58 protein-coding genes (2 of these 58 cut by a window edge) are annotated in these 54440 nt (G+C 63.3%); 33 read left to right on the top strand and 25 right to left on the bottom strand.

All coding sequences use genetic code 11. The features are described 5' to 3' along the window. The 3 genes from nth to trxB form a co-directional block, all read right to left on the bottom strand. On the bottom strand, window positions 1-172 hold the 5' end (the start) of the coding sequence (gene nth, locus ASILVAE211_RS07545; RefSeq protein WP_406566024.1) for an endonuclease III. It extends 557 nt beyond the left edge of the window; 172 of the gene's 729 nt are visible here — the first part of the coding sequence; it begins with the start codon at window positions 170-172; its stop codon lies beyond the left edge, outside the window. 116 nt (window positions 173-288) lie between these two features. Next, a complete protein-coding gene (locus ASILVAE211_RS07540) occupies window positions 289-1173 on the bottom strand; it encodes a LysR family transcriptional regulator (protein ID WP_227320671.1) in 885 nt (294 codons plus the stop codon). A 76-nt stretch (window positions 1174-1249) separates the two neighbouring features. Beyond that, window positions 1250-2218 (bottom strand): thioredoxin-disulfide reductase, encoded by a 969-nt coding sequence (trxB, locus tag ASILVAE211_RS07535; RefSeq protein WP_227320670.1) that lies wholly within the window; start codon window positions 2216-2218, stop codon window positions 1250-1252. Between the two features lie 172 nt (window positions 2219-2390). Between trxB and ASILVAE211_RS07530 the strand changes: the two genes are divergently transcribed. Continuing rightward, window positions 2391-2870 (top strand): Lrp/AsnC family transcriptional regulator, encoded by a 480-nt coding sequence (locus ASILVAE211_RS07530; protein WP_227320669.1) that lies wholly within the window; start codon window positions 2391-2393, stop codon window positions 2868-2870. A gap of 10 nt (window positions 2871-2880) precedes the next feature. Here the strand turns inward: ASILVAE211_RS07530 and ASILVAE211_RS07525 are convergent, their stop codons facing one another. Together ASILVAE211_RS07525 and ASILVAE211_RS07520 are read right to left on the bottom strand one after the other, a co-directional pair. Continuing rightward, a complete protein-coding gene (locus tag ASILVAE211_RS07525) occupies window positions 2881-3837 on the bottom strand; it encodes an NAD(P)H-dependent glycerol-3-phosphate dehydrogenase (protein ID WP_227320668.1) in 957 nt (318 codons plus the stop codon). A gap of 67 nt (window positions 3838-3904) precedes the next feature. Beyond that, a complete protein-coding gene (locus ASILVAE211_RS07520; protein ID WP_227320773.1) occupies window positions 3905-4543 on the bottom strand; it encodes an OmpW/AlkL family protein in 639 nt (212 codons plus the stop codon). Window positions 4544-4646: 103 nt separating this feature from the next. Between ASILVAE211_RS07520 and ASILVAE211_RS07515 the strand changes: the two genes are divergently transcribed. Continuing rightward, complete coding sequence (locus tag ASILVAE211_RS07515) at window positions 4647-5180, top strand: M23 family metallopeptidase (protein ID WP_227320667.1); 534 nt, start codon at window positions 4647-4649, stop codon at window positions 5178-5180. Here ASILVAE211_RS07515 and ASILVAE211_RS07510 read toward each other — a convergent pair. The 3 genes from ASILVAE211_RS07510 to ASILVAE211_RS07500 all read right to left on the bottom strand — a co-directional run bounded on the left by ASILVAE211_RS07510 (window position 5129) and on the right by ASILVAE211_RS07500 (window position 7795). After that, window positions 5129-5878: a YdcF family protein gene (locus ASILVAE211_RS07510; RefSeq protein WP_227320666.1), complete on the bottom strand. Its 750-nt coding sequence runs from the start codon at window positions 5876-5878 to the stop codon at window positions 5129-5131. The two genes, ASILVAE211_RS07515 and ASILVAE211_RS07510, sit on opposite strands and share 52 nt — an antisense overlap. A gap of 87 nt (window positions 5879-5965) precedes the next feature. Continuing rightward, window positions 5966-6409, bottom strand: a complete 444-nt coding sequence (locus ASILVAE211_RS07505) for a hypothetical protein (protein WP_227320665.1) — start codon at window positions 6407-6409, stop codon at window positions 5966-5968. A gap of 105 nt (window positions 6410-6514) precedes the next feature. Continuing rightward, window positions 6515-7795 (bottom strand): Hsp70 family protein, encoded by a 1281-nt coding sequence (locus tag ASILVAE211_RS07500; RefSeq protein ID WP_227320772.1) that lies wholly within the window; start codon window positions 7793-7795, stop codon window positions 6515-6517. A gap of 157 nt (window positions 7796-7952) precedes the next feature. Here ASILVAE211_RS07500 and ASILVAE211_RS07495 point away from each other — a divergent pair, with 157 nt between their 5' ends. Beyond that, complete coding sequence (locus ASILVAE211_RS07495; protein ID WP_227320664.1) at window positions 7953-8318, top strand: VOC family protein; 366 nt, start codon at window positions 7953-7955, stop codon at window positions 8316-8318. Window positions 8319-8324: 6 nt separating this feature from the next. On the opposite strand, the gene map is transcribed toward ASILVAE211_RS07495, so the two are convergent. From map to uvrA, 4 genes are all read right to left on the bottom strand, one after another. Next, complete coding sequence (map, locus tag ASILVAE211_RS07490) at window positions 8325-9125, bottom strand: type I methionyl aminopeptidase (RefSeq protein WP_227320663.1); 801 nt, start codon at window positions 9123-9125, stop codon at window positions 8325-8327. Window positions 9126-9128: 3 nt separating this feature from the next. Next, window positions 9129-9746, bottom strand: a complete 618-nt coding sequence (locus tag ASILVAE211_RS07485) for a TetR/AcrR family transcriptional regulator (protein WP_227320662.1) — start codon at window positions 9744-9746, stop codon at window positions 9129-9131. 61 nt (window positions 9747-9807) lie between these two features. Continuing rightward, complete coding sequence (locus tag ASILVAE211_RS07480) at window positions 9808-10509, bottom strand: SDR family NAD(P)-dependent oxidoreductase (protein WP_227320661.1); 702 nt, start codon at window positions 10507-10509, stop codon at window positions 9808-9810. Window positions 10510-10598: 89 nt separating this feature from the next. Then, the gene (gene uvrA / locus ASILVAE211_RS07475) at window positions 10599-13550 is read right to left on the bottom strand and encodes an excinuclease ABC subunit UvrA (RefSeq protein WP_227320660.1); all 2952 of its coding nucleotides are present in this window, start codon (window positions 13548-13550) and stop codon (window positions 10599-10601) included. Between the two features lie 329 nt (window positions 13551-13879). Between uvrA and ssb the strand changes: the two genes are divergently transcribed. The 3 genes from ssb to ASILVAE211_RS07460 all read left to right on the top strand — a co-directional run bounded on the left by ssb (window position 13880) and on the right by ASILVAE211_RS07460 (window position 17599). Continuing rightward, window positions 13880-14425: a single-stranded DNA-binding protein gene (gene ssb / locus ASILVAE211_RS07470; protein WP_227320659.1), complete on the top strand. Its 546-nt coding sequence runs from the start codon at window positions 13880-13882 to the stop codon at window positions 14423-14425. A gap of 24 nt (window positions 14426-14449) precedes the next feature. Next, window positions 14450-16147 carry a GGDEF domain-containing protein gene (locus ASILVAE211_RS07465; RefSeq protein ID WP_227320658.1) on the top strand — a complete coding sequence of 566 codons (1698 nt, stop codon included), beginning with the start codon at window positions 14450-14452 and terminating at the stop codon, window positions 16145-16147. Window positions 16148-16237: 90 nt separating this feature from the next. Further along, a complete protein-coding gene (locus ASILVAE211_RS07460; RefSeq protein ID WP_227320657.1) occupies window positions 16238-17599 on the top strand; it encodes a chloride channel protein in 1362 nt (453 codons plus the stop codon). 69 nt (window positions 17600-17668) lie between these two features. Here ASILVAE211_RS07460 and ASILVAE211_RS07455 read toward each other — a convergent pair whose 3' ends face one another. From ASILVAE211_RS07455 to ASILVAE211_RS07440, 4 genes are all read right to left on the bottom strand, one after another. Beyond that, entirely contained in the window at window positions 17669-19132 is a 1464-nt protein-coding gene (locus ASILVAE211_RS07455; protein WP_227320656.1) for a mannose-1-phosphate guanylyltransferase/mannose-6-phosphate isomerase, read from the bottom strand. 86 nt (window positions 19133-19218) lie between these two features. After that, window positions 19219-20634 (bottom strand): DHA2 family efflux MFS transporter permease subunit, encoded by a 1416-nt coding sequence (locus tag ASILVAE211_RS07450; RefSeq protein ID WP_227320655.1) that lies wholly within the window; start codon window positions 20632-20634, stop codon window positions 19219-19221. An 11-nt stretch (window positions 20635-20645) separates the two neighbouring features. Further along, on the bottom strand, window positions 20646-21827 hold the full coding sequence (locus tag ASILVAE211_RS07445) for an MFS transporter (protein ID WP_227320654.1): 1182 nt from the start codon (window positions 21825-21827) through the stop codon (window positions 20646-20648). Window positions 21828-21906: 79 nt separating this feature from the next. Further along, window positions 21907-22866 (bottom strand): RluA family pseudouridine synthase, encoded by a 960-nt coding sequence (locus tag ASILVAE211_RS07440; protein ID WP_227320771.1) that lies wholly within the window; start codon window positions 22864-22866, stop codon window positions 21907-21909. Between the two features lie 143 nt (window positions 22867-23009). Here ASILVAE211_RS07440 and ASILVAE211_RS07435 point away from each other — a divergent pair, with 143 nt between their 5' ends. The 3 genes from ASILVAE211_RS07435 to denD all read left to right on the top strand — a co-directional run bounded on the left by ASILVAE211_RS07435 (window position 23010) and on the right by denD (window position 25725). After that, complete coding sequence (locus ASILVAE211_RS07435) at window positions 23010-23336, top strand: hypothetical protein (protein ID WP_227320653.1); 327 nt, start codon at window positions 23010-23012, stop codon at window positions 23334-23336. 7 nt (window positions 23337-23343) lie between these two features. Then, window positions 23344-24654 (top strand): DUF445 domain-containing protein, encoded by a 1311-nt coding sequence (locus tag ASILVAE211_RS07430; protein WP_227320652.1) that lies wholly within the window; start codon window positions 23344-23346, stop codon window positions 24652-24654. Window positions 24655-24726: 72 nt separating this feature from the next. Then, window positions 24727-25725, top strand: a complete 999-nt coding sequence (gene denD / locus ASILVAE211_RS07425; RefSeq protein WP_227320651.1) for a D-erythronate dehydrogenase — start codon at window positions 24727-24729, stop codon at window positions 25723-25725. Here denD and ASILVAE211_RS07420 read toward each other — a convergent pair. Then, entirely contained in the window at window positions 25722-26621 is a 900-nt protein-coding gene (locus ASILVAE211_RS07420) for a LysR family transcriptional regulator (RefSeq protein ID WP_227320650.1), read from the bottom strand. The genes denD and ASILVAE211_RS07420 overlap by 4 nt on opposite strands. A 112-nt stretch (window positions 26622-26733) precedes the next feature. On the opposite strand from ASILVAE211_RS07420, the gene ASILVAE211_RS07415 reads away from it, so the two are divergent. Continuing rightward, the gene (locus tag ASILVAE211_RS07415; RefSeq protein ID WP_227320649.1) at window positions 26734-27486 is read left to right on the top strand and encodes an SDR family NAD(P)-dependent oxidoreductase; all 753 of its coding nucleotides are present in this window, start codon (window positions 26734-26736) and stop codon (window positions 27484-27486) included. Window positions 27487-27868: 382 nt separating this feature from the next. On the opposite strand, the gene ASILVAE211_RS07410 is transcribed toward ASILVAE211_RS07415, so the two are convergent. Together ASILVAE211_RS07410 and speB are read right to left on the bottom strand one after the other, a co-directional pair. Next, on the bottom strand, window positions 27869-28210 hold the full coding sequence (locus ASILVAE211_RS07410) for a hypothetical protein (protein WP_227320648.1): 342 nt from the start codon (window positions 28208-28210) through the stop codon (window positions 27869-27871). Window positions 28211-28321: 111 nt separating this feature from the next. Next, window positions 28322-29383 (bottom strand): agmatinase, encoded by a 1062-nt coding sequence (gene speB, locus ASILVAE211_RS07405; protein WP_227320647.1) that lies wholly within the window; start codon window positions 29381-29383, stop codon window positions 28322-28324. Between the two features lie 121 nt (window positions 29384-29504). Here speB and ASILVAE211_RS07400 point away from each other — a divergent pair, with 121 nt between their 5' ends. The 8 genes from ASILVAE211_RS07400 (at window position 29505) to ASILVAE211_RS07365 (ending at window position 35964) form a co-directional block, all read left to right on the top strand. After that, complete coding sequence (locus ASILVAE211_RS07400; protein ID WP_227320646.1) at window positions 29505-30005, top strand: SUF system Fe-S cluster assembly regulator; 501 nt, start codon at window positions 29505-29507, stop codon at window positions 30003-30005. A gap of 5 nt (window positions 30006-30010) precedes the next feature. Further along, window positions 30011-31498, top strand: coding sequence for a Fe-S cluster assembly protein SufB (gene sufB / locus ASILVAE211_RS07395; protein ID WP_227320645.1), 1488 nt, complete (start codon window positions 30011-30013; stop codon window positions 31496-31498). Between the two features lie 12 nt (window positions 31499-31510). Next, complete coding sequence (gene sufC, locus ASILVAE211_RS07390; RefSeq protein WP_227320644.1) at window positions 31511-32269, top strand: Fe-S cluster assembly ATPase SufC; 759 nt, start codon at window positions 31511-31513, stop codon at window positions 32267-32269. After that, a complete protein-coding gene (gene sufD / locus ASILVAE211_RS07385; protein WP_227320643.1) occupies window positions 32269-33564 on the top strand; it encodes a Fe-S cluster assembly protein SufD in 1296 nt (431 codons plus the stop codon). The genes sufC and sufD overlap by 1 nt, the downstream gene beginning before the upstream one ends. Continuing rightward, the gene (locus ASILVAE211_RS07380; protein ID WP_227320642.1) at window positions 33561-34808 is read left to right on the top strand and encodes an aminotransferase class V-fold PLP-dependent enzyme; all 1248 of its coding nucleotides are present in this window, start codon (window positions 33561-33563) and stop codon (window positions 34806-34808) included. Before sufD ends, ASILVAE211_RS07380 begins: the two co-directional genes overlap by 4 nt. A gap of 20 nt (window positions 34809-34828) precedes the next feature. Further along, on the top strand, window positions 34829-35227 hold the full coding sequence (locus tag ASILVAE211_RS07375) for an SUF system Fe-S cluster assembly protein (RefSeq protein ID WP_227320641.1): 399 nt from the start codon (window positions 34829-34831) through the stop codon (window positions 35225-35227). A 17-nt stretch (window positions 35228-35244) separates the two neighbouring features. Next, window positions 35245-35628 (top strand): HesB/IscA family protein, encoded by a 384-nt coding sequence (locus tag ASILVAE211_RS07370; RefSeq protein WP_227320640.1) that lies wholly within the window; start codon window positions 35245-35247, stop codon window positions 35626-35628. Window positions 35629-35694: 66 nt separating this feature from the next. Next, window positions 35695-35964, top strand: a complete 270-nt coding sequence (locus ASILVAE211_RS07365) for a hypothetical protein (RefSeq protein WP_227320639.1) — start codon at window positions 35695-35697, stop codon at window positions 35962-35964. Here ASILVAE211_RS07365 and ASILVAE211_RS07360 read toward each other — a convergent pair. Beyond that, entirely contained in the window at window positions 35961-36347 is a 387-nt protein-coding gene (locus tag ASILVAE211_RS07360; RefSeq protein WP_227320638.1) for a VOC family protein, read from the bottom strand. The two genes, ASILVAE211_RS07365 and ASILVAE211_RS07360, sit on opposite strands and share 4 nt — an antisense overlap. On the opposite strand from ASILVAE211_RS07360, the gene ASILVAE211_RS07355 reads away from it, so the two are divergent. Beyond that, complete coding sequence (locus ASILVAE211_RS07355; protein WP_456304488.1) at window positions 36325-36696, top strand: AbrB/MazE/SpoVT family DNA-binding domain-containing protein; 372 nt, start codon at window positions 36325-36327, stop codon at window positions 36694-36696. The two genes, ASILVAE211_RS07360 and ASILVAE211_RS07355, sit on opposite strands and share 23 nt — an antisense overlap. Further along, complete coding sequence (locus ASILVAE211_RS07350; RefSeq protein WP_227320637.1) at window positions 36693-37091, top strand: type II toxin-antitoxin system VapC family toxin; 399 nt, start codon at window positions 36693-36695, stop codon at window positions 37089-37091. Before ASILVAE211_RS07355 ends, ASILVAE211_RS07350 begins: the two co-directional genes overlap by 4 nt. Here ASILVAE211_RS07350 and hydA read toward each other — a convergent pair. Continuing rightward, the gene (gene hydA / locus ASILVAE211_RS07345; protein ID WP_227320636.1) at window positions 37080-38531 is read right to left on the bottom strand and encodes a dihydropyrimidinase; all 1452 of its coding nucleotides are present in this window, start codon (window positions 38529-38531) and stop codon (window positions 37080-37082) included. The two genes, ASILVAE211_RS07350 and hydA, sit on opposite strands and share 12 nt — an antisense overlap. A 131-nt stretch (window positions 38532-38662) precedes the next feature. Here hydA and ASILVAE211_RS07340 point away from each other — a divergent pair, with 131 nt between their 5' ends. The 6 genes from ASILVAE211_RS07340 (at window position 38663) to ASILVAE211_RS07315 (ending at window position 45318) form a co-directional block, all read left to right on the top strand. Continuing rightward, complete coding sequence (locus ASILVAE211_RS07340) at window positions 38663-39994, top strand: NAD(P)-dependent oxidoreductase (RefSeq protein ID WP_227320635.1); 1332 nt, start codon at window positions 38663-38665, stop codon at window positions 39992-39994. 17 nt (window positions 39995-40011) lie between these two features. Then, window positions 40012-41310 carry an NAD-dependent dihydropyrimidine dehydrogenase subunit PreA gene (preA, locus tag ASILVAE211_RS07335; protein ID WP_227320634.1) on the top strand — a complete coding sequence of 433 codons (1299 nt, stop codon included), beginning with the start codon at window positions 40012-40014 and terminating at the stop codon, window positions 41308-41310. After that, window positions 41307-42563, top strand: coding sequence for a Zn-dependent hydrolase (locus tag ASILVAE211_RS07330; RefSeq protein WP_227320633.1), 1257 nt, complete (start codon window positions 41307-41309; stop codon window positions 42561-42563). Before preA ends, ASILVAE211_RS07330 begins: the two co-directional genes overlap by 4 nt. A gap of 2 nt (window positions 42564-42565) precedes the next feature. Next, on the top strand, window positions 42566-43363 hold the full coding sequence (locus tag ASILVAE211_RS07325; protein WP_406566023.1) for an ABC transporter ATP-binding protein: 798 nt from the start codon (window positions 42566-42568) through the stop codon (window positions 43361-43363). Window positions 43364-43501: 138 nt separating this feature from the next. Next, a complete protein-coding gene (locus ASILVAE211_RS07320; protein WP_227320632.1) occupies window positions 43502-44365 on the top strand; it encodes an ABC transporter permease in 864 nt (287 codons plus the stop codon). Continuing rightward, window positions 44362-45318 (top strand): ABC transporter permease, encoded by a 957-nt coding sequence (locus ASILVAE211_RS07315; protein WP_227320631.1) that lies wholly within the window; start codon window positions 44362-44364, stop codon window positions 45316-45318. The genes ASILVAE211_RS07320 and ASILVAE211_RS07315 overlap by 4 nt, the downstream gene beginning before the upstream one ends. Window positions 45319-45321: 3 nt before the next feature. On the opposite strand, the gene ASILVAE211_RS25975 is transcribed toward ASILVAE211_RS07315, so the two are convergent. Further along, window positions 45322-45447 carry a hypothetical protein gene (locus tag ASILVAE211_RS25975; RefSeq protein WP_264478724.1) on the bottom strand — a complete coding sequence of 42 codons (126 nt, stop codon included), beginning with the start codon at window positions 45445-45447 and terminating at the stop codon, window positions 45322-45324. A gap of 12 nt (window positions 45448-45459) precedes the next feature. On the opposite strand from ASILVAE211_RS25975, the gene ASILVAE211_RS07310 reads away from it, so the two are divergent. The 6 genes from ASILVAE211_RS07310 (at window position 45460) to ASILVAE211_RS07285 (ending at window position 52503) form a co-directional block, all read left to right on the top strand. Then, a complete protein-coding gene (locus ASILVAE211_RS07310; RefSeq protein WP_227320630.1) occupies window positions 45460-46500 on the top strand; it encodes an ABC transporter substrate-binding protein in 1041 nt (346 codons plus the stop codon). 139 nt (window positions 46501-46639) lie between these two features. Beyond that, window positions 46640-47881 carry a branched-chain amino acid ABC transporter substrate-binding protein gene (locus ASILVAE211_RS07305; protein WP_227320629.1) on the top strand — a complete coding sequence of 414 codons (1242 nt, stop codon included), beginning with the start codon at window positions 46640-46642 and terminating at the stop codon, window positions 47879-47881. 214 nt (window positions 47882-48095) lie between these two features. Continuing rightward, entirely contained in the window at window positions 48096-49025 is a 930-nt protein-coding gene (locus ASILVAE211_RS07300) for a branched-chain amino acid ABC transporter permease (RefSeq protein ID WP_227320628.1), read from the top strand. Window positions 49026-49039: 14 nt separating this feature from the next. Then, window positions 49040-51124 (top strand): branched-chain amino acid ABC transporter ATP-binding protein/permease, encoded by a 2085-nt coding sequence (locus ASILVAE211_RS07295; protein WP_227320627.1) that lies wholly within the window; start codon window positions 49040-49042, stop codon window positions 51122-51124. Then, window positions 51117-51839, top strand: a complete 723-nt coding sequence (locus tag ASILVAE211_RS07290; RefSeq protein ID WP_227320626.1) for an ABC transporter ATP-binding protein — start codon at window positions 51117-51119, stop codon at window positions 51837-51839. The genes ASILVAE211_RS07295 and ASILVAE211_RS07290 overlap by 8 nt, the downstream gene beginning before the upstream one ends. A gap of 172 nt (window positions 51840-52011) precedes the next feature. Further along, a complete protein-coding gene (locus ASILVAE211_RS07285; protein ID WP_227320625.1) occupies window positions 52012-52503 on the top strand; it encodes a YaiI/YqxD family protein in 492 nt (163 codons plus the stop codon). On the opposite strand, the gene ASILVAE211_RS07280 is transcribed toward ASILVAE211_RS07285, so the two are convergent. Both ASILVAE211_RS07280 and trxA read right to left on the bottom strand, forming a co-directional pair. Continuing rightward, on the bottom strand, window positions 52500-52844 hold the full coding sequence (locus ASILVAE211_RS07280) for an acyl-CoA thioesterase (protein ID WP_227320768.1): 345 nt from the start codon (window positions 52842-52844) through the stop codon (window positions 52500-52502). The two genes, ASILVAE211_RS07285 and ASILVAE211_RS07280, sit on opposite strands and share 4 nt — an antisense overlap. A 48-nt stretch (window positions 52845-52892) precedes the next feature. After that, window positions 52893-53219, bottom strand: coding sequence for a thioredoxin TrxA (gene trxA, locus ASILVAE211_RS07275; protein ID WP_227320624.1), 327 nt, complete (start codon window positions 53217-53219; stop codon window positions 52893-52895). 147 nt (window positions 53220-53366) lie between these two features. Here trxA and ASILVAE211_RS07270 point away from each other — a divergent pair, with 147 nt between their 5' ends. Beyond that, a complete protein-coding gene (locus ASILVAE211_RS07270; RefSeq protein ID WP_227320623.1) occupies window positions 53367-54242 on the top strand; it encodes a glycosyltransferase family 9 protein in 876 nt (291 codons plus the stop codon). Here the strand turns inward: ASILVAE211_RS07270 and addA are convergent. Beyond that, window positions 54209-54440, bottom strand: the end of a protein-coding gene (gene addA, locus ASILVAE211_RS07265; protein WP_227320622.1) for a double-strand break repair helicase AddA. Its footprint extends 3326 nt past the window's final position; only the last 232 of its 3558 coding nucleotides appear in the window; its start codon lies off the right edge, out of view — the gene reads right to left on this strand; the stop codon is at window positions 54209-54211. The genes ASILVAE211_RS07270 and addA overlap by 34 nt on opposite strands.

The following is a 54440-nucleotide window of genomic DNA, read 5'->3' as shown; positions in this document are numbered from 1 at the left end:
CCGACAGCACGACAGAGACCAGCAGCGTATAGACATCCGAATAGACGAGTTCCGTCTTCGCATCGGGCCAATGGCCTGCGAGCGCTTCCAGAAACGGACGCACGTTCTTGTTGGGCATGCGCGCGCTTGCCGCTTTCGGGCGGGCGGCAGCGAGAGCGGTTGTTTCAGTCATGCGGGGGGATTGCCCTTATGCGGTCGTCATGCGCGGCTTGATGCCGCGCATCTACCCGTTTGGGCGCCCTTACGGGTAGATCCGCGCACCGGGTGCGCGGATGACGGCTTGGGTAATCAGGCTTTTTCGGCGATATGGGCCAGCAGGAAGTCACGGAAGACGGCAACGCGCTTCGAATTCCGCAGCTCTTCCGGATAGACGAAGAAGACATCGACCTTCGGCGCCTTCACTTCCTGCAGGATGTGAACCAGGCCTTCGGTGTCGCGGCCGAGGTAGTCCGGCAGCACGCCGATGCCGAGGCCCGAGCGGATGGCCAGCGCCATGCCGTGCAGGTTGTTGATTTCCAGCGCGGCGCGGCGCGGATTGCCCGGGCGGCGTCCGGCTTCGGCCAGCCAGTTGATATCCTCGACCGGGGGCTGGTAGCCGCCGAAGAGGATGATCTTGTGGTTGTCGAGGTCTTCCGCGGTCTGCGGCGTGCCGTGCTTCTTGAGGTATTCCGGCGAGGCGTAGACCGTCCAATGGATGTCCATCAGATGGCGCTGCACCAGATCGGGCTGCTTCGGCGGATGCATGCGGATGGCGACATCGGCTTCGCGCATGGCGAGATCGAGATCGCCGTCATCCAGCAGCATGGACATCGAGACTTCCGGATATTGCTCCAGGAAAGCCTGAACGCGGGAGGCGAGCCAGATGGAGCCGAAGCCCACCGTGGTCGTCACCTTCAGGCGGCCGGCCGGCTTTTCCTTGCTTTCCGTCAGCAGGGCTTCCGTCATCGCGAGCTTCGCGAAGACTTCACGCACTGTCTTGTTCAGTGCCTCGCCCTGTTCCGTCAGGATCAGGCCACGCGCATGGCGGTGGAACAGCGGAACCTGAAGAGCTTCCTCAAGCGCCGAAATCTGGCGGGAAACTGCAGACTGGCTGAGGTTCAAGGTATCACCCGCGTGGGTGAAGCTGCCCGCCTCCGCCACCGAGTGAAAAACCCTTAGTTTGTCCCAATCCATCGTGCCGATCCCAATCATCTAGCCATAAGGTTCATTCGAGCGGGTGACATGGCCCTCCACATCACCCCATTGCAGCTTAGTAAGCCGCTACAGAAACTTTCGAAACACTATGCGTCAGCCATTTTTCGGCATCGAGCGCCGCCATGCAGCCGGAGGCCGCCGCTGTCACCGCCTGACGATAGATACGATCCTGCACGTCGCCGGCCGCAAAGACGCCGGGCACCGAGGTGCGCGTCGTGCCGCTTTCCGTGGTGATATAGCCATCAGCGTCGAGGTCGAGCGTATTTTTGAAGACGGCGGTGTTCGGCGTATGACCGATGGCGACGAAAACGCCGTCGACGTCGATCATGCGTGTCGCGCCTGTCCGCACATGCTTCAAGCGCAATCCGTTGACGACGGCAGGCGAACCCGCGCCCAGAACTTCGTCGACAGCGTGATCCCAGATCACCGACACTTTCGCATTGGATAGCAGGCGGTCCTGCAGGATGCGCTCGGCGCGCAGCGAGTCGCGGCGATGGATCAGCGTGACGTGGCTGGCGTGGTGCGTCAGATACAGCGCTTCCTCGACCGCCGTATTGCCGCCACCGATGACCGCAACCGTCTTGCCGCGATAGAAGAAGCCGTCGCAGGTGGCGCAAGCTGAAACGCCTGCGCCGCGCAATGCGCGTTCGGACGGCAGTTCCAGCCAGCGGGCGGAAGCGCCGGTGGCGATGATCACCGAATTCGCCTCGAATCGCTCATTCGAATCGGTGAGGGCTACGAAGGGGCGGCGTGTGAAATCAACATCCGTCACGATGTCGTGAATGATGCGCGTGCCCATGCGTTCGGCCTGTGCCGCCATCTGTTCCATCAGCCAGGGGCCCTGGATCGGGTCGGCGAAACCCGGATAATTTTCGACATCGGTGGTGATGGTCAGCTGACCGCCCGGCTGCAGCCCGGCAATAAGAACAGGCGACAGGCCGGCACGCGCGGCGTAGATCGCTGCGGTATAGCCTGCAGGACCGGCACCGATGATGAGCACCGGAATGGGTTGCATTGAGGTCATGAAAAAAGTCGATCCACCGATTCGAGCAAAAATAAGATATCGGCCCACCGGAAGCTAAGGCAAGGAAAAGACTGCCGGGTCGGCCTCGATACCATTGCCCGCACCGCAGGCCAATGAAATAATATTGCGCGCGGCGCCAGCTTTGGGCGCTTTAGAGTATTTGGATCTTTCTATGAAGACCGACCCGAATGAGCTTGTCGATTTCGACGCGATCGACCGCAGAATACTGACCGAACTGCAGGTCGATGGCCGTATCACCAATGTGGAACTGGCCAGACGCGCCGGCATCTCCGCGCCGCCCTGCCTGCGGCGTGTGCGCCGGCTGGAGGAGGCCGGGCTTATCCGCGGCTATCACGCCGAAACGGATGGCTCGAAACTCGGCTGGAGCATTACGTTTTTTGTCATCGTCGGGCTGGAAAGCCAGAAGGAGGCCGTGCTCTCCGGCTTCGAGAAGCAGGTGGCGGTCTGGGAAGAAGTGCGCGAATGCCACATGATCCGGGGCGGTGGCGATTTCCTGCTGCGTCTTGTCGCGCGGGATGCGGCCCATGAGAATGTGCTGACGCAAAAGCTGACGGGTCTGGCCGAGGTGAGCCGCGTGCAGACGCTGCAGACAATCAGGACCAGCAAGAACGTCGCCGGCGTTCCGATCTGAGGATAGGCCGTCAGTCGATGGTGGCGAGCAGCCGCGCCGCCATCTCGGCCGGATTGGCCATGGCCGCCGCCAGCCCCTCGAAATAGCCGGACGCCGCGCCTGAGCGGCGGATGAAGGCGAGGAAAGCCGTGATGGAGCGGCTGCCTTCCGCGAGCGGGATTGCACCTGACGTGAGTGTCACTGTCTGCGCCGTCATGCTGCGGCCGAGATCCTGGCCGAAGCGGTAATTGCGGGACTGTGCGGATGTGCAGGTGAGGATGAGATCACCAAGGCCGCCGGGGGACAGCACGGTCTCCGCCTCTCCGCCAAGCGCGGGCAGAAGCAGGGACAATTCCCTGATGCCGCGCGCGACATAGCTGGCGCGGGTATTGGCGCCCAGGTCCAGCCCTTCCGCCAGGCCGGCGCCGATGGCGATGATATTCTTGGCGACTCCGACGATTTCCAGTCCGCGCAGGTCTGTCGTCGGCGTCAGCGACAGCAGCGGGCTGGCCAGCCTAGCGGCGATGCTGCGTGCCATTTCAGCCTCGACACAGCCGAGCGACATCCAGGCTGCGTGGCCGGCCAGCATTTCGCTGGCGAAGGTGGGGCCAGAAAGCATGCCGACCACATGGCCGGGCAGATGCTGTGCAATCAGATCGGTCGGGAAGTCATGCGTCTCCGCGTCCATGCCCTTGACGCAGGAAAGGATGACGGCGCGGGGCCGATGCGGCGGCAACCGGTCGAGAACGGAGGCCAGAGCGCCGCTGGGCAAGGCCAGAATGACGACGTCATAAGCGCCGAGGTCGATCGCCTGCAGGTCATGAATGAAGGCGGAGACAGCGGCCGAAGCCACATCATCCTTCGGCGGGTTGCGGCTGAAGACCGAAATGGCGATGTCGCCGCGCCGGTGCAGGGCGCCGGCCAAAGCCTGGCCGAAGGCGCCAAAGCCCATGATGAGCAGGGAAAGCGGGCCAGCGGTCAGGGCCATCATCCGATCCGTCAAAAGCAACGGAGGCGAGGTGCCGTGTTCCGTGGCGCTTGTCCAGCTTGGCCGGTCAGAAGCGGTAGCCGATGCCCGCGCCGATGACCCAGGGGTTGACTTGTCCACTAGCACTCAATGCCCCGTTATTCGCGGTGGCGTGAGCGCTCAGGATCAGTTTCTTGACGTCAAAATTCGCGTACCAGGGGCCGGACACACGGTAGTCGACGCCAATCTGAAAGATCGCGCCAGCTTCGGACGAGACCGAGAGTTGCTGCACCAAGCCACCCGCGGGGTCAGCGTCGAAATAGGGCAGAATCGCCAGACCGATGCCGATATAAGGGTTGAAGCGAGAGAAAGGCAGAAGGTGGTATTGCGGCACCACGAATATCGGAACGCTCGATACCTTGCCGATCGCGACATTGCCCAAGCGCGTGCCTTGCGCCGTCAGCGTCGTATGCTCGTATCCGACCTCAGCTTCGACAGCGATGTGGTTTGTGAAGAAATAGGAAATATCGACTTCCGGCGCCACACTGTCGGAATTCTGCAGATGGCCGCCAATGCGTGAAATGGTGGCGGAGCCGTGTTTGGGGATGACGCCGAGAATGCGACCGCGCACAAGAACGCTACCGGCGACTAGATTATCGCTGGAATCCGCTGTTTGGGCAGAAGCGGTCGCAAGGGGAACGGCAAGGGCGATACCAATGAGCGCCACACGCAGCAAAGTCCAAGATATCATCTGTTTTCTGGGGTCAAAAAACGGTTCAGGGGAATTAGCTTTTAGAACGTACCGGTTTCCGCGCCTAGGCGAAAAGCGAATGAATAAAACAGGAGTTGTCGTTTTACTGACGGTTGCGGCGATGATGCTGAGCTACCAAACCGCGCAGGCCGGGGCTGTTGGTCAAACCGAACTCATTCTTCCGGTTCAGCCCGGTTGTGTTACTTCGCCCTTCGGTCCGCGCATTCTGCGGCAGGCGCCTGTCGCCGGGCGCTATCATTGGGGCGCCGATCTGCGCGCTGCGGCGGGCGCGAAGGTGGTGGCGGTAGCGCCCGGGCACATCATCCGCATAGACCGGGAAGGCATGGGCGGGCTGGAGGTTCTGGTGCAGCATCCCGGCTTCCAGTCGCTATACGCGCATCTCGGCATGGTTTCCCCCGCGATTGCGAATGGCGCCAAAACCCTCAAGGCAGGACAATGGATCGGCCGCATCGGTCGCACCGGGCTGACGCTCGGCACGCATCTGTATTTTGAAATTCATATCGACGGAAAACGCGTCGATCCGGCGTCTTACCTGGGCGTTCAGCCCTGCGGCGCAGGAAAGAGCGCCGAGGTGCGGCCGAGTAGCCAGTAAGCGGTCAGTCCGATCCATTCATGCGCGGCGAGATCGACCAGTTCCAGCCGATCGGGAAAGCTGCCGCGCAAGGCCATGACGAGGCCCGGACCTGTTTTATAGCCGACGGGATAGGGAATGACCGGCCATCGGCTGTGCTGGAACAGGCCCATGGCGCGCGGCATATGCCAGGCTGAGGAGATGAGCAGCCAGGTCTGGCCCGGCTGCGGCTTCAGCAGCACCTTGAGATCACGGACGTTTTCATAGGTCGTCCGCGAACGGTGTTCGTAGATGACATCGCGATCGGCGAGGCCTAGGCCGTCGAAAAGCTGCTTCGCCACGTCGGCCTCAGTCAGATCCGCATGGACCAGTTCGCCATTGCCGCCCGTGAAGATCAGCTTCGCCCCGGGGTAGCGGCGCGCGAGCGTCACGAAGCTCGTCATCCGTTCGGCGGCCGCATTCAGCGCGGGCATGCCGTGCGCGGCGGAGATCGCGGTTTCCACCGCGCCGCCCAGAACGATGATGCCCGTCACCGAGCCGGGCAGTGCCTGCGGCTGGGGAAAGCGGTTTTCGATGGGCGCCAGCAGCCACGACCCCACGGGAAGAAACGCAATGGCGGCAAGGGTCGCGAGCGACACTGACAGGCAGGTGACCCCGGCCCGCCTGCGCTGGAAAATGACCAGCAGCAGGCCCAGGCAGGCCAGCAGCAACAACAGCATGCTGGGCGCCAGGATCAGCCAGACCAGCTTGGAGAGGACGAAGATGAACAGCGGCTTTGCCTCAACCTGCGCGTGCTGCCAGGGCGGTCAGCTGCATTTGCCGATCACCTTATGGCCGCCATAGGGATAGGTATCGGGACTGCCGCCCGGCGGCAGAACCGCAATCGCGCGGATATTTCCGACCCAGGACTGGCCATTCTGCCAATGAAACTGGCTGAGGTCTGGATAATAGCAGCCGTTCTGGATCAGCAGCGTATGATTGGCCTGGGTCGGGTCCGGCGTATCGGACAGCGCGATCCACTGCCCGGTGCCATTTGAGACAGAATAGGCCGGGAAATTGGCAACCGTGCCGTTGGTCGCGAAATCGACCGACTGCCCCTGGCAGCCGATGCCGGCCCAGAGCCGCACAAGGCCCGAGGGCGGAACGCCACAGGCGCTCTGCGCGGAGGCAACGCCGGTCAGGCCGATCAGGGCGGCTGCGGCCAGGGCTGCCGGGGCGCTGAGACGTTTTGAGAAGCGGGTCAGGGACATGCAAAACTCCTGTGCAAGCTGCTGCCGCAAGCTACGTCCTGGCTCGGCGCTAAACAACGCAACGCCGTATTAAGGAAGGTTTATCTGGCGCTGTCGCGCTGGTCTTTAGGCCAAAGCGAGCAGGCCATTCTCCGCCCTGTCGCGGCCGATGAGTGCCAGGCCTTCGGCGACGGAGACGAATTCGCCGCCGCCCGATACACGTTCCGCGCCGAAACGGGTTTCGAACAAGCCGCGCACGGCAGGCACGAAGGAGGTGCCGCCGGTCAGAAAGACGCGGTCGATTTCATCCGGCCGCAATCCGGCGGCGGCCAGCGCCTGATCGACCGAGGCCGACATGCGGGCGAGGTCCGGGGCGATCCAGGCTTCGAATTCATGCCGCGCAATGGTGCGCTCGATCGCCAGATCGCCATGGGCGAAGCGCAGGGTCGCCGTCTCCGAGCGCGACAGTTCCGCCTTTACGGCGCTGACGGTCTGATAGAGCTGATAGCCGAGTTCATCCTCGATCAGTCGGACCAGCATGCGCAGCTTGTCCGGATTATGGCTGGCGGCGGCCACTTCCTCGATGGCGCGCAGGGTGCGCGGCGCCTTCATCAGCGACAGCCGGTGCCAGCGCGCGAAGCCGGAGAAATATTCCGGCGGCACCGGCAGATCCGTACCCATGACCGAGTAGGTGTCGCCCTTGCCGAGCAATGGCGAGACGACATTGTCGATGATGCGATAGTCGAAGGTATCGCCCGCGATGCCGACGCCAGAATAGCCGAGCGGCTTGACGCCCCGGCTGTTGCGGGGGTCGAAGCGGATGACCGAGAAATCGCTGGTGCCGCCGCCGAAATCGCCGACCAGCACGGTCGCGGGTTCAGTGAGCGTGCGGGCGAAGCGATAGCCGGCAGCCTCGGGCTCCAACGCCACGTCGATCTGCGGATAGCCGGCCTGGGCGAAGGACGCGCGCAGGCGGCTTTCCCCGAAGGCGTCATCGGCAAGGTCTCCCGCGAAGCGCACGGGGCGGCCGGCGACGATATGGGCTTCCGGCTTTTCGCCCTGAAACAGCCCGTCCAGGAAGCTCGCGATCATGTCTTCCAGCGTGAAAATCTTGCCGAAGATATTGGTCCGCGAAAAACTGTGCTGCGCCAGATAGGTCTTCATCGACATGATGAGGCGGCTGTCCGTGGGGTCGTTTAGGTAGTTTTCCACCGCATAGGGGCCGGCGGCATGGCAGAGCCTGCTGCGACCTTTCTCATGCTCGTTCCAGAAGCACAGCACGGTGCGGAAGGTGTCGACCTCGCGGCTACCGACCGCATAGCGCGTTGTGGTGACGCTGCCATCGGTCTCAAGCTTTGCCAGCACGCTATTGGTGGTGCCGAAGTCGATGCCGATCAGCTGTGTCATCCGCGCCTGGTCCCGGTCAGTCAAAGGGCGGCGGTTCAACCGCGCTCGGCGGCGGATGGCAAGCCCTATCGGCCGGAACCGCCTATGCGCGACGGTGGCGGCCTGCCTTCCGGCGCGGTAGAAGCGGCGTATTGCGATGCGCGGGAGTGGACTGAACATGGATCAGGTTCTGGCGCTGCGGCCTTTTGTGCCGGCCAAGGATTTCGCGCTGTCCAAGCGCTTCTATCAGGCGCTGGGCTTCCGGCTGACCTGGGAGGAGCCACCGGTCGCCATGCTCAAGATGGGCAGTTTCAGTTTCATTCTCCAGGATTTCCACGAGCCGGCGCTGGCCGAGAACTTCATGGTCCAATTGCTGGTGCGCGATGTCGAAAGCTTTTGGGATGAACTCGACATCAATGCGCTGATGATCGATTTCGCGGTCAAGCCGCCGCAGGCCCCGGCGATCCAGCCCTGGGGGATGAAGGTCGGCTTCATCACCGACCCGTCCGGCGTGCTGTGGCATGTCGCCGAGACGCCGTTTTAGCAGGTTTCAGGCGTAGGGCGGTTTCGTGAATCCCGCAGGCGACAGCGTGAAGATTTCGTAGCCGGTCTCCGTGACGCCGACACTGTGCTCGAACTGCGCGGACAGGCTGCGGTCGCGGGTAACCGCAGTCCAACCGTCGCTCAGCACCTTCACCTCGGCCCGGCCGGCATTGATCATCGGTTCCACGGTCAGAAACATGCCGGGGCGCAGCACGGTGCCTTTGCCGCGCTCCCCGTAATTCAGCACGTCCGGCGCGTCATGATAGACGCGTCCCAAGCCGTGGCCGCAAAAATCCCGCACCACGCTGAACCGCGCAGCCTCGGCATGCTGCTGCATGGCGAAGCCGATATCGCCGAGCGTCGCGCCAGGACGTATCGCGGCGATGCCGCGCATCATGGCGTCATAGGCGGTATCGACCAGCCGCGCCGCGCGCATGCTGATTTTGCCGACGCCATACATGCGGCTGCTGTCGCCATGCCATCCGTCGAGGATGACGGCGAGGTCGATGTTGAGAATATCGCCTTCGACCAAAGTCCGATTGCCGGGGATGCCGTGACAGACGACATGGTTCACGGAAATGCAGGTTGCATGGGCATAGCCGCGATAGCCTAAGGACGCCGGGATGGCGCCATGGTCCAAAATGAATTGATGACACAAATAATCGAGCGCGGCGGTGGTGATGCCGCTGCCGACATGCGCCGTAACCATGTCCAGCGTCGCGGCGGCAAGCTGTCCGGCTCTGCGCATGGCAGCGAAATCATCGGCGTTATGCAATGGGATGGGGCGCTGCGCGCGGGATTCGGACATGGTTCAGGCGGCCTGCGTATCGTCGGCGCCTCGGCCTGTTCTTGCGATAGGCACGCCGGCATGGAGTTCCGCGATCATCTGTCCGACAAAGGGTGGAAAGGCGCTGCCTGCCAGCAGATGTGGGCGGAGAATGGCGATGGGCGCGTCGAAGATCAGGAATTTGGCGCGCGCCAGGTCTTCTTCTCGGATGGCGCCATCGCCTGTCCGGGCAATGCAGGCGCGAAAGGCCTGGTCCATCCCGCTTTCCAGACGCTCCATCTCCTGCCGCAGCGGCTCGGGTGGCGGTGCGTCCTCAAACAGAGAGACAGGTTCGTGCAGCAGCAGGAAACGGGCGCGGTCGCGATCCTCACTGGCCCAGGGCAGAAGCGCCAATGCGGCCTCCCGGGGACGACCAGCCAGCAGAAGGGGTGCCAAAGCGCCGACTAATGTGTCGTAGCTTTGATTCCAGGCGGCCGCGAAAATCGCCGAGCGCGATTCGAAGCGATGATAGATCGACCCGGTCGGCGCGCCGACATGCCGCGCGACCGCCTGCATGGTGGCGGCCCCGGGGCCACCGGCGGCCACAAGGGCGATCGCCGCGTCGATAAAATGCTCTGTTGAAAAGCGTGCTGTTCTGACCATTCATTCTAGAATGCATATTCTAGAATGAATGTCCATCATCAGTGGCGGCGGGAGTGAAGGTCTAGAAAGTCTCAACCCAGGGCCGCAGTTCAACCTCCAGCGACCAGGCGCTGCGCGGCTGGCGCAGGATATCGAGATAGGTCTGGGCCACAGCATCGGGGTCCAGCGTGCTGTCGGGCCGGTCTGCCGGGTCCGGCCGCGTGGCGCTGCGCACGCCGCCGTCGATATTGAAATGGGCGACATGGATGCCCTGCGGACCGAGTTCGCGCGCGGCGCTTTGCGCCAGGCCGCGCAGTGCGAACTTGCCCATGGCGAAAGGCGCCGAGAGCGGAAAGCCCTTGAGGCCGGCGGAAGCGCCGGTCAGCAGGATGGCGCCGTGCTTCGCCGGCACCATGCGCCGCGCCGCCTGCTGCACGGCGAGGAATGCCCCGAAGGTCGAGACCTGAAGAACCTGCTGCACGGCAGCGGGGTCCAGTTCCGCCAGCGGGCCGCGCACGCGCGCACTGGCATTGTAGATCACCACATCCGGCACGCCGATTGCCGCATCGACTTCCGTGAAAAGGCCAGCGACCGCCGCCGGGTCGGTCGCGTCCACCGCGAAGGTTTTGGCGCGCGTCTCGGCCGCAAGGCCCGAGAGTTTTTCGATATTGCGGGCGGCCAGTGCCACGGCAACGCCGGCGGCCGATAATTGCCGCGCAACCGAGGCACTGATGCCGGGTCCGACCCCGATGATGAGTGCGCGCTGATAGGGAATGAGTGACATCGCAGCCTCCTATGGTTGCGGGATCAGACCATTCCTATTCGGTCGGCGCCAGCGCCTGCCGGGCGATAACTGTCATCGGGGCAGCCGGATCAGGCCTGTTTGCGCGTCCGCTTCGGCTTGTCCGCGACAACCGGCTTCGCTTTGACAAGGGGCTTGGCTTTGGCGGCAGGCTTGGCTTTGACCAGGGGAGCGAGGAAGCGGCCGGTATGGCTGGCGGGATTGCCCGCGATCATTTCCGGCGTGCCTTCAGCCACGATCTGGCCGCCGCCGTCACCGCCTTCCGGCCCGAGGTCCAGAATCCAGTCGGCGGTCTTGATGACCTCCAGATTATGCTCGATCACGACGATGCTGTTGCCCTGGTCCACCAGCCGGTGCAGCACTTCCAGCAGCTTGCGCACATCCTCGAAATGCAGGCCCGTGGTGGGCTCGTCCAGGATGTAGATGGTGCGCCCGGTCGCACGCCGCGCCAGTTCCTTGGCCAGCTTGATGCGCTGCGCCTCACCGCCCGACAGTGTCGTCGCCTGCTGGCCGAGCTTGACATAGCCGAGGCCGACCTGGGCGAGCAGTTGGAGACGCTCGAAGATTTTCGGCACGGCGGAGAAGAACGGAATGGCCTCGTCCACGCTCATATCCAGCACGTCGGCGATGGATTTTTCGCGAAATTTCACTTCCAGCGTCTCGCGATTATAGCGGCGGCCCTTGCAGACGTCGCAGGTCACGAAGACATCCGGCAGGAAGTGCATCTCGATCTTGATGAGACCGTCGCCGGAACAGGCCTCGCAGCGCCCGCCCTTGACGTTGAAGCTGAAACGGCCGGGCTTGTAGCCGCGCGCGCGGCTGTCCGGCAGTTCCGCGAACCAGTCGCGGATCGGCGCGAAGACATCCGTATAGGTCGCCGGATTGGAACGCGGCGTGCGGCCGATGGGTGACTGATCGATATCGATGATCTTATCGAGCTGCCCCAGCCCATCGATTTTCTCGAAGGGCGCTGGCACTTCGCCCGAGCCCATCAGGCGACGCGACACAGCCTTGTACAGCGTGTCGATGACGAGCGTGGATTTGCCGCCGCCCGAAACGCCAGTGACGCAGGTGAAGGTGCCGAGCGGAAAGCTGGCCGTGACATCCTTCAGATTGTTGCCGCGTGCGCCGACCAGGGTCAGCACGCGCTTGGGATCGAAGGGCCGGCGCTTTTCGGGGATCTGGATGCTGCGGCGGCCCGACAGGTAGGCGCCGGTGATGGAATTGGGATTGGCCGCGATTTCGTCGGGCGTGCCTTCAGCGATGACCTCGCCGCCATTCACCCCGGCGGCCGGCCCCATATCGATGACATGGTCGGCGGCACGGATGGCGTCCTCGTCATGCTCCACCACCAGCACGGTATTGCCGAGGGATTTCAGCCGCCGCAGCGTGCCCAGCAAGCGCTCGTTATCGCGCTGATGCAGGCCGATGGAGGGTTCGTCCAGCACATAGAGGACGCCCGTCAGGCCCGAGCCGATCTGGCTGGCGAGGCGAATGCGCTGGCTTTCGCCACCCGACAGCGTGGTCGAGCCGCGGGCGAGGGTAAGGTAGTCCAGACCCACATCCATCAGGAAGCGCAGGCGGTCGATGATCTCGCGCAGGATGCGCCGCGCGATTTCCTGCCGCTGCGGCGTCAACTGGTCCAGCACGCCTTCGAACCAGGGCAGCGCCTTCCGGATCGCGAGTTCTGAAGCGTCGGCGATGGTGGAGGCCGCGACCTTGACGGCGAGCGCTTCCGGCTTCAGCCGCGCGCCGTCGCAGACGACGCAGGGCTTTTCGGCCTGATAGCGGGACAGTTCCTCGCGCGCCCAAGCGCTGTCGGTTTCCTTCCAGCGGCGGGCGAGGTTTTTCAGCACGCCTTCGAAGGGCTTCGTCACCGAATAGGCGCGGACACCGTCCTTATAGACGAGTTCGACAGGTTCTTGGCCGGTGCCGTTCAGGATACCGTCGCGCGCGGCCTCGGGCAGTTCCGCCCAGGGCAGCGTCATCTTCACCTTGAAATGCTTGGCAAGGCCTTGCAGCGTCTGGTCGTAATAGGGCGTCTGGCTGCTGGCCCAGGGCGCGATGGCCCCGGCATTCAGCGGCCGGCGCTCATCAGGCACCACCAAAGCGGCGTCGAAGAAGGTTTCCAACCCCAGCCCGTCGCAGGCCGGGCAGGCGCCGTGCGGGGAATTGAAGCTGAACAGGCGGGGTTCGATCTCTTCGATCGTGAAGCCGCTGACCGGGCAGGCGAAGCGGGAGGAGAAGGTGATGCGCGCCGATCCATCCTCAGGCGCGTCCGGCGGCTCGGCATAGGCGATGCCGTCGGCCAGCGTGATGGCGCTTTCGAAACTATCGGCGAGGCGCGTCTCGATGCCCGGGCGCACGACGATACGGTCCACCACCGCCTCGATATCGTGCTTGAGCTTGCGATTGAGGCTTGGGACGTCGCCGATTTCGTACAGCGTGCCGTCCACCTTCACGCGCGTGAAGCCCTTGCGCTGAAGCTCGGCCAGTTCCTTGCGGTATTCGCCCTTGCGGTCGCGCACCACCGGGGCCAGCAGCAGCAGGCGCGTGCCTTCCGGCATGGCCATGACGCGGTCGACCATCTGGCTGACCGTCTGCGCCTCGATCGGCAGGCCGGTCGCGGGCGAATAGGGAATGCCGACGCGCGCCCAGAGAAGGCGCATGTAGTCATGGATTTCCGTCACCGTGCCGACGGTGGAACGCGGATTGCGGCTGGTGGTTTTCTGCTCGATCGAGATGGCGGGCGAGAGGCCCTCGATACTATCCACATCCGGCTTGCCCATCAGTTCCAGGAACTGGCGGGCGTAGGAGGACAGGCTTTCCACGTAGCGGCGCTGGCCCTCGGCATAGATCGTATCGAAGGCGAGGGAGGATTTGCCCGAGCCGGACAGGCCGGTGATGACGACCAGACTGTCGCGGGGAATCTGAACGTCGACGTTCTTCAGATTGTGCTCCCGCGCGCCGCGCACGGTGATGGAGGAGCCGGCCTGGATTTTCGCCACTCTGTTTTCAGCCACGCTGGAGACCATATCCCGAATTGATGTTCGTGTCTTGTTCACGTACAAGCTTTGCGGCGCCGCGTCGAGCGTCCGTGCCCGCATAGCGCCCAATCATGCAAGCTTGTCATGAGCCTGTCTCAGCCAAGGACGGCAGGACAGGGCCAAGAGCCAGATGCAGATTGGGGATGGACTGAAAAAAGTAAAGCGCCTTGCCCGAGAATGGTGCCAGACTGCAAGCGTTCCGATTATGGAATGACGTCTGTCGATTTTACTGGCGATCTGGCTGGGATCGGCGATATCGGATAACCTGAATTTTTACGTTTTACGGCCGACTGGAGACTGAAAACATGGCGGGTAGCGTCAACAAAGTGACCCTGATCGGGAACCTGGGCAAAGACCCGGAGGTCCGCAATACCCAGACCGGCATGAAGATCGTGAACCTGCGCATCGCGACCTCGGAAAGCTGGAATGACAAGGCCAGCGGCGAGCGGCAGGAGCGGACCGAGTGGCACAGCGTCGTCATCATGAATGACCGGCTGGCCGATGTCGCGGAGCGTTATCTGCGCAAGGGCAGCAAGGTCTATGTCGAAGGCAAGCTCCAGACCCGGAAATGGACCGACCAGTCCGGCGCGGACCGTTATACGACCGAGGTTCTGCTGGGCCGCATCGGCGCCGAGATGGTGCTGCTTGACCGCGCCGAAGGCGGCGGCATGGGCGCGGGTGGTGGTGAACGCGCCAGCGGTGGCAGCAGCTTCGGCGGCGCCAGCCGCGGCGGCGAGCGGCCTGCGAGCGGCGGCAGCCGTGCCCCGGCTTCCGGCGGTAGCGGTGGCGGCGGTGGCTGGGACAGCGGCCCGGGCCGTGGCGGCGACCTGGACGATGAGATCCCGTTCTAAGCCTGCGGGCGGATACGGCTCTCGATGACGGAACAAAGCGATTCGCCCTTCGCCCAAGCGGTGATTGCGCCTTTCGCGCCGATGGTCCCGGGCTTGGCTCTGGCCTGGGATCTCTCCTGCACGGGCAGAGTCGAGGCCGCGCTTGCGCTGGCGCAGCAGGTTCATGAAGAGGCCTTAGCGGCGGATGATCCGCTGCTGCGGGCCAGTGCGGCGACCCATCTCAGCTGGTACTGCTTCATGCAGGGCTATTATGAGGAAGGGCTGCTGCATGTTCTCTCGGCCCGTGATTTCTACACGGCGCTCGGTGACCGGCCGCGGGAATCCTGGTCCCGCGCCATTTATGCCTGGCTGCTGATCGAGGTCGGTTCTCCGAACGAAGCGCTGGATGAGGCGATGCAGGCGCTGGAACTGGCGGAAACCGCACAGGAACAGCGCCTGATCTGCTTCGCGCTGAATGTGGTGGGCGTCGTTTTCTGGATGCTGGGGCAGCTTGACCGCGCGCAGGAATTCGCAAGCCGCGCCGTCGCCATGGCGCGCGGTATTGACCAGCCGGTCGATCTCGCCCGCTGGCTGATCAATCTCGGCGATATCGAAGCCTTGATCTGGAGGCAGAATGCCGAGGCGGTTGCCCTCGGCCGGATCATCGGTCTGGCCGAGGAGGCGCTTCAGCTGACGCGGGAGAGCGGCGACGCCTGGGCCGCGCGCCTGGTGATCTGCTCGCTCACCGAATACCAGCTCCTGGCCGGCGAATTGACGGCCGCCGCCGATATTCTTGCGGAATGGGATCTGATCGAAGGCGGTGCCGGCACGCGCTCGCGCATCTATTACCTCTATGCGCGCGGCAAGCTGGAAATGGCGGCGGAAACGCTGCCGGAAGCGGCGCGGACGCTGACGGAATGCGCGACCCTGACCGCCGAGATCTCCGATTTCGAGATTGGTGTGCCGGTTTGCGAGCGCCTGTCCGAAGCCTGCGCGGCGGCTGGGGATTTTGCGGCGGCTTTGACGTGGCATCGTGAATTTCATGCCCGCTACGTGCGCAAGCATACGGAAACCGCGCTGATCCGCTCACGTGTCGCGGCCATCCAGTATGAGACCCGGCATTTGCAGGCCCGCGTGGAAGCCGAGCAATCCCGCGCCGATGGGCTTGAGGAAATGAACCGCGCGCTGGCCCAGGAAGCGGCGGTACTGATGAGCGCCAGCATGGAGGATGTGCTGACGGGCCTGCCCAATCGCCGTGGGCTGGAACGCGCGCTGCTTGCGGTCGGCAGTCAGATCTCAGGCGCCTATGCCATCGCGATGATCGACCTCGATCATTTCAAGCAGGTCAATGACAGCCTCTCTCACGCTGTCGGTGACGAAGTTTTGAGGCAGGTGGCGACTCTACTGAAAGTCGCCACACGCGGGCAGGACCGGCTGTTCCGCTATGGCGGCGAGGAATTCGTGCTGCTGGCGGAAGGAGCCGATACCGTCATGTCGGCACGCACATGCCATCGCATCTGCCAGGTCATGCGGAATTGGGATTGGTCGCGCATCCATCCGCGCCTTCAGGTGACTTTGAGCATCGGCATTGCCCAGTCGGCGGAAGGGGCCAACCCCACGGAAGTCATGGCATTGGCGGATGAGCGGCTCTACGAGGCCAAGAATGCCGGGCGTGACCGCGTTGTCATGCATGGCCCTGCGATGGACGCGCCATCCTTGACGCCTGCTCCCCGCTTCCACTAACCGAAATGCTTCGCCGGGAATGATGTCGCCGGAGCGGTTTCGACAGCGCCATTCCTCGTCCGCCATTATCCAGCTTCCCCAGAGACTGCCATGAAAATCAATCGGCGCGTTTTGCGCGCATGGCGCCAATTGCCGTTGACCTCGCCACGGCTCTGGGCGCGCCGGCTAGCCTTCTGGCTGGGGGCGATCATGGTGGCGTTGGTCGCCATCGCTTTCGCCAATCTGGCCGATTGGGCGCAGGACGGATTCACCTGGATGACCGGCAGCCATCACTGGTTTGCGCTCTTCATCGCGCCGGCGGGTTTTGCCCTCTCGGTTTTGCTGACACAGCGGGTTTTCCCTGGCGCCCAGGGCAGCGGCATTCCGCAGGTCATCGCCGCCATGCAGATGAAGGACCCGCGCGCCGTCGCCCGCGTGCTGTCGCTGCGGGTCGGTCTGGGCAAAGTGCTGCTGACGCTGCTCGGGCTGCTGTCCGGTGCCTCGATCGGCCGAGAGGGGCCAACGGTTCAGGTCGGCGCGTCCATCATGCAGGCTTTGGGTCAGGCGCTGCGCCTGCCGCGCCTGGAGACGCAGCGCGGCCTTGTTCTGGCGGGTGGCGCGGCGGGCGTGGCCGCCGCCTTCAATACGCCGCTGGCCGGCATCGTCTTCGCGATCGAGGAACTGAGCCACAGCTTTGAGAGTCGCACCAGCGGCATGGTGCTGACGGCGGTGATCCTGGGCGGCATCGCGACCTTGGCGCTCTCCGGCAACTATACCTATTTCGGCGTGACTTCGGTCGGCCTCCCCTTGGGCGCCGGCTGGTTCGCGGTTCTGCTCTGCGGCGTCATCGGCGGCGGGCTGGGCGGCGCCTTCAGCCAAAGCCTGATCGTGATTACGCGTGGCGTGCCGGGCCGGGCCGGGCAATGGATCAGGCGGCATCCCATCGGCTTCGCCGCGCTTTGCGGCTTGCTGATCGCGATCATCGGCCTGCTGTCGGGTGGCGCCACCTACGGCACCGGCTATGCCCAGGCGAAGATGCTGGTGGAAGGCAATAGCCGCCTGCCGGTCACCTTCTTCATCCTGAAGTTCCTGGCCAGCGCGCTGTCCTATCTCAGCGGTATTCCGGGCGGCATCTTCGCGCCTTCGCTTGCGGTCGGCGCGTCGCTTGGCAGCTGGCTCGCGCATTTCCTGCCGCATAGCCCGGCCCGCGCCATCGTGCTGCTGGGCATGGCCGGGTATTTCGCGGGTGTCGTGCAGGCGCCGATCACGGCCTTCGTCATCGTGCTGGAAATGACGGCCAACCAGCAGATGACGATCCCCATCATGGCGACGGCCATGCTGGGCTACGCGACCTCGCGCCTGATCTGCCGGCGTCCCTTCTACAGCGTGCTGGCCCGCCGCTTCCTGCGCAGCGCGGAGGCCATGAATGTCGCAAAGCCGCAGCCTGAAACGACAACGGCCGAAGCGGGGTAATCCCTGCTTCGGCCGTTCGTCTCATCGGTCGGCTGTGACCGAAGGGTTTGACCCCTCCGGTCGATCGGATCAGCTGCGGCCGTAGGTGTCTTCGTAGCGGACGATGTCGTCCTCACCCAGATAGGCGCCGGACTGCACTTCAATCAGCGTCATCGGCACGCGGCCCGGATTATAGAGGCGATGCTTGCAGCCGAGCGGCAGATAGATGCTCTCGTTCTCGCGGACCATGATCTCTTCGTGGTCGCGCGTCACGATGGCGGTGCCTTCGACCACGACCCAATGTTCGGCGCGGTGGAAATGGCTTTGCAGCGACAGCTTTTCGCCCGGCTTCACCACGATGCGCTTGACCTGGAAGCGGTCGCCCAGGATCAGCACTTCGTAATGGCCCCAGGGGCGATAGCAAAGATTATGGGTGGTCGCTTCCGGGCGCTTCTCGGCCTTCAGCTTCTCCACGATCTTCTTCACGTCCTGCGCGTGGTCCTTATGCGCGGCGAGAACGGCGTCCTCGGTCACGACGACCACAACGTCATCCAGGCCCAGAACGGCGGTCAGCATGCCGTCGCTGCGGACATAGCAATTCTTGGCGTCTTCCAGCAGAACATCGCCGACGGCGACATTGCCGCCGCTATCCTTCTCGCCCAGATCCCACAGCGCGCTCCAGCTGCCGACATCGGACCAGTGGAAGTTGACGGGCACCACGGCGGCGCGGGTGGTGTGTTCGGCCACGGCATAGTCGAGGCTGATATTCGGGCAGGCGGCGAATTCCTCGCGGCCCAGGCGGATGAAGTCCAGGTCGGTCGTCCGCGCTTCAACGGCCTTGCGGGCGGTCGTCAGAACATGCGGCGCATGAGCCTGTAGCTCTTCCAGCAGGGTGCTGACGGTGAAGACGAAGATACCAGAATTCCACAGCACGCCGCCGGTGGCGATAAGCTTTTCAGCGAAAGCGGCGTCCGGCTTTTCGATGAAGCGGGTCAGCTTATGGGCCTGCGGGGTCTTTTCCAGCGGGGCGCCCATTTCGATATAGCCGAAGCCGGTCTCGGGCTTGGTCGGGTGAATGCCGAGCGTCACCACCATGCCGGTGCGGGCAACCTCGGCCGCCGTCAGCAGGGCGTCGCGCAGGGCCTGTCCATCGGGGATCGCGGCATCAGCCGCCATCATGCAGATCACGGCCTGCGGATCGTCCTGCGCCAGAATCAGCGCGGCGGCGGCGATGGCCGGGGCGCTGTTGCGGCCCATGGGTTCCAGCACGATGCGCGCGCCGGCAACGCCGGCTTCACGCAGCTGTTCAGCCACCATGAAGCGATGCGCCTCGTTGCAGACGACCATCGGGGCCGCGAATTCGCCGCCGAAGGTGCGCAGCGCGGTTTCTACGATCAGCGGCTTCTCGGAGGCGAGCGGCCAGAACTGCTTCGGAAAGCTTTCACGTGAAACAGGCCAAAGGCGTGTGCCGGAACCGCCGGAGAGAATGACCGGTACTACGGTCTGGGCCGCCGAGCTCCGGCGCGATAACTCGGTCTTAAGGTCCAACTTCATAGTCCGAAAATCCCTTTTTGCAGTCCCTGTATGGGATGTTTATGACCGCCGACGCCTCGCAATTCAATCGTCACGTCCTACGCACTTCAAAGGCGGGGGGCTAAGCCTTTCGCACGATGCCCGCTGACATTGGCTCCCGCATGCGGCGGAAGCGCCAGGAAATCGGCCAGGCCTAACAGGCAGAGAATGAACGTTCCGGCGAAGGCGAAGCGGAAATCGGCGACGGTGATCTGCTCGCCGCCAAGGATGCCATGGCCCAGGCGCAGCAAAATGGCGCCGACCGCGACCCCGATACCGAAGGCGACCTGCTGGCCGAGATTGAACAAGATATTGGCCGAACCCATGCGTTCGGGCGGGATATCGGCATAGGCCAGGGTATTCATAGCCGTGAATTCGGTCGAGCGCGCCATGCCGCTGATCAAGAGCAGCGGCATCAGCAGCCAGGCCGGCGTCCGGGCTTCCAGCAGCGCGAAGCCGAGGAAGGTCAAAGCCAGGATTGTGCCATTGACGATCAGCACGCGGCGAAAGCCGAAGCGGCGCATCATGGGCGTTGTCAGCGGCTTGATCGCCAGGTTTCCGACAAACAGTACAAGCAGAAGTGATCCGGCTTCGACCGGGCTGCGGTGAAAGCCGAGCTGGAACAGCAGTGGCAGCAGGAAGGGCGCGGCGTTGATGCCCATGCGGACCAGCGACCCGCCCCGCAGCGTCGCGCGGAAGGTCTGGATCGAGAAGGCTGTGAACTCGATCAGCGGCGCCTTGACCCGCTTTGCGTGCCGCACCGTGGCCCAGCCGCCGATCACGCCCAGCAGCATGAGGCCGAGGCTCCAGCCCAGATTGCCGGAGGCGGTGCCGGCCAGACTGGCGCCATAGACGAAGGCCATGGCGGACAGGCCGCTGAGAATGGCGCCCGGCACGTCCAGCCTTTTGGTAGACTCGCTATGGGTATTGCGGATGATCAGCAGGGTCGCGGCCAGGCCCAGGATGCCGATCGGGACATTGAGGAAGAAGATCCAGCGCCAGGACGCATAGGTCGTCAGAAAGCCGCCGACGACAGGGCCCAGAATCGGCGCGACCAGCGCCGGCCAGGTGATCAGCGCTGTCGCCTGCATGAGCTGCGATTTCGGCGTGACGCGCAGCACGACCAGCCGGCCGACCGGCACCATCATGGCCCCGCCGAGGCCCTGCAGAATGCGGGCGCCGAAGAATTCCCATAGCCCGTTCGACAAGCCGCAGAGCGCGGAGGCGACGGTGAAGAGCAAGATGGCGCTGGCGAAGACGGTGCGGGCGCCGAAGCGTTCGGCCGCCCAGCCGCTCAGCGGAATACCGGCGGCAAGCATAATCATATAGGCGGTGACGCCGAGATTGAGATCGACGGGGTGAACGCCGAAGCTTTGCGCCATGCGCGGAATGGCGGTGGTGATGACCGTCGTATCCAGCAGTTCCATGAAGCCGCTGCCGGCGACGAGAAGGGCAGTCAGCAGGGCGATGTCCGGCTTGCGCATCGCTCTCGGCTTCAGCGGCGGCCGGCGGCGGCGGTTTTGCCCCACTGGCCGCGATGATGGAGGAAGAAGGCCGCAAGAGCCGCGCAGGGCGGCAAGACGCCGAGCAGGGCGACCAGAGGCCAGCCGTCAACCGCATAGGCGAGCGGCGCGAGGGCCGAGCCGATGGAGGCCGCCAGGAAGGCGCCGGCAATGAACATGGCGTTCATGCGGCTGCGATGCTCAGGCGCCAGATCGAACAGCGCCTTTTGTGAAAAGGCGAGATTGGCCTGCACGCCACCGTCGAGCAGGATGGTGCTGATGACGAAGAGGCCGATACCGAGCCAGCTGCGTTCGGCGGCGCCAGCCCAGGTCAGCGCCAGTCCGGCGGCGACCATGATGATGGCGATCAGCGTGCCGATGGTGCTGCGCCCGGCATCCGCCAAGCGTCCGGCGATGGGGGCGGAAAGGGCGCCAGCCGCGCCGACCAGGGAAAAGACCGCGATTTCGCGCTGGCCGAAGCCGAAATGCCGGGTCAATTCCAGGGGGATCGTGGTCCAGAAGACCGAAAAGGCAAAGAACAGGCCCATCTGATAGGCCATGCGGTGCTGTAGCACCGGCGTCCGCCGCAGCATCGGCCAAAGCGAGCCCAGCACATTCAGGTAATGGCTTCGCGCGTCCGGCCGGCGGTCCGGCAGGCGCGACCACAGGGCCACACCCATGGCGAGGGTGATGACGGTCGCGACCATGAAGACCACGCGCCAGCCGGCGACGCTCGCGATCAAGCTGGCGATGGGACGGCTGAGCAGAATGCCGGTCAGCAGACCCGAAACGACGGTGCCGACCTGCCGGCCGCGCCGTTCGGGCAGGGCCAGATGGGCTGCCATCGGCACCACGATCTGTGCATTCACGGCGGTCAGGCCAATGACGAAACAGGCTGCCAGGAAAACGGTTGCCGAATGGGCAAGCGATGTGGCGATCAGCGTCACGGCCGCGAGCGAGACGGTCGTCACCATCAGCCGGCGATTTTCCAGAAAATCGCCGAGCGGCACCAGCAGCAGCAGCCCCGCCGCGTAACCGAGCTGGGTCAGCGTCACCACCAGCCCATAGGCGCCGGGCTTGAGTCCGACGGAGGGGCCGATGAGCCCAATCATCGGCTGGGCAAGATAGAGATTGGCGACGCTGATACCTGCGGCGGCAGCCAGCAGAAGGGTCATCCCCGTCGATAATCCGGCGGAGGGGCTGAGCGCGCGATCAGGGGGCATGGTCTGAGCTAGGACTTGGTTCCGCTGCCTGTCAACGTGCGGAGCCGATACCCGCCTCCGCATCAAGCCGGTCGAGCAGTGCCTGAAAATCAGCCGGCGGCTCCGTTCGGAAGGACAAGGCCTCACCCGTGCGCGGATGGGCAAAGGCAAGACTGGCCGCGTGCAGCGCCTGACGCGGGAAATCCAGCAAGGCCGTGCGCAGCTCGGGCGGCAGGTTTTTGGAGACCGCCGGAACGCGCCGCAGATAGACGCCGTCGCCGATGATGGGATGCCCGATGTTCGAGAGATGGACGCGAATCTGATGCGTCCGCCCGGTGGACAGTTTTACGTCCAGCAGCGACAGCGCCAGGCGCCAGATCTGCAGCGTGCTGTAATGCGTCAGCGCCGCCCGGCCACCGGCGGCCCGCACCGCCATGCGCTTGCGGTCACGCGGATCGCGGCCGATGGCGCCTTCGATATCGCCGGCTGACGGGCTCATCAGCCCCCAGGCGAGCGCCATATAGTGGCGATCGAGATCGCGATTGGCGAAGACTTCCGACAGACGCGTATGGGCCAGTTCGGTCTTGGCGGCGACCATGACGCCGGACGTGTCCTTGTCCAGGCGATGGACGATGCCGGGCCGCTTCTCGCCGCCGATACCGGTCAGGCTTTCGCCGCAATGGGCCAGCAGCGCATTGACCAGCGTGCCCTGGTAATTGCCGGGTGCGGGATGGACGACGAGACCGGCCGGCTTGTCGATGACGATGAGATCGGAATCTTCATAAAGCACCGTCAGCGGAATATTCTCGGGCTGCGGCAGCGCGGGCGCCGCTTCCGGCACGTTCAGGCTGTAGATGGCGCCGGCCTGAATGGCTTCTGACGGGTCGCGCACCGTCATGCCGCCGCGACTTGCCATCCCGTCCAGGATCAGGTTCTTGATCCGCGAACGGGAGAGACCGTCGAAGCGCTGGGCCAGAAAGCGGTCCAGCCGCTCACCGGCATCTTCGGGCATGACGGTGATCTCACCGGGCAGAATAGGGGTGCCGTCCTCGTCGTCGAGGTCGGCGTCAGTGTCGAAATCATCGGTCGGGGTCTTGGTCATGTGCGAGAGATACCCACAATCGATAAAGCCCGGTAGGGCTTGAGGACGCGCTTATGGAAAAGAACCGGCCACTGATGATGGTGGTCATCGGCCTCGGCATATTGGTCGTGCTGGCGACGACCGTCGTCATCGTCAAAGTCGTGAAAGATATCATCTCCGGCCATTCGCACAGCGCGCAGGTGACGAGCAGCAGCATGGCACCGGACACGATCGCGCTGACCACGAATATGCTGAGCCAGCCGGCGGGGTCGCATATCGTGACGATCACGGGGGTAGGGGACCGCCTGAGCGTTCTGATCAATGGCGGCGGCCCGGACCGCATCCTGTTCCTCGATCCCGCCACCGGTCATGTCACCGGCCAACTCATGCTGGGAAAATAGCAGGGACATGGATGCCGGCCCCCAGGTTTCTGTCCTTGGCGCTACGGCTCCGGATACCGACGCGGCCGCCCGACGGTCCCTGAAGCGGCACCGGATGGTGGCGACCGGGCTGCTGGTCGGCATGGGTGCGCTGTGCGCCGCGAGCTTCGCCTTGCCGCATGGCTTGCCGCAGCAGCTTCTGGAATCGGCATCCAAGGCCGGTGTCGTCGGTGGCCTTGCCGATTGGTTCGCGGTCACGGCGCTGTTCCGCCGACCGCTCGGCCTGCCCATTCCGCATACGGCGATCATCCCCGCGCAGAAGGAACGTCTGGGCCGGGCGCTGGGCCGCTTTATCGGCGCCCATGTCATCACCAGCGCCGAAGTCTCCCGTGTGCTCGCCCGCGCCGATCTGCCGGGGCTGGTGCATCGCTTTCTGTCCGACCCGGCGACGGCACGACCGGCCGCGACGGCTTTGGCGGCAGCCTTGCCGAAACTGCTGGGCTCGATCGAGGACGGCCGGGCGCGCCGCCTGTTGTCGCATCTGCTGCCGCGCCTGGTCGGCGGGCCGGATGCCGGGCGCGTCGTCGCCCGCGCCCTATATGGATTGGTCGAAGGCGGCCGCCATCAAGAGGTTTTCACCTTCGTCCTCGGCCAGTTGCGGACCATGCTGACCAGCAAGGAGGATGACCTGCGCGGCGGCATTCGCGACCGCGTGCGCGAGCAGGGCGGGTCGCTTCTGGGCTGGGCCATCGGCGGCAGCGTCGCCAAGCGCGTCATCGCCGGGGTCAATTCCGAGATCGACGCCATCGGCCCGGAAGGGTCGACCATGCGGCTTGCTTTCGACGACTGGGTGCGCGAGCAGATCAAGCTCATCGAGACGGACCCCGAGCGGGCGGCCGAGATCGGCGCCGCCGTGAAGCGCGTCGTCACGCATCAATCGGTGCAGGACTGGCTGCGCGATGTCTGGGAGCGGCTGCGGCTGGCCATCGAACGGGATGCCGAGAAGCCGAACGGCCATACCATTGCCGTGCTGGAAGCGACGCTGGCGAAATTCGGCGCGGCGATCGAGCAGGACCCGGCCATTCGCGCCGGGCTGGAACGTGGCGTGGCTGCCATCGTCGGCTCCCTTCTGCCGCTGGCGCAGGAGCGCGCGGCCGATTTCGTGGCCGATGTCGTCGCGCAATGGGATGCGAAGACGGTGACGGAGCGGCTGGAACTGCGCGTGGGCCGCGACCTTCAGTATATCCGTATCAACGGAACGCTGGTCGGCTTCCTGGCAGGCGGCCTGCTGTTCCTGGCCCTGCGCGCCATATTCGGAGCCAGCGCCGGCGCGCTTTGACAGGCGTGCCGAAGATCGCTCTGATGACAGGGCAAGACCGCGAAGCGGCGGGCGTCAGAGGAGAATACGCAGATGCATGTGATGATTTTGGGCGGCGCCGGCATGGTGGGCCGCAAGCTGGCCGAGCGGATCGCGGCTGACGGCGGCCTGGGCGGCAAGCCCGTTGAGCATCTGACCCTGATCGACGTCATCGCCCCCGCGACGCCGCATGGTTTCATCGGCACGACCGATTGTACGGCGGCCGATCTGTCGGTGGCCGGTGCGGCGACCGAACTGCTGGCCGGGCGCCCCGATATCATCTTCCATCTCGCCGCCATCGTCTCGGGCGAAGCGGAGATGGATATGGACAAGGGCTATCGCGTCAATCTGGACGGCATGCGATTCCTGCTGGAAGGCATCCGGGTCGAGCAGTCCAAAGGCGGGGCCTGGAAGCCGCGCGTCGTCTTCTCCTCCTCCATCGCCGTCTTCGGTGGCGATATGCCGGATGTCATCGACGACGAATATTTCCTGACGCCCGGCACCAGCTACGGCACGCAGAAAGCGATGTGCGAGCTGCTGCTGGCCGATTACGCGCGTCGCGGCTTCATCGACGGCATCGGCCTGCGCCTGCCGACCGTCTGCGTGCGCCCGGGCAAGCCGAACCTGGCGGCGTCCGGCTTCTTCTCCAACATCATTCGCGAGCCGCTGGTCGGCCTGCCGGCGGTGCTGCCGGTGAGCGACAGGGTTCAGCATTGGATGGCGAGCCCGCGTGCCACCATCGGCTTTCTGGTTCATGCGGCGGGGCTGGATACGGCGCTGCTGCGCGGCCGCACCAGCCTGTCGATGCCGGGCCTGTCCATTACCGTGGCCGAGCAGATCGCGGCATTGGAAAAGGTCGCCGGGCCGAAGGCTGTGGCGCTGATAAAGCGCGAGCCGGATGAGCGGATCATCCGCATCGTCGATACCTGGGCCAAGGGGTTCGATACCAGCCGCGCGGCCTCGCTCGGATTCGTCGCCGAGAGCGAATTCGAACAGATCATCCGCGTGCATATCGAGGATGAACTGGGCGGCAAGATTCCTGTTCTTGGCTAACGGGTCGTCGCCTCCGCCGGAAAGGTCCGGGCGAGGTGATCGATAAAGGCGCGGACGGCCGGGGGCAGGCCGCGCCGCGTCGTGAAGACCAGATGGACGATGCCGGGCGGCCCCCGCCAGTTCGGCAAAACCTGCACCAATTGCCCTGACGTAAGCCATTCCGAGACGACATGATCGGGCAGCAGCGCGATGCCGGTGCCGGCCAGCGCTGCCTGCCTGACGGTATCGAAATCGCCGCAGCTCATGCGCGGTGTCAGCGTCAGCCGATGGGTTTCGCCCGCCGGCCCTTCCAGCAGCCATTCGACCTCGCTGACATCGTCACTGGTGCCGAGAACGGGTAGCGATGAGAGCGCAGTGACATCCTCACTGACGGCACGGGCCAGCGTCGGGTTTGCCACGAGGATGCGTCGGGACATGCCGAGCGAGCGCATGGTCATGGCGGCATCGCTTTCCAGCGTCAGGCGCACGCGCAAAGCGACGTCGATCCGTTCCTCGATCAGATCGACGGGCCTGTCGAGCGCCAGGATTTGCAGACGCACTTTCGGGTAACGGTTCAGGAAGGCCGGAAAATATGGCGCGAGCACGCCGACGAGGCCGGTCGGGCAGGAGAAGCGCACCAGCCCGTGGGGTTCGCTCAAACCCGCGGCGATAACGGCCTCGGCCAGTTCCATTTCCGACAGGATCGCGCGGCAGCGCGCGTAGAAGGCCTCTCCCGTTTCGGTGACGCGAAAGCGGCGGGTGGAGCGTTCCAGCAGCCGCGCGCCGAGGCGGCTTTCCAGCCCCGCGATGCGGCGGCTGAGCTTGGATTTCGGCATATGCAGCGCCCGCCCGGCGGGGGCGAAACCGCCATGCTGAACGACCGCCGCGAAATAGGCATAGTCGTTGAGATCGATCATGATCATCGTCCTATCAATGGAACGATGAGTGCCGATATTGCCGCCTACTGGCAAGATCGTTCCCTGAGTAAATCTTCTGGCACGCAATCAGCGCAACCACAGGAGACTTCAAATGGGCAATCGGTTTCAGGACAAAGTGGTCGTCGTCACCGGCGGCAATAGCGGCATCGGTCTTGCGACCGCCAAGGCTTTCGCCGAGGAAGGTGCTTTCGTTTTCATCACCGGCCGGCGGCAGGATGCCTTGGACGCGGCCGTGAAGCAGATCGGCCCGCGCGCCACCGCCGTGCAGGCGGATATGGCCAAGCTCGAGGATATCGACCGGCTCTATGACGCCGTGCAGCGGAAACACGATCATATCGACGTTGTTTTCGCCAATGCCGGTGGCGGTGACTTCGCGCCGCTGGGCGCGATCACCGAGGCGCATTTCGACAGCACCTTCGCCTCGAACGTAAAGGGCACGGTCTTTACGGTGCAGAAGGCGCTGCCGCTGCTGCGCGACGGTGGTGCCATCGTGTTGAACGCGTCCATCACCAGCATCAAGGGCACGCCGGCCTTCAGCATCTACAGTGCCACGAAGGCCGCCGTGCGCAGCTTCGCGCGCAACTGGATTCTGGATCTGAAGGACCGCAATATTCGCGTCAACGCCGTCAGCCCCGGTCTGACGGAGACGGCTGGGTTGAACGCGCTGTTCGGTGGTGGTGACGCGGCGGAAGGCGTGAAGGCAAGCCTGCTGCAACTCATCCCGGCAGGCCGCGTCGGTCAGCCGGCGGAAATCGCGAAAGCAGTACTGTTTCTGGCCTCGGATGACGCCAGCTTCGTGAACGGCATCGAGCTCTATGTCGATGGCGGTCAGGCGCAGATTTGAGGCAAACCGCGGCCAAGATATATGATGCAGAAAGGCTTTATTGAAAATTAAGGTGCGTGGGCGTATATAGCTTTCACGCGGTGAAAGTAAGGGCAGGAGCCCCCACCTCTAGCTCGTCTAAGGTCCCGTCTCTGTCTAGGGAGACGGGACCCCAGGCTTCTAGGCTAGTTAAGCCCCACGATGGCGAGAATGACCAAAGCCAAGGTCAAAACGACCATCGCTACGCGGTAGAAAGTTTCGGGCAATTGCCCTCACCTCCTTCGCCACCCGTGATTTGGCGGCGCTGCAACAGCAGTGCCGCCAGGGTGACAACGCACGCCTAACTGAGCCCAACTTCAAAGGCTAATTATTTCGATTTTGAATCAAAAGATAATTCGATAGGTTATTGGCGCCCGGCGCGATTGCGCATCATTGCCTCGGCCTGGGCCATGATCGGCCCTAAGGGCCCGCGCATTGTCTGCCCGCTTTGCCGCATCCGCCACATCTGGAAGCGCAGCGCGGCGTAGCCGATCAGCGCCGCTGCAATGGCCATGGGCACCAGAATCAGGGCGAGTGACAGCACCAGCCCGATGACAATGGCCGCACCTGCCAGCACCCCGGCTATGGCGAGCCCACGCGCAAACCCTCCACGTGGCGCGCCCTGCGGCGGCCAGCTTGCAGTGAAGCGGGCGCCGGTCGCCCCAGGGCCGCGCGCCGCCTCCACAAAGGTGCCATCGGCGCGCATTTCGATATCATGAGGACTGTTTTCCGTCATGGGATGGAGAGTGAGCGCCTGCCGCTTACGGTTCAACCATTGCGATGATGACGAGTTCGTAATGCAACGAAGCTTGGCCTCTTAAATCGACGGCTTTTCCCGCAGCGCGACCAGAGACAGCATTTCGAACAGCACCTGGGCCGCGATATGGGCGGTATTGCTGGTCGCATCATATTGCGGTGCGACCTCCACAACATCGCCGCCGACGATATCCAGGCCTTTGAGGCCGCGCAGCAGGGCCAGCACCTCGCGCGGCTGCAATCCTCCCACTTCCGGCGTACCGGTGCCAGGCGCGAAGCCGGGGTCCACGGAATCGATGTCGAAGGAAATATAGACCGGGCCGTCGCCGATCAGCTGGCGCGCGACATCGATATAGCGGCGGATGCCGTGCTCCTCGACCTCCTCGGCATGAACCACCGTCATGCCGCTATCGGTCGAGAATTCGTACAGATATTCCGCCGTGCCGCGAATGCCGATCTGCAAAGTGCGGCGTGGATCGACGGCGCCGTCCAGCACGGCCTGGCGGAAAGGACCGCCGTGATGGAAGCGGCTGCCCTCATATTCGCCCGCCGTATCGGAATGCGCGTCGATATGGATAAGCCCGACGGGGCGCTTTTCACCCACCGCCTTCAGGATTGCCTGGCTAATGGAATGGTCGCCACCCACGGAAAGGGGAATGACGCCGGCCGCGACGACGGCCTTATAGGCGGCCTCGATATCCTCATGGCAGCTTTCCAGGCTGTAGCGGGAGCGTAGCGGCACATCACCCACATCGGCGACGCGCAACATGCCCATCGGCGCCACACGCAGCACATGCTCATAAGGCCCGATGCGCTCCACCGCGCGCACGGCGCGCGGGCCCAGGCGGCAACCGCTGCGGTTGGTGACGCCGAGGTCCATCGGCACGCCGATCAGCGCGACGTCCAGATCCTTCAAACCGTCCAGCGTCCCGAAGGCATTCTGCCGGTAGGGCGCGGCCATGAACGTCGCCGGGTCGGAATAGGGCAGGCGGCGGCGCCCATCGGGGCTGATGGTTTTGGCAGCAATCTCCTGGAAATGCGGGTCGAACACCGTTCCGCCGCCGAGGCCGACATATTTGTCCCGCAGCCGAGAGAGGTTGGAGTCGAAGCTGTCGTCCGCCATCGGTATTGCCCTCATCGAAGCCTGTAATCTGGGTAGAGAGTTCCGGGCCTGGGTTCAACCGGCAGGGCTGCCCTCCAAAACAGGACTGGCTTGGTCCTGAATGAAGGGCTAGAAGGGATCCATGTTGAAATTGTCCAAATTGACGGACTATGCGGTCGTCGTGCTGGTGCGGCTGGGGGATGATTTTGCCTTGCAGACTTCGGGCGGAATCGCGGCCGCGACCGGCGTGCCGGAACCGACCGTCGCCAAAGTCCTCAAGATCATGACGACGGCCGGGCTCGTCTGTTCCCAGCGCGGCGCACGGGGCGGGTATCGCCTCGCCAAGCCGCTCTCCGCCATTCCGGTCGCTGACGTGATCACCGCGATCGACGGGCCGATTGCGCTGACCGCCTGCGTGGAGCATTCCCCCGCGATCTGCGATTCATCGGCCCTCTGCCCCGTCAAGGGGCGATGGGACCGGGTCAATTCCGCCATTCTGGACGCATTGTCCGGGATCAGTCTTGCGGATATGCGTCCCCCCGAACGGGACGCGCTTTCTGTCGTCCCCATGACCGAGGCGAGCGCCATGCCATCCTATCATCCAGCCGGCGCCTCCGTTTCCACCACAGCCTTTGTCGAGTAAGGCCCATGCCAGCAGTTGCAGAAACCCTAGAGACCGTCAGCGCCGTTACAGGCTCCACCTATAAGTGGGGCTTCGAGACCGATCTTGAGATGGATCTCGCGCCCAAGGGCCTGAACGAAGACACGATCCGGCTGATTTCAGACCGCAAGGGCGAGCCCGAATGGCTGCTGGCCTGGCGCCTGAAAGCCTTTGCCATCTGGCAGAAGATGGAAGAGCCGCATTGGGCGAAGCCGGGCTATCCGGTGATCGATTACCAGGACATCCACTATTACGCGGCGCCCAAAAAGAAGGGCAGCGGTCCGAAGAGCCTGGATGAGGTCGACCCCGAACTGCTGCGCACCTACGAAAAGCTTGGCATTCCGCTGAAGGAACAGGCGATCCTGGCCGGCGTCGAGCAGGGTGACGAAGAGCGTCTGCCCATGGCGGTGGATGCCGTTTTCGACAGCGTCTCGGTCGCGACCACCTTCCGCTCCACGCTCGCCAAGGCCGGCGTGATCTTCTGCTCGATTTCGGATGCGGTACGCGAATACCCTGACCTGGTGCGCGAGTATCTGGGCAGCGTAGTGCCGGCCGGCGACAATTTCTTCGCAGCGCTCAATTCCGCCGTCTTTACCGATGGCAGCTTCGTGTTCATCCCCAAGGGCGTCAAATGCCCGATGGAACTCTCCACCTATTTCCGCATCAATGCGAAGAATACCGGGCAGTTTGAGCGCACGCTGATCATTGCCGAGGACGGGGCCTCCGTCAGCTATCTGGAAGGCTGCACCGCGCCGATGCGCGATGAGAATCAGCTGCATGCGGCGGTGGTTGAGCTGGTTGCGATGGATGACGCCAAGATCAAATATTCCACCGTGCAGAACTGGTATCCGGGCGATTCGGAAGGCCGTGGCGGCATCTATAACTTCGTCACCAAGCGCGGCGCCTGCCGTGGCGCCCGCAGCCGCATCAGCTGGACGCAGGTGGAGACGGGATCGGCCATCACCTGGAAATATCCGTCCTGCATTTTGATCGGCGACGGCAGCGTGGGTGAATTCTATTCCGTCGCGGTCACGAACAATCATCAGCAGGCCGATACCGGCACCAAGATGATCCATATCGGCCGCAATACGAATAGCACGATCATCGCCAAGACGATCAGCGCCGGCCATTCCGACAGCACCTATCGCGGTCTGGTGCGGATGATGCCGAAGGCGCAGAACGCGCGGAATTTCACGCAATGCGACAGCCTGCTGATCGGCGATCAGTGCGGCGCCCATACCGTGCCCTATATCGAAAGCCGCAATCCTTCGGCCAAGATCGAGCATGAGGCGACGACCTCCAAAATCGCCGAGGATCAGCTTTTCTATTGCCGCAGCCGAGGTCTTTCGGAAGAGGACGCGGTGGGGCTGATCGTGAACGGGTTCTGCAAGGATGTCTTGAAGGAGCTGCCGATGGAATTCGCCGTCGAAGCTCAGAAGTTGTTGGCCATAAGCCTTGAAGGCTCGGTGGGTTAAGGATCGCGTAAGATGCTCGAAATCAAGGGACTGACCGCCGAGATCGACGGCAAGCAAATCCTCAAGGGGATCGATCTCACGATCCCGCAGGGTGAGGTTCATGCCGTCATGGGGCCGAACGGCGCCGGCAAGTCAACGCTGTCCTACGTTCTGTCCGGCCGCGAAGGCTATGAAGTGACGGGTGGCACGGCCACCTTCTTCGGCCAGGATATTCTGGCCATGGAACCGGAAGAGCGTGCCGCCGCCGGAATCTTTCTTGCCTTCCAGTATCCGGTGGAACTGCCGGGCGTCGGCAATGCCAATTTCCTGCGCACGGCGTTGAACTCCGTTCGCCGCGCGCGCGGCGAGGGTGAGCTGGACGCGGTGCAGTTTCTGAAACAGGCCCGCGCGGCGGTGAAGAAGCTTGCCATGTCGGAAGACATGCTGAAGCGCAACGTCAATGTTGGGTTTTCGGGCGGCGAAAAGAAGCGCAACGAAATCCTTCAGATGACGATGTTGCAGCCGAAGCTGGCACTGCTGGACGAGACCGATAGCGGCCTCGATATCGATGCGCTGCGCATCGTCGCCGAAGGCGTGAACGCCTCGCGCGGCCCGAATTTCTCGGCCCTCGTCATCACCCATTACCAGCGCCTGCTGGATTATATCGTGCCCGACCATGTGCATGTGCTGGCCGACGGCCGCATCATCCGCTCCGGCGGTCCGGAACTCGCGAAAGAGCTGGAAGCCGATGGCTATGCCGGCATCATCGGCGAGGCGGCGGAGGCGGCATAATGCAGGCCGTGAAACAGCAAGCGCCGAGCGAAGCCCTGAAGGGTTTCCTGGCGCGGTATGACGGTCTGCGTGTCCGTCTGCCGGGCAATGCGGCACCGCGCGATGCAGCGGCCGCATTGCTGCGCGACAAGGGGCTGCCAACGCCGAAGGAAGAGGCTTGGCATTACACCAATCTGCGGTCTGTCGCGGCGCTCGATTTTCAGGAGCCGATCGCCGATACGCAGGCGGGTGTCGATCTGCTGGCACTGCTGCCGAAGGTTGAAGGCCCGCGACTGATCTTCGTCGATGGTCGCTACCGGCCTGATTTGTCAACGTCGCCTGACGGGCTGGAGGTCAAGTCCTTCGCCGGTACCGGCGTGTTCGGCGATTTGACGAAGCCCGAGCGTGACCGCGTTGTGGCGCTCAACACCATGCTGACCGAAGACGGCATCATCATCGACGTGCCGGCGGGTTTCGACGCCGGCTTTCTGATGCTGGCGCAACTGACGTCTGGCCGCCATCGTCGCGTTGCCAGCCATCCGCGCCATCGCATCAGCCTGGGTGAAGGCGCGCGTCTTGTGCTGCTGGAAGTCTCAGCCGGCATCGGCGAATATCTGAACAATCCGGTGATCGAGATTGCGGTGGCTGAAGGCGCGCATTTGACTCATGGCCGCTTGCAGCAGGATTCCGAGGACGCTTTCCATCTCGGCACCATCTATGCCGATACGGCGGCGAACGGCGTCTATGACTGCTTCTCGCTCGCGCTCGGCGCCAAGCTGGGCCGCACGGAAATCCATGCCCGGCTGGGCGGCGAGCAGGCGGCGGTGCATCTGAACGCGGCTCAGATCATGGGCGGCAATCAGGTCAGTGACTTTACGACCGCCATTTCGCATGACGCGCCGAATTGCCCGTCGCGCCAGACCGTGAAAAGCGTGCTGACTGGCAAGGCGCGTGCTGTTTTCCAGGGCCGCATCGAAGTGGCGCGTATTGCCCAGAAGACCGACGGCTACCAGATGAACCAGGCGCTGCTGCTGTCCCCCGACGCTGAGATCAACAGCAAGCCGGAACTGGAAATCTACGCCGATGACGTGAAGTGCAGCCATGGTGCGACGGTTGGCGCCTTGGACCCCGAGCAGCTGTTCTATCTGCGCAGCCGTGGCGTGCCGGCCGATCAGGCGCGCATGATACTGGTGCGTGCCTTCCTGACCGACGCTTTCGAGGCGGTGGCGCATGAGGGCCTGCGCGATGTTTTCGAACATGCGGTCGAACAATGGTGGGCAACGACAGGTAAGGATGCGGAGGCACCGGCGGCATGAATGCGATTCCGGGGCAGGTCGCGGCATTTGATGTCGAGCGCATTCGCGCCGATTTTCCCATCCTGTCGCAGACGGTGCGGGGCCAGAAGCTGGTGTTTCTCGATAGCGGCGCCTCGGCGATGAAGCCCCGGGTCGTCATCGATGCGATGCGCGACGCGATGGAAACGCAATATGCGAATGTCCATCGCGGTGCGCATTGGATGAGTGAGCGCACGACGGAAGCTTTCGAGGCGGTGCGGGATTCCGCCGCGCGCCTGATGAATGCCGGATCGCGCGACGAGATCGTCATTACCCGCAACAGCACCGAGGCGCTGAACCTCGTCGCCTATAGCTATGGGCGCGGCGTGATGAAGGCCGGGCAGGCCGTGGTGATTTCCGAAATGGAGCACCACTCCAATATTGTCCCGTGGCAGATGCTGCGCGATGCCCATGGCATCGAACTCCGCGTGGCGAAGATCACCGCCAGCGGTGAGCTGGACATGGCGCATCTGGAAGACCTGCTGAGCGACGGCAAGGTGGGCTTGGTTTCCATCACCCATATGTCGAATGTGCTGGGCACTTGCACGCCGGCCGAACGCATCGTGCAACTGGCGCACGCCTATGGCGCCAAGGTGCTACTGGATGGGTCTCAGGCCATCGTGCATCGGAAAGTCGATGTGCAGGCGCTGGACGTCGATTTCTATGCCTGGACCGGCCACAAGCTGTACGGCCCCACCGGCATCGGCGTGCTGTACGGCAAGCGGGATTTGCTGGAAGCCATGCCGCCTTTCATGGGTGGCGGCGACATGATCAGCTCCGTCACCTTTGAGCGCTCCACCTGGGCGCGCGTGCCGCATAAGTTCGAGGCGGGCACGCCGGCCATTCTGGAAGGCATCGGCCTGAATGCCGCGATCCAGTATGTCGAAAGCATCGGTTATGACGCCATTTCGGCGCATGAAGCGGCCCTGACCGAACACGCATTGGCGAAGCTTTCCGCGGTCGATGGGCTGACGATCTACGGTCATGCCCAGGACAGGGGCGGCGTCATTTCCTTTGCGATGGACGGCGCGCACGCGCATGATGTGGCGACGCTGCTGGACCGTTCGGGCATTGCCGTCCGGGCCGGGCATCATTGCGCGGAACCCCTGATGCAGCGTCTGGGCGTGGACAGCACCGCGCGTGCGACCTTCGGGGTCTATACGACGATCGCGGAGATCGATTTCCTGGCCGAGACGCTTGGCCGCATCAAAGCGTTTTTCGCCTGATGCCGGAGCAGGAGAGTAAGATGGACGAGTTGAGCCAGAAGCCGGATGCGACCGATGATCAGGCCGTGCATCACGCCTGGACGCCGGACGGCGAAGTGGCCCCGCCGGTGTCTGACTCGGTGAGCGAGGATTCCGTGATCGAGGCGATTGCGACCGTCTATGATCCGGAAATTCCGGTGAATATCTACGAACTCGGCCTCATCTATGCCGTCGATATTGCCGATGACGGCAAGATCAAGGTTGAGATGACGCTGACGGCCCCGGGCTGCCCCTCGGCCCAGGAATTGCCCGTTATGGTGCGCGAAGCGATCATGGTCGTGCCGGGCGTGACCGCCTGCGACGTCGAGACAGTGTGGGATCCGCCATGGGACATGAGCCGGATGAGCGATGAAGCCCGTCTTGCCATGAATATGTTCTGATCGAGGAGAAGGACGTTATGAGCCAAACCGTAGAGACGGGTTCTGCCGCTCCGAAACCCGCCCGCCGCGCGCTGCCGCCGCTGATGAAGCTGTCGGACGCGGCAGCCGCGCGCTTGGCGCAGCTTTATGCCGGTGGCCAGCAGGGCAAGCTGCTGAAGATTTCCGTCGGCACCAAGGGTTGCTCAGGCCTGTCCTACGACATGGATTTCGTCGATGCGGTCGGCCCGACCGATGAGGTCGTGACCGACAACGGCCAGACCGTGCTTGTGGACCGCAAGGCGAGCCTTTTCCTGATCGGCACCGAGATGGATTATAAGGTGGAGAAGCTGTCGGCCGGCTTCACCTTCGTCAATCCGAACGAAAAAGGCCGCTGCGGCTGCGGCGAGAGTTTTTACGTCTAATTCTGATTGTTGAAGGCGAAATGATTTCGCCTTAGGCTCATTGCTTAGTCGGTTGTGGGTGATACCGTGAACGAGACCGAGAGCCTGACGAATCTGCTGCTGCGCGAAATTCGGGACGAGGTCAAAAGCCTGCGCGTCGAAGTCGGCGATGTTCGCACCTTGTCGCTCTCGACATTCGATCGGGTGAAGCGGCTGGAACGACGCATGGAAGAACTGCGTGACGATCTGGAAACCACGATCAAGGCTGAGATCATGGGCGTAGGGGTGAATTGGCGCCGCGCTTTGGAAATCCGCATGGCGGATATCGAAGCAAGCAACGGCCCCCGCCAGCCTTAGGCCGGCTGGATCAAGTCCCAGCGGTTGCCGAGATAATCCTGGAAGACCGCTACCGCGCCATAACTCTCCTGGCGCGGTTCCTCCTGAAAGATGACGCCGCGCGCCCTATAGGCAGCCACATCCCGCGCCAGATCATCCGTTTGCAGCACGCAGAGCACACGACCGCCGGCCTGGGCGCCCATGGCCTGCCGCTGTGCTTCGTTTTTGGCGACAGCCAGACGTATGGCGACACCGCCGCCTGAAGGCGCCACTTCGACCCAGCGATCCCCATTGCCGCGATCATGATCGATGAGCAAAGCGAAGCCGAGCGCGCTGACGTAATAGGCGATTGCCGTGTCGTAGGAATCGACGAGCAGGGTGATGGAGGCGATGCGCTGGGTCATGCTGCATCTAGCCAAGCGGATCCATGCGAGACAATCGGTGTTGAAAATAATGCATAATTGCATTACATTTTTGATGGTAGGAGAGGAGGTTGAAGCAATGGCCATTCTCACGGTAACGGCGCGCGGGCAGGTGACCTTCCGCAAGGACGTGCTGAGCCATCTTGGCATCCGTCCGGGCGACAAGATTGAGCTGGACAAGCTGCCCGATGGCCGGATCGCCCTCCGTGCCGCAAATCCTGCTGGAACGATCGATGGTTTTATCGGTCTGCTTGCCGGAAAAACGACGAAAGTCGCAACGATTGAAGAAATCAACGAAGCGATTGAGGCGGGTTGGGCTGGCGAGCCGTGAAGGTCACGGTCGACACAAACATTCTGGTTCGCGCGGCGGTATTGGATGATGAACGGCAGGCGGTGATCGCAGCCAAACTTCTTCGCGAGGCGGAGATTGTCGCAATCCCTCTGTCATCCCTATGCGAATTGGTGTGGGTGCTGCGACGTGCTTACGGGTTCAATAAAATTGATATTGCAAATTCGTTGGTCGCTCTGGTGTCGACGAGAAATGTCGTCATTAACCGTCCAGCGGTCGAAGCGGGAATCGCAAGTCTTGCGGCAGGCGGAGATTTCGCCGATGGCGTCATCGCTTTCGAGGGGCGATGGCTTGGCGGGGATTGCTTTGTCTCGTTCGATCGAAAAGCGGTGTCCCTGCTCAAGAAGCAGGGACATAATGCCGCGTTACTGGCCTGACATTAGCGCAACGCCCACCGGCTTGTTCGCCGCATTGATTTTGGACAGTGCTTCGAACGTCATGGGGAAGCAGGGGCGGTTGATGTATCGACCGGAACCTTTCACCGTGCGCAACTCGCCTTTGTGCCAGACGATTTTTCCTTGGCTGATGGTGGTGGCGGCCAAGCCCGTTACTTCCATCCCTTCATAGATATTGAAGTCGATATTCTGATGATGGGTTTTGGCAGAAATCGTGCGACTGGACGACGCATCCCACAACACGATATCGGCGTTGGCGCCAATTTCGATCGCGCCCTTGCGCGGGTGGATATTGAAGATCTTGGCGGTATTGGTGGAGGTGATGGCGACGAATTCGGATGGCGTCAGCCGACCGGTGCTAACGCCATGATGCCACAGCACGCTCATGCGATCCTCGATGCCGGCCGTGCCGTTCGGAATCAGCGTGAAATTATCTTTTCCTGCTGCCTTTTGCGGTGCACAGAAGGCGCAGTGGTCGGTGGCAGTCGTCTGCAATTGTCCTGACATCAAGCCGGCCCAGAGCGCCTTCTGGTGATGCTTGGGGCGGAAAGGCGGGCTCATGACATAGGCGGCCGCAGTCGCGAAATCCTTGTTCTGATAGACGGTTTCGTCAATGACCAGTTGCTGCGGCAGAACTTCGCCATAAACGCGCTGGCCGGCAGCACGTGCGCGGGCGATGGCCTGGGCGGCTTCCTCGGTCGAGACATGAACGATGTAGAGTGGCGCGCCGATCAGCCCGGCGATGGTGATGGCGCGCTGGGCGGCTTCGCCTTCAACGCTTGCCGGGCGTGACAGGGCATGGCCTTCCGGTCCGGTAATGCCTTGCGCCAGCAGGGATTTCTGCATGAAGGCGACGGCCTCGCCGTTCTCGGCATGGACGGTCGGGATGGCACCCAGTTCCAATGCGCGCGTAAAGCTGCGCAGCAGGATATCGTCATCAACCATGATGGCGCCCTTATAGGCCATGAAATGCTTGAAGCTGTTGACGCCGTGGTCACGCGTGAGGATGCCCATCTCCTCATGCACCTGATCGGACCAATGGGTGACGGCGACATGGAAACTGTAATCGGCTGCGGCCTTCTCGGCCCAGCCGCGCCAGGTCTTGTAACTGTCGAGTAATGACGCGCCAGGGGCGGGGATCACGAAATCGATGATCATCGTATTGCCGCCGGCGAGACCGGCGGCGGTGCCGGTATAGAAATCCTCGGACGCCACCGTGCCCATGAAAGGCAGTTCCATATGGGTATGGGGGTCGATGCCGCCCGGCATGACCAGAAGCCCGCCGGCATCCAGGATTTCGGCCCCGCTTGGCGCCTCCAGATCTGGGCCGATCGCCTGAATCGCCCCCTGGTCGCACAACACATCGGCCTTATAACGCCGCTCGGCGGTGACGATCTCGCCACCGCGAATGAGAAGGGACATGGCTTCCTCCAAAGCGAAACGATAGGCTATCGTGTACCGGTCGGCCGGGATTGGGAAGGTGCTGCCAAGGGTCCGTTGACACCTCGTGCCGGTTTAAGCAGCATCCATCCATCGTCAGACCGGGGGAATGCATGTCGGAAGGGCTTGGCGAGCAAGTTTTGGGCGTTTCTGCCCGTGCGGCAGAGGTCGCGATCAAGCTTGGGGAAATGACCGCTCCGCTGTCGCGCGACGAAGCCAGGGTCGAGGCTGACCGCTGTTATTTCTGCTACGACGCGCCTTGCGTGGATGCCTGCCCGACGGGCATCGATATTCCCGGCTTCATCGGCAAAATTCGCACCGGCAATCTGCGCGGCTCGGCTGTCACCATCCTGGAAAGCAATATTTTCGGCGGCAGCTGCGCCCGTGTCTGCCCTACGGAAATTTTGTGTGAAGAGGCCTGTGTCCGTGAAGCGCAGGAGGGCAAGCCCGTCACCATCGGCAGCCTGCAACGCTTTGCGACCGATCACCTGATGGCGACCGGCGAGCAGCCTTTTGCGCGTGCGCCGCTGACAGGCAAGCGCGTGGCCGTGGTCGGCGCAGGCCCGGCCGGCCTTGCCTGCGCTCACCGCCTTGCCACGCTGGGTCATGACGTCCTGGTCTATGAAGCCCGGCCCAAGCCCGGTGGGCTGAACGAATATGGCATCGCCGCCTATAAGGTGGTGGATGACTTCGCACAGCGCGAAGTGGCTTTTATTCTCGGTATCGGCGGCATCGCTATCGAATACGGCACCCCGCTTGGGCCTGACCTGACACTGGATAAGCTGCGGCAGGAATTCGATGCCGTGTTTGTGGCAATCGGTCTTGCCGATCCGAACGCATTGGGCGTGCCGGGCGAGGGGGCCGCGCATGTGATGGATGCGCTCGGTTTCATCGAATTGCTGCGCCAGAACCCTGTCGAGGCGGCGGTACTGGCAAAGGGTCATGTCGTCGTCATCGGCGGCGGCAATACCGCTATCGACGCCGCCACCCAGGTGAAGTTGCTGGGCGCAGAGACCGTCACCTTGGCCTACCGCCGTGGGCCAGAGCAGATAGGAGCGACCAAGGTGGAGCAGGATTGGGCGCAGACGCACGGTGTCGGCATCCGCCATTTCCTGGCGCCGGTCGCAGTGGAAGCCCATGCCGTCATCTGCGCCAAAACCACGGTGAGCGGCGCCAAACTCGTGCTGACCGAGGAGCGGGTGAGCCTGCCGGCCGATCTGGTGCTGAAGGCCGTGGGCCAGAGCTTTCTGCCGGAACCGCTGACTGCCGGGACCGCGCCTGACCTGGGCGGCAAGCGCATCGGCGTGGGCGATGATTACCAGACGTCTCTGCCCGGGGTTTTTGCGGGCGGTGACTGCGTCAGCGCGGGTGAGGATCTGACGGTGCAGGCCGTCGCCCATGGGCGGGATGCCGCGATGGCTATCGACCGTTTCCTCAAAGCCTAAGAACGGGGACCGAAACCATGGCCGATCTCTCCGTCAATTTCGCCGGCATCAAATCGCCCAATCCTTTCTGGCTGGCTTCCGCCCCGCCGACCGACAAGGAATATAACGTCGTCCGCGCTCTGAAGGCGGGTTGGGGCGGTGTGGTATGGAAGACGCTGGGCGAGGATCCGCCGGTGGTCAATGTCTCCAGCCGCTACGGCGCTGCGTCCTATGGCGGCAACCGCATCATGGGCTTCAACAATATCGAGCTGATCACGGATCGGCCGCTGGACGTGAATCTGCGCGAAATCAAGTCCGTGAAGCGGGATTTCCCGGATCGGGCCATCATCGTCAGCCTCATGGTGCCTTGCGAGGAAGAAGCGTGGAAGGCGATTCTGCCGCTGGTGGAAGACACCGGCGCGGACGGTATCGAACTGAATTTCGGCTGTCCGCATGGCATGAGTGAGCGCGGCATGGGCGCGGCCGTGGGCCAGGTGCCTGATTATGTCGAGATGGTCACGCGCTGGTGCAAGCAGCATACGCGGATGCCGACCATCGTGAAGCTGACGCCGAATGTGACGGATATTCTGGCGCCGGCGCGCGCCGCGCATCGCGGTGGGGCGGATGCGGTTTCGCTGATCAACACGATCATGTCGATCATGTCGATCGATCTTGATGCCATGGCTCCCACGCCCGTCGTCGGCGGCATGGGTACTCATGGCGGCTATTGCGGGCCGGGCGTGAAGCCGATTGCGCTGCGCATGGTGGGTGAAATCGCGCGGGCGCGGGATATGGCCGGCCTGCCCATTTCCGGCATCGGTGGCATATCAACCTGGAATGATGCGGCGGAATTCATCGCTCTGGGCTCTGGCACGGTGCAGATCTGCACGGCCGCGATGCACCATGGATTCCGCATCATCGACGATCTGACGGACGGCCTGTCCAATTGGATGGACCAGAAGGGCTATGCCCGCATCAAGGATTTTCAGGGCAAGGCGATTCCCAATTTCGTGCATTGGGAAGACCTCAATATCAATTTCAAGACGCTGGCCCATATCAACCAGGATCTCTGCGTCAAATGCGGCCTGTGCCACATCGCCTGCGAGGATACGGCGCATCAGGCCATCAGCGCCGCGAAGGTCGATGGCCGCCGGCATTACGAGGTGATCGAGGATGAATGCGTCGGGTGCAACCTCTGCGCTCATGTCTGCCCGGTCGACAATTGCATCACCATGAACCCGGCTGAGACCGGGCTTGCCTTCTCCACCTGGAAAGAGCACCCCAATAACCCGCTTCGGGCGGACGCCCCGCCTTCACAGACGAAAGCCTTGGTATGAGTCTCGCCACCAATCTCGCCATCGACCCGGCCCGTCTCTGGGACAGCATTCTGGATACCGCCCGGATCGGCGGCACGGCCAAGGGCGGCATCAAGCGCCTGACGCTGACGGAGCTGGACGCCGAGGTGCGGCGCTGGTTCATCGCCGCCTGCGAAGCCGCAGGTTGCGCGGTCACCATCGACGATATGGGCAATATCTTCGCCCGCCGGCCGGGGAAGGATAACGGCCTGCCGCCCATCGCCATCGGCAGCCATCTGGATACGCAGCCGACGGGCGGCAAATTCGACGGTATCATCGGTGTGCTGTCAGGACTGGAACTGCTGCGCACATTGCAGGATGCGGGCTATGAGACGACGCATCCGATCGAGGTGATTAACTGGACGAACGAGGAAGGCAGCCGCTTCGCGCCGGCCATGCTCTCCTCCGGCGTTTTCGCCGGCAAGTTCACGAAGGACTGGGCTTATGCGCGGGAGGACCGGGACGGCATCCGTTTCGGCGATGCGCTGCGCGATATCGGCTTCATCGGTGACGAGGCCTGCGGCGCGCATCCGCTCGCCGCGCATTTCGAGCTGCATATCGAGCAGGGGCCGATCCTGGAGGCCGAGGCAAAGACCATCGGCGTTGTCACCGGCGTGCAGGGCATGCGCTGGTATGAGGTGACGGTGACGGGCGTCGACAGCCATGCCGGTTCCACGCCCATGTATCTGCGCCAGGATGCGCTGGTCGCGACCGCCCGGATGATCGAAGTGGTGCAGCAGATCGCGCTGGAACATGCGCCCAATGCGGTCGGTACGGTGGGCTTGATCGAGGCGCGGCCCAATAGCCGCAACGTTATTCCGGGTGAGACCTTCTTCACCGTCGATTTCCGTGACCCCGATGATTCTGTGTTGTCAGCGATGGAGCAGAAGCTGACCGAGCGTCTGGCGACGGTCGCCGCATCCAGCGGCGTCGCGGCTGACCTCACCTGTATCTGGAATTCCCCGGCCGTGCATTTCGACGCCGATTGCGTGACCGCCGTCCGTGCCGCGGCCGTGCAGGCCGGCTTTCCGCATCGGGATATCATTTCCGGCGCCGGGCATGATTCGGCCTATGTCGCCTCGGTCGCGCCGACGACGATGATCTTCGTGCCCTGCGCCGGCGGCATCAGCCATAATGAGATCGAAAGCGCCGAGCCGGGCGATGTCGCGGCCGGCGCCACCGTGCTGTTGCAGGCGGTGCTGGCGATGGATGCGAAGCTCTCGGGCCAGAGCTGACCGTGGACGCCTCCAACCCCTTGGCCGGGGCAGCGGTCGTTGCGGAGAACCTTTCTATCCGCTTCGGCACAGGGGATGCCGCGACGCTGGCGCTGTCCGATATCGACCTGACAATCGGACAGGGTGATTTCGTCTCTCTCATCGGCCCCTCAGGCTGCGGCAAGACGACCCTGCTGCGCGCCATCGCCGATCTGGTGCAGCCGAGCTCCGGTCTGCTGCGGGTGAACGGCATGACGCCCGAGGCCGCGCGGCTGGCGCGGGCCTACGGCTATGTCTTTCAGGCGCCGGCTCTGCTGCCCTGGCGATCCGTCGCCCGCAATGTGACGCTGCCGTTGGAGATTGCCGGCATGGGCCGGGCCGAGCGGCAGGCCGAGGCCGAGCGCAATCTGGCTCTGGTGGGTCTGGCTGATTTTGCCCGGAAATTTCCCTGGCAGCTGTCGGGCGGCATGCAGCAGCGCGTCTCCATCGCCCGCGCGCTCAGCTTCAAACCCAGCCTTCTGCTGATGGATGAGCCTTTCGGCGCCCTGGATGAGATTACGCGCGACGGGCTCAATCTGCATTTGCATGAGCTTTGGGCGAGCAGCGGGCTGACGGGCGTTTTCGTCACGCATTCCATTCCTGAGGCCGTTTTCCTCTCCACCCATATCGTCGTCATGTCGCTGCGTCCGGGCCGGGTGGTGGAGGTGATCGAAAGCGCCCTGCCGCGCCTGCGGCGCCTGGAAGATCGCGAGACGCCGGAATTTCTGGCGCTGTCGCACCGCGTGCGTGCCGCTTTGTATGACGGCCATGGGCATGGGTGAGGCGGCCCTATTCAGTCTCGTCATGCCCGGCTTCATGCCGGGCATCTACCCGTTGCGGCGCCAGGACGGCGTTTGGGCGCCTGGACCGGTAGACCCGCGGAACAAGTCCGCGGGTGACGAAAGAAAAGCGATCGGCGCATGACGAAAAAAGCCTTGCCCGTCGCGACCGTGCTGGTCGCGGTGCTGATCCTTTGGTACGCGGCGGCCGTCTGGCTGAATGCGCCGCAGGCGGAAGCGCTGATGGACCCTGACCAGCCGCACGGGCTTTGGGCAGTCGCCCAGGCCTGTTGGTCGATGGATCGGCCGGTGTTGCCGGCGCCGGACCAGATCGCCTCGGCGCTGATCTACAGCGTCTTCGGCTTTCCACTCTCCTCCCCACGCAACCTGTTGCTGCAAGCGGGCTATACGGCGGAGACGACCGTGATCGGGCTGTTCTTCGGCCTTATTCTCGGCATTTTGCTTGCCATCGGCATCGTCCATATCCGCACGCTGGACCGGTCCGTCATGCCCTGGGTCATCGCCAGCCAGACCGTGCCGGTGCTGGCGATTGCGCCGATGCTGGTGGTGGCGCTGGGGGCCATGGGCGTGACCGGGTTAGTGCCGAAAGCGGCCATCGTCGCCTATCTCACCTTTTTTCCGGTGACGGTCGGCATGGTGAAGGGGTTTCGCACGCCCGATCCGCTGCAACTGGACCTGATGCATACCTATAGCGCCGGAGAGATGACGATCTTTGCCAAGCTGCGCTGGCCTTCCGCCATGGCCTTTCTGTTTCCCAGCCTGAAGGTTGCCGTCGCCCTGGCCGTGACAGGCGCCATTGTCGCGGAAATGCCCACGGGGGCTCAGGTCGGCCTCGGTGCCCGCCTGCTGGCCGGCAGCTATTATGGGCAGACGATGATGATGTGGAGCGCGCTGGTCATGGCCAGCTTGCTGGCGCTCGCCGGGCTGCTGGCGGTGACGCTGCTGGAGCGTGGCGTGATTCTGCTGCGCGGTGGCCGGCTGTGAACGGCAGTGCGACCGGGGAGTCGCGGGCGGGCGCGCAATGGATGATGGCGGCCGCCGGGCTGCTGTTCTGTACGCTGTCACGCATCTCGCTGCGGAATTTCGGTAATCTGCCCTGGATCACGGCGGGCGTGGCACTGGTGCTGGTGCTGGCCGGCCTGTCGCTGTTTGCGCGCGGCAATGACCGCGCCGATGGTATGGCGTCCCCGGTTCTGTTCGGCCTGCTGATGCTGTGGCTGTGGGAAATGCTGGTGGTGGGGCTGCATGTACCCTTCGTCATTCTACCGCCGCCTTCGGCTATCGCACTCGCGATCGGCCATCACCTTCCGATGCTCTGGGCGGATTTCGTCCAGACGGTGCTGCATGCCGTGCTGGCAGGCTATGCGATGGGCTGCGGCAGCGGCTTTCTGCTGGCGCTGGCCATCGACCGCTCGCCCTTTCTGCAACGGGGGCTGACGCCGCTCGGCAATCTTATCAGCGCTTTGCCCATTATCGGCATCGCGCCGATCATGGTGATGTGGTTCGGCTTCGGCTGGCAGTCCAAGGCAGCGGTCGTGGTGCTTATGACCGTCTTCCCGATGCTGGTTAATACGCGGGCAGGGCTTGCCTCAACGGACGCCATGGAGCGGGACCTGATGCAGACCTATGCCGCCGGCTATTGGCAGACGCTGCGGCACCTGCGTCTGCCGGTGGCCATGCCGATGATTTTCAATGCCTTGAAGCTGAATGCGACTTTGGCGCTGATCGGTGCTGTGGTGGCCGAGTTCTTCGGCACGCCGACGCGCGGCATGGGGTTCCGCATTTCCACCGAAGCCGCGCGCATGAACCTCGATATCGTCTGGGCGACCATCGTGGTGGCGGCGGTGACGGGCTGCGCCGCCTTCGTGCTGATCGCGGCGATCGAGCGGGTTGTGACCTTCTGGCATCCCTCGATACGTGGCGCTCGCCGTTCTTGAGCGTCAGTCGCGACGCTGCTGTAACGATAGAACCGTTTCTTGCCGATTTAATTCCGCCTGATCAGTGTTCTGCGGCATCAATCTTGCTGCTTTGGCCGGTGATTGCTGCTTCACTGCGGCGAATGCCATATCGGGGGGATCATGATGCGACAACCAATGCGCCGCTTCCTGTTCGGGGTCGGCGCGGCCTTTGTTCTTGGCCTGGGGGCTTTGGCGACGACCGCGCCCTTGACCGCGTCTGCCGCTCAGGCGGCCGATCCGCTCAGCCTGCAGCTGAAATGGGTCACGCAGGGCCAGTTCGTGGGCTATTACGTGGCCTTGGCAAAAGGCTTCTACAAGGCCGAAAATCTTGACCTGACGATCAAGCCGGGCGGGCCAGACATCAACCCCGATCAGGTTCTGGCCGGTGGCGGCGCCGATGTCGTGATCGACTGGATGCCCTCGGCCTTGGCCACGCGCGAGAAGGGTGTGCCCATCGTCAATATCGCGCAGGTCTTCCAGAATTCTGGCATGGAACTGACCTGCCGCAAGGATAGCGGCATCAAGACGCCGGCCGATTTCAAAGGCAAAACGCTGGGCGTCTGGTTCTCGGGCAATGAATATCCCTTCCTGTCCTGGATGGCCAAGCTCGGCTACAGCACGGACGGCGCGCATCCGGACGTGACGGTGCTGAAGCAGGGATTCAATGTCGATCCGCTGCTGCAGAAGCAGGCCGCCTGTATCTCGACCATGAGCTATAATGAATACTGGCAGTTGATCGAAGCCGGCATGCAGCCCGCACAGCTTCTTGTCTTCAAGTATCAGGCCGAGCATGTGGCGACGCTTGAAGACGGTCTTTATGTCTTGCAGTCTTCCTTGGGTGACCCGGCAAAAGTGGACAGGCTCGCCCGCTTCCTGAAGGCGTCCAAGGAAGGCTGGGACTATGCGGCCGCGCATCAGGCCGAAGCGGTTCAGATCCTGCTCGCCGCCGATACCGCCGGTGTCTTGACGAAGCAACATCAGGCCCGCATGGTCGCGGGCATCGTCAAGCTGCTGGGAACTTCTCCCTGGGGCTATCTGCAAACTGCGGATTATGCCCGGACGGTCGACGAACTTCTGTCTAGCAAGTCCACACCTGTGATCACAAAACAACCCGATGGCGCCTATAGCCGGGCGGTTTGGGATAAAGCCTTTAAAAGCTAAGGCTTGACCAACGAGGCGGTTTCACCGCAGCGTTATTTTCTGTCTGGACTTCTCCCGTGGCGCGATGCTTGCTTGTGTCAGGCAGCGTCGTGCCTCGGCCCTCACACAGCGCGCAAGTTCTGATCTAGGAGATCTATCGATGATTACGAGACGTTCTGCGGCGACCCTTCTTGCAGGTACCGCATTGGGGGCCGCGTTCGGCCTGCCGCGCGGCGCCCAGGCGGCGGACAGCAAGACCATCATCATCGGCATCAACCTGCCCATCACGGGTGCGGATGCCGCCGGTGCGAAGCGCATCATGAACGGCGCGCTGCTGGGTATTCAGCAGGCCAATGATTCAAACGAATTCCCCGGCTACACGCTGAAGCCGCTGGTGCTGAACGATGCGACGGCAACGGCTGGCCAATACGACCCGGCGCAGGCCGCGACCAATGCCCGCAAGTTCGTTTCTAACGAGCACGTGCTGGCCGCGATCGGACCGGAAATGAGCGGCTCCGCCAAGGCGATGGCGCCGATCCTGTCCGAAGGCAATGTGTCGATGGTCACGCCGTCGGCGACCAATCCGGATCTGACCAACCCGCAATTCGCCGCGCAGTATATGCCGAGCGGCAAGCCGACCTTCTTCCGCACCGTCACGACGGACGCCTTCCAGGGTCCGAACATGGCGAATTTCTATGCCGAGACTCTCGGTGTGAAGGATGTCTATATCCTTGACGACAGCGGCGCCTATGGCGTCGGCCTGGCGGACGCCTTCCAGAAGCAGGCGGAAGCCAAGGGCCTGAAGGTTCTCGGCCGTGACCGTCTTGACCCGACCGCATCCGACTATTCGGCCGTTCTGACCAAGATCAAGTCGCTGAATGCCTCCTCGCTCTATTACGGTGGTGTCAGCAATGCCGGCGTGAAGCTGGTGAAGCAGGCTTACGCCATCGTGCCGACGATCAAGAAGGGTGGCGGTGACGGCATCTATACGCCGGACATCACGACGGGTGACGGCTTCCCGGCGGCCGAAGGCTGGTATGTTACCAATGCCTCCCCCCATGTCGCCGACGACCCGAAGATTGCGAACTGGCTGAACGAATACACCTCCGCCTTCAACGAAGCCCCGGATGACTATGCCATCACCGCCTATGATGGCGTGCTGGTGATCCTTGCTGCGCTGAAGAAGGTGATTGCCGAAGGCAAGCAGCCGAACCGCGAGAACGTGCGTGCGGCTATTGCCAGCTCCTCCGTCGATACGCTGCAGGGCACGGTGTCCTTCGATCAGTATGGCGATGTGAAGCAGCGCGTCGTCAGCGTGTTCCAGATCACCCACGATCCGAAATATCCGCTGGATGACGCCAACCATCAGTTCAAATACATCGGCGTCGCGCCGCAGAGCTGATTGGCCTTGCATAAGAAAGGGTGTCCCGTGCCGGGACACCCTTTCTCTTCAGGTGCTTCACGGTCCGGCAATGCGGTGCTGTATCCCTTCCCGTGTCGCGCATCCATTCCGTCAGACAGCCCGCCAGCATTCATGCTGCCAGCGCTGGGGAACGAGACGGCATTGCCTGCGATTCACCTTAGAAATTTCTGTTGAGAGCCGGGATCTTTTAAGAATGTCCTCCTTCGATCTCCTTCTCCAGCAATTCGTCAACGGTCTCAGCCTGGGCGCGATGTATGCTTTGCTCGCCCTTGGCTTCACGATTGTTTACGGAATCATGGAGCTGATCAATTTCTCCCATTTCAATGTTTTTATGATCGGCTCTTTTGTCGCGATGGGCGTGCTCAGCCTGTTCGGCCTCAGCGGGCAGACGGTGCTGCTGCACGGTTTTCCGCTGGTCGGCGTGCTGGTGGTGACCCTGGCCGTCACCATGATCGCGTGCGGCATGTTGGGCGTTGGAATCGAAAGACTGGCCTTGAGACCGCTGCGCGGGGTGCAGGGGCCGATGGCGATGATCACCACCATCGGCGTGTCCTACGTTCTGTCGAACGTCGTCATGCTGACCATGGGGGCGAATACAAAGAACTTCCCGAATCCCATTCCATCGGTCGCGCTCCATATCGGCACCGCACAGATCACGGTCTTTCAGTTCATCATCTGGGCCTTGTCGGCCGTGCTGATGGGCGGGCTCTATTTCTTCGTCCAGCGCAGCAAGCTGGGTAAGGCAATGCGCGCCACCGCGCAGGACCCGGATGCCGCGCTGATGATGGGCGTGGACGTCAACCGCGTCATCATGACGGCCTTCTTCCTGGGCTCGGCCCTGGCCGGCGCCGCCGGATTCATCTTCGGCCTCTATTACAACTTCACCAATTTCGGCATCGGCTTCACGGCCGGCCTGCGCGCCTTCACGGCGGCCGTTCTGGGCGGCATCGGCAATATTCCCGGCGCCATGATCGGCGGCCTGCTCATCGGCCTGATCGAAGCCATGGCCGGCCAGTATATCGGCGCCAAATGGGCCGACGTCATCATCTTCTCCCTCCTCGTCCTGGTTCTGGTCTGCCGCCCTGCCGGCCTGCTCGGGCGCCTTGCGCCCACCAAGTCCTGAAGGAGATCGGGTCCATGGATACGACAACCGCGCCCCCCGATGCCAAGCCGGGACATGAGAATACCAATGCGCTGCCGACGGTTCAGGCACCGCCCGCCAAATGGCGCTGGCTGACGGCGCCTTTCGACAAGCCGGCCGTCCGTACCGGGTCCATCGTGCTGTTGGCGGTGCTGGCCGTGCTGTTTCCGGTCATTACCGGTGACCAGGCCAATATCGATGCCGCCGGCAACGCGGCGGCCTATGCGGCCCTTGCCCTGGGCCTCAATATCGTCGTCGGCTTCTGCGGCCTGCTCGACCTCGGCTATGCCGCCTTCTTCGCCATTGGCGCCTATGCCTATGGCATTCTGACCTCCTGGCAGATCACTCCGGACTGGAGCGGTTTCTGGGTACCCTTCGCGGCGCTCGGCCTAGTGCAGAAGGTGGTGCAGAACGACCATGCACTGGTTCATTTCACCGTCTCCTTCTGGCTGATGCTGCCGATCTCGGGCGTCATCTCCGCCTTCTTCGGCATCCTGTTCGGCGCGCCGACCCTGCGTCTGCGCGGCGACTACCTCGCCATCGTCACGCTCGGCTTCGGTGAGATCGTGCCGATCGTGGCGCGCAACTGGACGGGGCTGACGAATGGCGCCGCCGGGCTGAACGGCATCGCGAGCCCGACGCTGTTCAGCTACAAATTCGGCATCGATGCGACGCCCTATTATTATGTCGGCATCGGCGTCGTTGCTTTCCTGATCTTCGCCAGCACGCGCCTGCGGGAAAGCCGTATCGGCCGCGCCTGGATGGCGATCCGCGACGACGAAATCGCGGCCGGTGCCATGGGCATCAATCTGACGCGCTTCAAGCTGCTGGCCTTCGGCCTGGGCGCAGCCTTCGCCGGCATGGCCGGCACCTTCTATGTCGCCAAGCTACAGACGGCGACGCCGGATATGTTCGGCTTCCCCGTCTCCATCATGATCCTGGTCATGGTCGTGCTGGGCGGCTTGGGCAGCGTCTGGGGCGTGGTGCTGGGCGCCGTCGCGCTGCAGCTGTTGCAGTCCTGGTTCCTGGGCGACCTGACGCAATGGGTGAACGCCTTCGGCGACAGCATCCACAACAACTATCTGAGTTCGATCGACCTGACCCAGGCGAGCGAGCTGATCTTCGGCATCATCCTCGTCATCATGATGCTGTATCGCCGTGAAGGCCTGATTCCGGCCAACCGGCGCCAGCGGGCGCTGTCCTTCGAGCAGCAGCATGCGACCGTGCAGACCCATGTGCGGGCCGAGGATGTGACGCTCAGCCAGATCGGCGGCGAAGGCTATATCCACGAGCCCGGCGCGGTGCCGATGCTGGAAATCAACGACCTGACGGTGCGCTTCGGCGGTCTGGTTGCGCTCAACAAAGTCAATATCACCGTGCCGGCCGGCAGCGTGGTGGCCGTCATCGGACCCAACGGGTCCGGCAAATCGACGCTGTTCAATACCATCACCGGTCTGGTGCGGGCGGGTGAGGGCAGTATCCTGTTCCAGGGCAATGAAATCCTGGGTCTGCGGTCCGACCAGATTCTGAAGACGGGCATTGCCCGCACCTTCCAGAATATCCGTCTCTTCACGACGCTGACGGTTGCCGAAAATATCATGGTTGGCCTGCATGCGCGGCTGAAGGCCGGGCCTTTCTCCGCCGTCTTCCGCTCCCCCAAGAAACTGACGGAAGAGGCGGCGGGACGAGACTGGGTAATCGAGATCGCGAAGATCTTCGGCAACCGCCTGATGCCGCGTCTGGGCCAGACGGTGGTGGGCCTGTCCTACGCCAATCGCCGGCGTGTCGAAATTTCCCGCGCGCTGGCCTCCAAACCCAAGCTGCTGCTGCTGGATGAGCCGACGGCGGGCATGAACACCTCCGAATCCCTGGAACTCGCCGAGCAGATCAAGGGGCTTCACGCGCTCGGCCTGACGGTGCTGATCATCGAGCACAAGCTCGATGTCGTCACGCGCATCGCCGACAAGGTCATCGTCCTCGACCATGGCGAGAAGCTGACGGAAGGCCCGGCCGACGAGGTGCGTAAAAACGAACAGGTTCTGGAAGCCTATCTTGGCCGGGGGGCTGCCGCTCATGCTTGAGTTTCGCAACGTCAATACGTACTACGGCGACCTGCACGTCCTGAAGAACGTCAATTACAACCTGGGCGCGGGCGAGATCATCTGCCTGCTGGGCGGCAATGCCTGCGGCAAGTCCACCACCATGAAGACCATCATGGGCATCGTGCGGCCGACCTCGGGCGAGGTGATCTTCGAGGGCGAGCGCATCGACCGGCTGCCGACCGCCGAGCGGGTGAAGCGCGGCATCGCGCCGGTGCTGGAAGCGCGCCGGCTGTTTCCGCGCATGACGGTCTTCGAGAATCTGGAAATGGGTGCCTTCACGCGCAAGCGTGGCGCTGATTTCGATCAAGATCTGGAGCGGGTCTATTCCCTGTTCCCGCGCGTGAAGGAGCGCCGGGACCAGATGGCCGGCACGCTGTCGGGCGGCGAGCAGCAGATGGTCGCCATCGGCCGGGCATTGATGGCCCGCCCGAAGCTGATCTGCATGGATGAGCCGTCAATGGGCCTGTCGCCGCTTTTCGTGGAACAGACCTTCGACATCATCCAGCAGATCAACCGACAGGGCGTCACCATCTTCATGGTGGAGCAGAACGCGGCCATGGCGCTGTCCATCGCCCATCGCGCCTATGTTTTGCAGACTGGACAGGTGGTGCTGGAAGGGCCGGCGTCCGAAATGCGCGAGAATGAGCATGTCCGCGACGCCTATCTGGGTGAGATGCAAGTGGCAGCCGCTTAGGCTCTGGCTGCCCTCCTAATTGTCATGCACGGCTTCATGCCGTGCATCTACCCGTCATGGCGCCCGGACGGCGTTTGGGTATCCCGACGGGTAGATCCGCGTGACGCGCTCGCGGATGACGGCTTTCTTTTGGCGACTTGAGAATAGGGCTGCGTCTGGCTAGATCAGCCGTATGACCATTCTTTACATAGACGGCGACGCCTGCCCGGTTCGGGAAGAAGTCTATCGCGTCGCCGACCGCCTCGCCCTCAAAGTCTTCGTTGTCGCCAATGGATCGCGACCGCTGCGGCCGACGGGCCGGCCCAATGTCGAAATGATCACCGTGCCCGATGGGCCGGATGTGGCGGATGACTGGATCGCCGATCAGATCGCGGCCGGGGATGTCTGCATCACCACCGATATTCCACTGGCCGCGCGCTGCCTGGCCAAAGGGGCTAAGGCGCTGTCGTCACGCGGGCATCACTGGACGGAAGATAATATCGGAACGGCCTTGGCCGGGCGGGCAGTGGCCGAGCACCTGCGCTCCTTCGGCGCCAATACGCGCGGCCCGGACGGGCTGACGAAGGAAGACCGCTCGAAATTTCTGGCGGCGCTGGACGCCGCCATCAACGCCGCGCGCAAACCAACCGCACGGCGCCTGATGGTTCCGCCCGGAGGGTTTTAAGTCCCGTCGCCGTCCTTGATGGGGCGAGGCTTCCGGTCTTCGTCGATGGCGACGAAGGTAAAGATGGCCTTGGTCACCGGCACTGTCTCCGCCTGATAGCGCGTGCGCCGCTCGGCCTCGACGGAGATTTTCATTGAAGTCCGGCCCATGGAGAGCAGGTCGGCATAGAAGCTGACCTCGTCGCCGACATGGACCGGCGCCAGGAAGGCCATACCGTCAAGGGCGACCGTGACGCAGCGACCTTTGGCGATGCGATGAGCAAGATTGCCCGCCGCCAAGTCCATCTGCGCCAGCAGCCAGCCGCCGAAGATATCGCCGGCGGGGTTGGTATCCGCCGGCATGGCGATCACGCGGATTAGAGGCTCACGAATCGCCACGGCCGACATCGCTTAAAGGCTACGCTCGATCCAGGCCTTGAGCACGCTCTTGGGAGCGGCGCCGACCTGGGTCGCGACCTGCTTGCCGTCCTTGAACAGGATCAGCGTCGGGATGCCGCGGACGGCATAGTTGCTCGGCGTCGTCGGGTTTTCGTCGATATTGACCTTGGCAATGGTCAGTTTGCCCGCATATTCGGCCGAGATTTCCTCAAGAGCCGGGGAAATCGCGCGGCATGGGCCGCACCATTCGGCCCAGAAATCGACGACGACGACACCCGGTGCCTTCAGGACATCGGAGTCGAAGCTAGCGTCAGTCACAGCCTTGGTATTGCCAGCCATGGGGGGCCTCATACTGAAAGCCGCGCCGCGGAGCGACGCGGTTAATGTTGCGTTGAACTGAAGGTGGGACATTCCCTCCCTCCAGGCAAGCTTGCTCCCGTGAGCATCAGTTGTGACGCTGGGGCAGGTAATCGAGGATTGCAGGATTTGAGCCTGACGACAGTTCTGAACGGCTTCGGCATCAGCCTGGGCGACGGTATCATCGGATTGCAGGCCCTGTCGGTTGCCCGTGCGACGGGTGCCATTCAGGGGCGAGTCGTTCTTGGCCGCACGGAACCGTCGGCGAAACCTCTGCTGCCGCAATTGTATGAACGCGCGACCGATCTGGCCGAAATCTGGCCGATGGATCTGGCGCCGCGCGACGGTCAGGTGATCGACATTCGCGACTTCGCGCATGACCCGGCTTTCGCGCGCATTTCCATGATCGATTTTTTTCTCGCCAAGCTGGGTATCAATCCGCACGCAATATCGTCCGACGAGAAGCGCAATCGCTGGCTGGCGCCACGGATGGCGCCATTGCCTGACATGGGCCTGCCGACAGGCTATGTCCTCCTTTGCCCCAAGGCCTCCATCGCGCTCAGGGACATGCCGCCGGAGGCGCATCTTGCGCTACAGCTTGGCCTGGCTGCGCGTGGCTTCGGCCCCGTCGTGACCCAGGGCGAGCCCGTGGAAGGTGCCATTGCGGCACCATTCTGCCCATCGATCGAAGCCTTGGCCGCCCTCGTCGCGGGCGCAAGGGCGGTGGTCTCCACCGATACCGCCATCCTGCATCTGGCCGATGCCTATTCCGTCCCCTGCCTGGCGCTGATGACGACGCATCGGCCCGAATGGCGGGTGCGGGACTATCCCTATTGCCTGCCCTATCGGCTGCCCGTGACCGGCGTGCCGGAAAGCGCGGAATTCGTGCGCGGTCCGGAGGATCTGGCGGCCGTCAGGGCTGCGTGGTTCTCCGATGGAGCCGGTCTGGGCTGGGTTGGGCCTTTGCTCGATCAGTTCGTGGCTTTTGCCGCCGCCCGCGCCTGAGGGCTGTGGCTTTTCAGCAGCGCATCCGGCAGCGGCATGACGGTGCCGGTCTCCGTCCAGACCAGCACGCAGTGGATCAGGTGGTCGGGAAAAATCCGCTCCAGCAGCGCGCGATAGGCCGCCATTTGCCGTAGATACAGCAGCGGCGTCTTTTCCGCCGTCGCCGGGGGCTGGCGGTTGGTCTTGAAGTCGAGCGCG

This window comes from Acidisoma silvae, assembly GCF_020618775.1.
Lineage (GTDB): Bacteria > Pseudomonadota > Alphaproteobacteria > Acetobacterales > Acetobacteraceae > Acidisoma > Acidisoma silvae.
The sequence above is the reverse complement of the archived record's forward strand: the minus strand, read 5'-3'. Positions and strand labels throughout refer to the sequence as shown.

What these genes read in the sequence shown, in the direction of transcription:
- ASILVAE211_RS07540 (WP_227320671.1), bottom strand. Translation starts at nt 1,173, where the DNA reads ATGGATTGGGACAAACTAAGGGTTTTTCACTCGGTGGCGGAGGCGGGC.
- trxB (WP_227320670.1), bottom strand. Translation starts at nt 2,218, where the DNA reads ATGACCTCAATGCAACCCATTCCGGTGCTCATCATCGGTGCCGGTCCT.
- ASILVAE211_RS07530 (WP_227320669.1), top strand. Translation starts at nt 2,391, where the DNA reads ATGAAGACCGACCCGAATGAGCTTGTCGATTTCGACGCGATCGACCGC.
- ASILVAE211_RS07525 (WP_227320668.1), bottom strand. Translation starts at nt 3,837, where the DNA reads ATGGCCCTGACCGCTGGCCCGCTTTCCCTGCTCATCATGGGCTTTGGC.
- ASILVAE211_RS07515 (WP_227320667.1), top strand. Translation starts at nt 4,647, where the DNA reads ATGAATAAAACAGGAGTTGTCGTTTTACTGACGGTTGCGGCGATGATG.
- ASILVAE211_RS07510 (WP_227320666.1), bottom strand. Translation starts at nt 5,878, where the DNA reads ATGCTGTTGTTGCTGCTGGCCTGCCTGGGCCTGCTGCTGGTCATTTTC.
- ASILVAE211_RS07505 (WP_227320665.1), bottom strand. Translation starts at nt 6,409, where the DNA reads ATGTCCCTGACCCGCTTCTCAAAACGTCTCAGCGCCCCGGCAGCCCTG.
- ASILVAE211_RS07500 (WP_227320772.1), bottom strand. Translation starts at nt 7,795, where the DNA reads ATGACACAGCTGATCGGCATCGACTTCGGCACCACCAATAGCGTGCTG.
- ASILVAE211_RS07495 (WP_227320664.1), top strand. Translation starts at nt 7,953, where the DNA reads ATGGATCAGGTTCTGGCGCTGCGGCCTTTTGTGCCGGCCAAGGATTTC.
- map (WP_227320663.1), bottom strand. Translation starts at nt 9,125, where the DNA reads ATGTCCGAATCCCGCGCGCAGCGCCCCATCCCATTGCATAACGCCGAT.
- ASILVAE211_RS07485 (WP_227320662.1), bottom strand. Translation starts at nt 9,746, where the DNA reads ATGGTCAGAACAGCACGCTTTTCAACAGAGCATTTTATCGACGCGGCG.
- ASILVAE211_RS07480 (WP_227320661.1), bottom strand. Translation starts at nt 10,509, where the DNA reads ATGTCACTCATTCCCTATCAGCGCGCACTCATCATCGGGGTCGGACCC.
- ssb (WP_227320659.1), top strand. Translation starts at nt 13,880, where the DNA reads ATGGCGGGTAGCGTCAACAAAGTGACCCTGATCGGGAACCTGGGCAAA.
- ASILVAE211_RS07465 (WP_227320658.1), top strand. Translation starts at nt 14,450, where the DNA reads ATGACGGAACAAAGCGATTCGCCCTTCGCCCAAGCGGTGATTGCGCCT.
- ASILVAE211_RS07460 (WP_227320657.1), top strand. Translation starts at nt 16,238, where the DNA reads ATGAAAATCAATCGGCGCGTTTTGCGCGCATGGCGCCAATTGCCGTTG.
- ASILVAE211_RS07455 (WP_227320656.1), bottom strand. Translation starts at nt 19,132, where the DNA reads ATGAAGTTGGACCTTAAGACCGAGTTATCGCGCCGGAGCTCGGCGGCC.
- ASILVAE211_RS07450 (WP_227320655.1), bottom strand. Translation starts at nt 20,634, where the DNA reads ATGCGCAAGCCGGACATCGCCCTGCTGACTGCCCTTCTCGTCGCCGGC.
- ASILVAE211_RS07445 (WP_227320654.1), bottom strand. Translation starts at nt 21,827, where the DNA reads ATGACCCTTCTGCTGGCTGCCGCCGCAGGTATCAGCGTCGCCAATCTC.
- ASILVAE211_RS07440 (WP_227320771.1), bottom strand. Translation starts at nt 22,866, where the DNA reads ATGCCCGAAGATGCCGGTGAGCGGCTGGACCGCTTTCTGGCCCAGCGC.
- ASILVAE211_RS07435 (WP_227320653.1), top strand. Translation starts at nt 23,010, where the DNA reads ATGGAAAAGAACCGGCCACTGATGATGGTGGTCATCGGCCTCGGCATA.
- ASILVAE211_RS07430 (WP_227320652.1), top strand. Translation starts at nt 23,344, where the DNA reads ATGGATGCCGGCCCCCAGGTTTCTGTCCTTGGCGCTACGGCTCCGGAT.
- denD (WP_227320651.1), top strand. Translation starts at nt 24,727, where the DNA reads ATGCATGTGATGATTTTGGGCGGCGCCGGCATGGTGGGCCGCAAGCTG.
- ASILVAE211_RS07420 (WP_227320650.1), bottom strand. Translation starts at nt 26,621, where the DNA reads ATGATCGATCTCAACGACTATGCCTATTTCGCGGCGGTCGTTCAGCAT.
- ASILVAE211_RS07415 (WP_227320649.1), top strand. Translation starts at nt 26,734, where the DNA reads ATGGGCAATCGGTTTCAGGACAAAGTGGTCGTCGTCACCGGCGGCAAT.
- ASILVAE211_RS07410 (WP_227320648.1), bottom strand. Translation starts at nt 28,210, where the DNA reads ATGCGCGCCGATGGCACCTTTGTGGAGGCGGCGCGCGGCCCTGGGGCG.
- speB (WP_227320647.1), bottom strand. Translation starts at nt 29,383, where the DNA reads ATGGCGGACGACAGCTTCGACTCCAACCTCTCTCGGCTGCGGGACAAA.
- ASILVAE211_RS07400 (WP_227320646.1), top strand. Translation starts at nt 29,505, where the DNA reads ATGTTGAAATTGTCCAAATTGACGGACTATGCGGTCGTCGTGCTGGTG.
- sufB (WP_227320645.1), top strand. Translation starts at nt 30,011, where the DNA reads ATGCCAGCAGTTGCAGAAACCCTAGAGACCGTCAGCGCCGTTACAGGC.
- sufC (WP_227320644.1), top strand. Translation starts at nt 31,511, where the DNA reads ATGCTCGAAATCAAGGGACTGACCGCCGAGATCGACGGCAAGCAAATC.
- sufD (WP_227320643.1), top strand. Translation starts at nt 32,269, where the DNA reads ATGCAGGCCGTGAAACAGCAAGCGCCGAGCGAAGCCCTGAAGGGTTTC.
- ASILVAE211_RS07380 (WP_227320642.1), top strand. Translation starts at nt 33,561, where the DNA reads ATGAATGCGATTCCGGGGCAGGTCGCGGCATTTGATGTCGAGCGCATT.
- ASILVAE211_RS07375 (WP_227320641.1), top strand. Translation starts at nt 34,829, where the DNA reads ATGGACGAGTTGAGCCAGAAGCCGGATGCGACCGATGATCAGGCCGTG.
- ASILVAE211_RS07370 (WP_227320640.1), top strand. Translation starts at nt 35,245, where the DNA reads ATGAGCCAAACCGTAGAGACGGGTTCTGCCGCTCCGAAACCCGCCCGC.
- ASILVAE211_RS07355 (WP_456304488.1), top strand. Translation starts at nt 36,325, where the DNA reads ATGGAGGCGATGCGCTGGGTCATGCTGCATCTAGCCAAGCGGATCCAT.
- ASILVAE211_RS07360 (WP_227320638.1), bottom strand. Translation starts at nt 36,347, where the DNA reads ATGACCCAGCGCATCGCCTCCATCACCCTGCTCGTCGATTCCTACGAC.
- hydA (WP_227320636.1), bottom strand. Translation starts at nt 38,531, where the DNA reads ATGTCCCTTCTCATTCGCGGTGGCGAGATCGTCACCGCCGAGCGGCGT.
- ASILVAE211_RS07340 (WP_227320635.1), top strand. Translation starts at nt 38,663, where the DNA reads ATGTCGGAAGGGCTTGGCGAGCAAGTTTTGGGCGTTTCTGCCCGTGCG.
- preA (WP_227320634.1), top strand. Translation starts at nt 40,012, where the DNA reads ATGGCCGATCTCTCCGTCAATTTCGCCGGCATCAAATCGCCCAATCCT.
- ASILVAE211_RS07330 (WP_227320633.1), top strand. Translation starts at nt 41,307, where the DNA reads ATGAGTCTCGCCACCAATCTCGCCATCGACCCGGCCCGTCTCTGGGAC.
- ASILVAE211_RS07320 (WP_227320632.1), top strand. Translation starts at nt 43,502, where the DNA reads ATGACGAAAAAAGCCTTGCCCGTCGCGACCGTGCTGGTCGCGGTGCTG.
- ASILVAE211_RS25975 (WP_264478724.1), bottom strand. Translation starts at nt 45,447, where the DNA reads ATGGCATTCGCCGCAGTGAAGCAGCAATCACCGGCCAAAGCAGCAAGA.
- ASILVAE211_RS07310 (WP_227320630.1), top strand. Translation starts at nt 45,460, where the DNA reads ATGATGCGACAACCAATGCGCCGCTTCCTGTTCGGGGTCGGCGCGGCC.
- ASILVAE211_RS07305 (WP_227320629.1), top strand. Translation starts at nt 46,640, where the DNA reads ATGATTACGAGACGTTCTGCGGCGACCCTTCTTGCAGGTACCGCATTG.
- ASILVAE211_RS07300 (WP_227320628.1), top strand. Translation starts at nt 48,096, where the DNA reads ATGTCCTCCTTCGATCTCCTTCTCCAGCAATTCGTCAACGGTCTCAGC.
- ASILVAE211_RS07295 (WP_227320627.1), top strand. Translation starts at nt 49,040, where the DNA reads ATGGATACGACAACCGCGCCCCCCGATGCCAAGCCGGGACATGAGAAT.
- ASILVAE211_RS07290 (WP_227320626.1), top strand. Translation starts at nt 51,117, where the DNA reads ATGCTTGAGTTTCGCAACGTCAATACGTACTACGGCGACCTGCACGTC.
- ASILVAE211_RS07285 (WP_227320625.1), top strand. Translation starts at nt 52,012, where the DNA reads ATGACCATTCTTTACATAGACGGCGACGCCTGCCCGGTTCGGGAAGAA.
- ASILVAE211_RS07280 (WP_227320768.1), bottom strand. Translation starts at nt 52,844, where the DNA reads ATGCCGGCGGATACCAACCCCGCCGGCGATATCTTCGGCGGCTGGCTG.
- trxA (WP_227320624.1), bottom strand. Translation starts at nt 53,219, where the DNA reads ATGGCTGGCAATACCAAGGCTGTGACTGACGCTAGCTTCGACTCCGAT.